Below are 57,671 nucleotides of genomic sequence, written 5' to 3'. Positions count from 1 at the left end.
GTCAAATCAATTTCATGGTTCCATTTTGCAATCAGGGACTGTAAAAGGGCTGCTAGCATCTCATTGCGATTTTCAATTCCATAATGGTTTTCCTCCATCACCTCCGACATTGTCTGCTCCATAGCAGATGATAAAGAAGTTTCCGCTCTTTCATATGACCACATTCGTTTTGACGCCGTATGTTGAATCATAACAACAAATAAAATTGAACCAATTCCAATCATCGATATCACAATTGTCTTCACACAAATCACCTCCTATCCTGCATATTCATACCCATCAATCACATATTTTTTTCGTAATCCAAAAGGAAAAACGACATCATACCACAGAATAACACGAACATACCCTGTCGTTTTACTCTTTATCTGTACCTGATAGCCTCTGTCTTTTGCCTCCTTATTACATTGTTTTTTTGCTTCTTCCGAATAATCACTTTTCTGCAATTGATATACAGCCTCCCGGTAATATGTTCTGGCACTTCCATATCTCACATTTTGAGAGAGATAGAACACCAAAAGAAAAGAAAGCGCTGTGAACAATAACATAAGTATAAATTCATCCACTAATCGGCTCATCTCACCCTCCATTCCAAATCGTCATCTGCTGAACAAGAAGAGAAAATACTAAAACACTGTCCCACATGATTTTTACACCGGCAATAAAAAGTGGAATCCGACGAAATGCACGCAGACGCAACGCATGTTTTTTACTGCTACTCTCCTCTTTCTCATCGTACTTACTATACAACTGTTCCATAAGAAAAAATATCTCCTGCTTTGCCTGCTCACAGCCATCGACATTTGCCCTTCCCAATACTCTCATTGCGATGCGAAACTCCATGTCATCAAATTCCTCACAAAAAGAATCATATGGTTTATAAGAGGCCGGATCCTGCCGAATATTTTCCAATAAAGTTTCCAACTCTTCACGAAACCAGCCATCCATTCCCTCAATCGACAGCAAAATCATTTGATAAACACCTTTTGTCTGCAAAGAACAGGCAGCTGTCATAATCCAGTAAGAAGCCATCTGTCTCATCTCCTGCGCTAAGACGGTACTGTCCTTTTTCCTCTTTTTCTTCCAAAGCCATAATAAAAAACAAGTAACAGTCAACAAAACCATACCACAAAAAACAGCAGTAGAACCAAGTATATTCGTTTCTTTTCCCGTCAACATAAGAGAGCAAAAATGCAACATAAGAAAAGAAACCAAACAAAGGATAAATGCCAGTATCACCGATAACAAATACTCTTTTTTTATCTTTTTCTCAGACTGCCTTCTTTGTTCTCTTCTCCTTTTCCACGCATCAAAATCACGTGTTATAAAATCAAGTGCTTCCCCTTCCATCGTTTCCATTCGCTCATACAAATGGAGGAAACGATAAATCACAGCAATCTCATGATAAAGAGATTCATCGCACACTTTCATGAAAGCCTCCAATCATTTCCGGGAACAATTTCCCCAATTTGAAATTTTCTCGACAAACTTTTGGGAAGACGGTAATTAACAACTTTTCCATCTTCCACGAGCATAATCATCCGGTTCGCAGTTTCTCCTCCCCTTACCGGTTCCCGTTCAAACACACCAATCTGGTCAATAAAGCGGTGCAAAAGTCCTGTCTCATCCCGTTTACTTTTCACTAAAATACCAATATCCAAGTAACGATACGTGTCATTTTCAATCCATCTGCTATCTTCTTTTTCCCCTGCCATAGCTAAGATTCTCTCCGGAATACTCCTTACATCCTCTGCAAGCATCGTAGTCATTCCACAAGCTCCGGTACGAATTGACTCTAAGAAACATTTCACCTCCTCGGACTTGATTTCGGACAAAATCAGCCAGTTTGGCAATTGTTTCATACATATTTGGATTGCCTGCGTATAAGAAAAGTTTTCCGCCACTCTCATCTCCACACAATCTTTATTAGGATTCATTTTCTGATAATGAATCTCTAACACATCCTCTATCGTAACAGTTCGCTCCGCAGCAGGAATATACTGCGTCAGATATTTCAATAATTCTGTTTTTCCGGAACCGGAACATCCGCATATTGCAATACTGCAATGCGCTGCCATACATTGAATCAGAAATTCAATCACTCTTGCATCACAGTAGCCATTTCCTGTCATATCCTCTTTTTTCAGCCGGCGCACGGCAGGTGTTTTTTTCAGTGAAATCGAAAGCCCGGAATACGCAACACTTGGATGCACCAGACAGACACGAAGTTCTTCCGTTTCCACTTCCATAACCGGATTATCCCTGTTAAATGCCTTATTTGATAAATTCGATAATAGCATGGAAAACCGATTTGCAAATGACTCAGATAAAACTTCCGGTGCCATATACCGCCCCTTTTCCAAGTCATCAATCCATAACTGTCTGCCATTCCAATGAATATCTGTGACCGTTTCTTCCATCACGTAAGGATATAAAACACCATAGTCCTGACGCTTCAGCAAATAATCTTTTTGAAATTCATTCATTTTTTACCACTCCTTTTTTCGCCTTTGCAAACTGTCTTAAAAAGCTATCATTTACCTCTCTGCTAAAGGGCTTTTCCTGACGGTGTATAAACTGTCGTGCCACCTTCAGTGCATCTACCGAAAAATGCCACTTTTCTTCAACAAAATCTGTATTATCCGGCTCGACATACAAAACCCGCCCATGTATTTCTTCTTTTTTATCCATAACCGGCATTATTGTTTTTTTATGCTCTGTCGAATCTGTCTTTTGTTGTTTTTCCTTTTTTATGGTATCTGTCTTTTCCGGCTTTGGTTTTGCCGTTTTAGCTGGCATAAGGTTATGTTTTTGTTGGTTTTCATTTGTGTTTTTTTGCTTCGACTTCGTTATCTCTGACTGATTTTGTTTTGGCTCCTTTTTCTTTGATTTCTTATTTCCCCAGCCGGTAACCTTGCCATCAGCATAAATCTGCTCCTTCCTTTCATCCGGATTGTTTGTCAATGTGCCGCCCTGAACAAATAACGAACCGCCTTTTGCCACATAAACAGCTCCACCGACACCTCCGTAACAAATATTACCTTTTCGATAACCTTTGGCCATATTTCCCGATATAACTCCACCTTTGAACCAGACACTGCCTTCCGAGTAAATCGCTCCACCTCTTCCATCAAACCCTTCCACAGTACTGATTCCTATCGTTTTGTTACCAGTAATTACACCTCCCTGTATCAGTAATCGGCCGCCCTTTTTTACATAAAAGGCCGCTCCACCGGAAACATTTCTGTTGTTACGCACGCTCCCTGCTTTCATAATGCAAACACCTCCGCTGCCAATCTCAACTGCTCCACCTCCGTTGACCGCAAGCGTTTCATTCACATTATCCTGCAGAAAGCATCCTTTCCCAATCACCAATGTTCCCTGTCTGACTTCGATTAACCTTCCAAATATCTTAGATTTTGTATTTTCCCCTGCACTGCCGGAAACCGTCAACTGGCTCCATTCACATTTTTTCCCCTGCACTAAAAACAGACATCCACCATAAACTTTCCCATGCAAAGCACTCCGAACCAGATTATGTCCTCTGCCATGAATTATTTTCTCTCCTCGTATCACTACAGGTTCATCCACGATTATATCCGAAGTCAGCTCGATAGTTTCCTTCGTATCCGATTCACACAACTGCTTAAACTCCGAAAAATCAGATACCATCCTTTTTGCTAAAACCGGCCGTACACTCACACAGAGCGAAAGAGCGAAAAAAAGTGCAATTCTTTTTCTCATTTTCTTCATGCTCCACCTCTCCTTTCATCCATGCTTCCGAATCTGTTCCTGCAGCAAAGACACTGTCTCTTTCACCGCCTGCATAAACATCTCATGGGAAAGAGAATTTTCTTGCATATAATTTTTCAACAAAAAAGGAATCAGCTGTCCCCTTGACATTGCATCGGAAAAACCGGTATCATGCGGAATCGTGCCAATCTTTGCGCCGGGTATATGAAACTGTTTCATAATCGCCGACTTTGTAAGCTCCGACTTTCCATCATAATTTCCAATCAGATAAAATGCCTTTTCCTGTATGGATGAATAATTTCGAAAAAAATGAGAAAGCAACGGAAGATTCTGATTCAAATTCACAACAACCAAATCAGCCTGTTGTAAAATTTTACGCGAGCTCGCTAACTGTGCGGCCGACGTATCGACCATAACCATATCGCTAAGCCGCTCTAAACATTCCATCGTCCGAACTGCTTCCCGTTCTAAATAATACTCCAGATAATCAGAACTCTTTACCGGTTCTGAAGGAAGATAAAAAAGACGTTTTCCCAAGTAATCCTTAGTCAAACCATATAAATTTTCTTCGGAAAGTTCTTCTCCTTTTTCCACTAATTGAAGAACCTTCTCCAGACCGCTTGCGGTCTGGTAATACATGGGCTCTCTTACACATCCGGCAGACTGCGGATGATAATAAGTGCTCCCCAGATTCACAATATTTTTGTGATTTTCAAAGACAATTGTCCGCTCATTCGGACAACTTAATGCTGATAATACGCTGATACAAGCCAAATTACTTGTAACACCGGAATGTCCTCTGGCATTGCTCCAAAAAGCAATTTTCATTTTAGTACCTCCTTTTTGTTATTGGAGGTGGAGTGTTTCCTATCTTAGCACCTTATTTTCTCCTTGTAAATTATCAATTAGTACCAAAAAAGAAACCAAAAATTTGTTCAAATACACGTTTTTTCAGCGAAAAACGCCGGGAACACAAAATCCCCGGCGTCATGCGACAAGTTTTCCAATCATTTACTTTTGAACACCGTACTTCTCATAGTATGAGTCGATGGATGCCTTCATTTTGTCATCAATCACAATTTTTCCAAGGCATTCTTTATTATACAAACGCTCAACTACCTCTTCCATTGAAACGATAGCAGCCGTTTTGAATCCATATACTTCACGAATTTCATCCAGCGCACTCTTTTCTTTTGTTTTTCCCTGCTCCATACGATTTAGGGAAACCATAAGTCCAACAATCTCCACATCTCCCTGTGCCTGAATAATCGGGAAAGTTTCTTCGATGGATTTTCCTGAAGTCGTAACATCCTCAATAATTACCACACGCTCTTTATCCTTAATTTTGCTTCCAAGCAGAATTCCGGTATCACCATGATCTTTGATTTCTTTGCGGTTTGAACAGTAACGGATTTCTTTGCCATACAATTCATAAAAAGCAATTGTGGTTGCTACGCTAAGCGGAATTCCTTTGTATGCAGGTCCGAATAAAACGTCAAAATTATCTCCATACTGGTCATGAATCGCTTTTGCATAATATTCGCCTAAACGTTTTAACTGAGAGCCGGTTACATAAGCACCTGCGTTCATGAAAAATGGTGATTTTCTTCCGCTTTTCAGCGTAAATTCACCAAATTTCAAAACATCGCTCTCTACCATAAACTCAATAAACTCTTCCTTATATCGTTCCATTTTCGTTCCTCCTAGTCATTTAACAGTTTTTCAACGGATGCTAATTTGACACAAAGAACAAAGATTTTTGTTGCTTCTGCCATTTCTTCCGGTGTTGGGAAAGAAGGGGCGATTCGGATATTGGAATCTTCCGGGTCTTTTCCATACGGATAGGTAGCGCCTGCTCCCGTAAGAACTACACCAAGCTGCTTACATTTATCAACAATCGCTTTTGCACAACCATGCATTGCATTAAAGGAAATGAAATAACCACCACGCGGTTTCACCCAGGAACCAATTTCAAGCCCCTTGAGTTCTTCCTGTAAAATCTGCAAAACAGCCTCAAACTTCGGACGCAGAATTTCTGCATGCTTCTGCATATGATTTTTAAGACCGTCAATATCCTTAAAGAATCTTACATGACGAAGCTGGTTAATCTTATCATGTCCGATAATCTGCACAGTCATGTGCTGACGGATAAATTCCACATTAGCTAGTGATGTCGCAATTGCAGAAACACCGGAGCCAGGAAAACTTACCTTTGAAGTTGAACCAAACATGTAAACCATATCCGGATTTCCTGCTTTCTCACACTCCTCCAAAATGTTTGGAATTTTGTCATGAATTTCATCGTAAATGTGATGAATACAATACGCATTATCCCAGAAGATACGGAAATCTTCTGCTTTCGGATGAAGATTTGCAAAACGTTTTACTACCTCATCCGAGTATGTGATACCAGTCGGATTAGAGTACTTTGGCACACACCAGATACCTTTTACTGCCTCATCGTTATTCACATATTTTTCAACTAAATCCATATCCGGACCATTTTCATCCATCGGGATGTTAATCATCTCGATACCAAATAACTCCGTAATTTTGAAATGTCTGTCATATCCGGGAACCGGACACAAAAATTTAACTTTATCCAGTTTACACCACGGAGTTGAACCATTCACACCACGAATCATGGAACGAGCAACCGTATCATACATAATATTCAAGCTGGAATTTCCACATACAATTACATTGTCCTTTTTTACTTCCATCATATCAGCTAACAACTGGCGGCACTCTCCGATTCCATCCCAGTCACCATAGTTTCTGGTATCATTTCCTAATAAAGTTTTCATGTCAGATTTGCTGTTAATCACATCCAGCATCGGCATAGATAATGCAAGCTGAGAAGCTCCCGGCTTACCACGTGCCATATTTAAAGACAACCCTTTCGCCTCTTCCGTTTTAAACTCTTCTTCCAGACTAGCTTTCAATGACAGGAGTTCCTCCCTGCTCATCTGCATATACGATTTCATATTGACCTCCATTCTAAAGTGTAACAAAGTGTTTCGAAACACTTCCTTTTGTATCTAAACTTAATTTCTTACTATTTTACACATCCGATAATATCTCGGATACTCGAAAGTTTTTCCTTCTTTACATACTCCTCTAATCCATCAATAATCTGGGATGTTACATACGGGTTAAAAAAGTTTGCCGTACCGACTGCCACCATGGTAGCACCTGCCATCAAAAATTCAAGAGCATCCTCGGTATTCTGTACACCACCCATTCCTAAGACTGGAATGGAAACAGCATTTGCCACCTGATATACCATCCGCACTGCAACCGGTTTCACGCATGGACCGGACATACCGCCGGTCTGATTGGCAAGAGCAAATGTTTTTCTTGCTACATCAATTTTCATACCGGTCAGCGTATTAATCAGCGAAACACCATCTGCACCTCCGGCTTCCACCGCTTTTGCCATCTCTGTAATATCCGTGACATTCGGACTAAGTTTCATAACAATCGGCTGCTTTGCCACTACTTTCACAGCTTTCGTAATTTCTTCCGCCATTTCCGGTTTCTGTCCAAAAGCAATCCCGCCTGCCTTTACATTCGGACAGGAAATATTAATCTCTAACATATCCACATCTTCATCCGCAAGACGCTCAACCACCTCCACATAATCCTCTTTGGAACGTCCGCACACATTTACGATAATATGTGCACCATGTTCATGCAGATATGGCAAATCACGTGCAATCAAAGTATCAATTCCCGGATTCTGAAGCCCAATAGCATTGAGCATACCGCCGTGGGTTTCCACAATACGCGGTGTCGGATTTCCGGACCACGGCACATTGGCAACACCCTTTGTCGTCACGGCACCAAGTTTCTTCAAATCCACAAATTCACTGTATTCGAGTCCGGAGCCAAATGTACCGGACGCCGTCGTTATTGGATTTGGAAACGTGATTCCCGCGAAATTTACTTCTAACTGTTTGCTCATTTTCCTCCTCCTTATAACTCAATGTCTGTCGATAAAAAGACCGGACCATCTTTACAGATACGTTTATTTTTCACTTTTGAATGTGAGTCGATTTCCTTTGACTCACATACACAGGCAAGACAGGCACCAATACCGCACGCCATCTTTTCTTCCATTGAAATCCACGCCGGAATCTGTTTTTCAAAAGCCCATTGTTTCACACCGCGAAGCATCGGCGTTGGTCCACAGGAAAAAATACAGTCTCCGGTCACACCTTCTGCTTCCATGGCATCCAAAACGGTTCCTTTTATTCCTATACTGCCATCATCTGAAGCAATTACAACACGGTCTGCCGCCTCTTCCAATTCTTCCCGCAAAAAAGCATCGGCATTTCGGTAGCCAACCACCACCGTTGTTTTGCAAGGCAATTGCTTTGCAAGTTCCAAAAGCGGCGGAATTCCAATTCCACCACCAATTAACACTGCCGTCTTGTCTTTTTCACAAGCATCCAATGGAAATCCATTTCCCAAAGGTCCGAGAATCCGGATTTCATCATCCTTTTCTTTCGCCGCAAATTCCTTTGTTCCCGCACCAACAATGCGAAATACAATGCGGAGAAGACCATCTTTTTGATTCACTTCACAAAGACTTATCGGACGTGGAAGAAGTGTATCCGAATTATCGCAGTACAGCGAAATAAACTGTCCCGGTTTTGCCGATTTCGCAACTCCCGAAGCCGACAGCCACATGGATACAATCCCCTCTGCAAGAACAGAAACTTCCGTTACCTTTGCCATACACTGTATCTTTGCCATCATCATTTCCTTTCCAAAACTATTTTCTAAAATCATTAGAAAATACGGTTAATATCCTCAATCATGTCAATTACTGCCTGACGAGAAGCATCGGCATAATTTTTCTCACCAAATGAAGCATACTTCTCCTGTTTGTAAGCACAAATAATACCACGGGATGAATTTACAATTGCGCCAAGTCCATCTTCATTGAAGTATGGACGAAGAGAATCTGCTGTTCCTCCCTGTGCACCATAACCCGGCACCAGAATATAACTTTTTGGCATAATATTACGAAGCACTTTACCCATTTCCGGATAAGTAGCACCAACAACCGCACCTACCTCGCTGTAACCGCAGGAGCCAACACAATCTTCGCCCCATTTTGCCACATGTTCACCAACTAACTCATACAATGGTTTTCCATCGATTAACTTATCCTGAAATTCGCCGGAAGATGGATTTGAAGTCTTTACCAAAACAAAAATACCCTTCTTTTCCTCTTTGCAGACATCAACAAATGGTTTCACACCATCGGTACCAAGATACGGATTGACCGTAATTATATCCTCATCAAAGCCACGGCAAACGGTAGTCCCAACGGTCACACTGCCCAAATGAGCATTTGCGTAAGCCGTTGAAGTCGAACCAATATCGCCACGTTTCACATCACCGATAACAACCAGTCCCTTTTCTTTGCAGTAATTTACTGTTTTCTGAAAAGCCACAAGTCCCGGAATTCCAAACTGCTCATACATGGCAATCTGAGGTTTTACAGCCGGAATCAAATCATAAACCGCATCCACGATTCCTTTGTTATATACCCAAATCGCTTCTCCGGCCGCCTCCATGGTCTCTCCATATTTTGAAATGGCATCTTTTAAAATCCATTCCGGAATATAAGAAAGCATAGGGTCTAATCCAACAACAACCGGTGCCTTTGTCTTTTTAATTTTTTCAACTAATTGATCAATCATGGTGTCCTCCATTTATTCATATTGATAAACAATGTTTCCGCCTACAATCGTATAATACACACGACCATTGACTTTTGCTCCGTCAAATGGTGTGTTCTTACCTTTTGATAAAAAGGTATTCTTATCAATCACATATTCTGAATCCATATCCGCAATTGTAATGTCCGCCGGTGCCCCCACAGAAAGTGTTCCGCCTGGTACCGAAAGAATCCGGCATGGATTCGTACTCATTTTTTCAACTAACTGAAACGGAGTTAATTTTCCCGTCTTCACAAGATGTGTCACAGAAAGTGCATATGCCGTTTCTGAACCAACAATTCCAAACGGTGCCTTTGCAATCGACTGTTTCTTTTCTTCTTCGCCGTGTGGCGCATGGTCCGTAGAAATTGCTTCCATCGTGCCATCCGCTAAACCATCCACCAAAGCTTCTACATCCGCAGCACTTCGCAGTGGTGGATTCATTTTATAATTCGCATCGTCTCCTGCGATTTCATCCTCTGTCATTGCAAAATGATGTGGACATACTTCTGCTGATACACTGACGCCATCCTTTTTTGCAATACGAACCATTTTTACACTGTCTTTTGTTGAACAGTGACACAAATGAAGATGAACTCCGGTTTCTTTCGCAAGAAGAATATCTCTTGCCACAATCACATCTTCTACCGCATTGGTGATTCCGCAGATTCCAAGTTCTTTGGCTTTTTCCCCGGCATTCATTGCTCCGTGGCCTACCATGTTTTTATCTTCGCAATGGGCAAGCACCGGAATTCCTGCTTTTTTTGCTTCTTTCATCGCTTCACGGTAAATTTCGGCATTCATCACGGACTTGCCATCTTCGCTAATTGCTTTTGCTCCTGCTTTTACCATACCGGCAATATCCGTCATTTCCTCGCCAAGCTGCCCTTTCGTAACAGCCCCAACAGGATAAACACGAATCGGACTGTCTGTTTTGGCAATCTTAAGAATTTTTTCAATCATTGCCGGAGAATCTATCACAGGCTTTGTATTTGGCATCGGACAAACCGCTGTAAAACCGCCCTTTGCCATCGCGTGCGTACCGGAATAAATTGTTTCCTTGTACTCAAAACCGGGTTCTCTTAGGTGCACATGCAAATCAACAAGTCCCGGCATCACGTATTTTCCTTCTGCATCAATCACCGTACATTCGTCTGGAATTTTATCCGACGAAAGGCTGCCAACACAGGCAACCTTTCCCTCTTTCACATATACATCACACACTTCATCCAGATGATTGGCAGGGTCTAAAACATGTCCATTCTTAATCCATAGGTTCAATAAACAAATCCACCTTTCCAAAATCATCCAGGTCAAAACTACTTGTCAGACCCGCCTTCTCGATATCTTTAACAACTGCCTGATTGGTGATTACCTGAGCAATTTCGCTTTTTGGAACCCACTTACTGTCACGAAGTTCCTCTGCCAAAATCACTTCATCCATCTGTGCATCACACAGAAAAGCAATTCCACATGTACAAATCTCACCTGCGGTAAATCCCCAGGTGTACAGTGGCTTATTTACCTGAACAGCCACTCCTGTTTTTTCCGCCACAATGCGCTCTACTGCTTTTTCCGGTGTCTCTCCGAATTCCATCTCCCCATCAATAAATTCCCACTGATAAGGGTCAAAAATACGGTCATCATACCAGCGCTCCACTGCTAAATAAGAATCCTGATACTGCACAATTCCTTTGACCAGCACACGAAATTTACTCATTCCCATCATCCTTTCCCAATTTATTTAGCTGTTATATATCCTTTGGCTTTCAAAAGTTCCGCCATCAGCACAGCACCACCTGCTGCACCACGTACGGTATTATGAGAAAGTCCCACAAATTTCCAGTCAAAATATGCGTCTTTTCGAAGACGTCCGATACTAACGCCAAATCCATTTTCATAATTTACATCCAAAGCAACCTGTGGACGGTCATCCTCTTCTAAATACTGAATGAACTGCTTTGGTGCATTTGGCAATCCCAATTCCTGAGGTGCACCCTTAAACTCAACAAGTGCCTGAATCAGCTCTTCTTTCGTTGGTTTCTGTTTAAAATTAACAAATACCGCAGCCGTATGTCCATCCAGTACCGGTACACGGATACACTGGCTTGTAATCAATGGGCCATCCGCTTTTACAATCTGTCCATTCTCCACTTTACCCCAAATACGAAGCGGCTCCTGCTCACTCTTTTCTTCTTCGCCGCCAATATACGGAATAATATTATGCTCCATCTCCGGCCAGTCTTTAAATGTCTTTCCTGCTCCGGAAATTGCCTGATAAGTCGTAGCGACAACAAGTGTCGGCTCAAACTTTCTCCATGCGGTAAGTGCCGGTGCATAACTCTGGATTGAACAGTTTGGTTTTACACAGATAAAACCTCTCTTGGTTCCCAGACGTTTTTTCTGGCTCTCGATAACCTCTAAATGCTCCGGATTTACTTCCGGTACAATCATCGGAACATCCGGTGTCCAGCGGTGTGCACTGTTGTTAGAAACAACCGGTGTCTCGGTTTTTGCATAATCTTCTTCAATCTTTTTGATTTCTTCTTTTGTCATATCTACGGCACTAAAAACAAAATCAACTTCGCTGCTGACTGCCTCAATGTCATTTACATTTTTTACAACTATATTTTTTACCGCTTCCGGCATCGGTTTCTGCATTTTCCAGCGGCCGCCTACTGCCTCTTCATATGTTTTCCCCGCACTTCTTGGACTTGCTGCAATTGTTGTTACTTCAAACCAAGGGTGATTCTCCAACAGCGAAATAAAACGCTGGCCTACCATACCGGTACCGCCAAGGATACCTACTTTTAACTTGTCGCTCATGATATTCCTCCATACTTTTTCATAGTCCACCTTATCATACACCATTTCTACAAATTTTTCAACAAATTATCAGAACAAATATCGCAAATACGGATTCAGCTTTGAGATTACATAGTTGGAAACTTTTTTTAACGCACCTGTTGTATCATCAAAAAGTTCCTCTTTACTGTCCACTGTACCGTCTGCTGCATCCGCTTCTTCTTGATAGGAAGTAAAACTTTTTTTCAATATCTCACACAAAGGCCTGCTGTCAATCACCAGCATCAACTCCGTATCCTGATAAGCACTCTTCATATCCATGTTAAAAGAACCGACAATTGCAAGTCTGTCATCAATCACCGCACTCTTTCCGTGGTAAGAAACACCACCGTGGTACTCAAGCACTTTCGCCCCCATCTTTAACACCTCATCCTTGTGAAGTGCATAATCCACGGAGCCAAACGGATTTCCGTTATTTTTCACTGAATTTGTCATAATGGTAAATTCAGGGACCTCTTTGGCTATCTTTGCAATTTCACCATACATATAATCATTATTGATAATATACGGTGTGTGCCAGATAACTTCTTTTTTGGCCTGCTTCATCAGTTCGCACAAACCATAAAACACCTGCGGTTCTTTGCTGTAAAGGCAAGTCGGGTTCGAGAGCAGTGTAATCCGATTTGCCACCACTGTTTTTTCTTGATATGATATGTTTTGAAACCATCCAGGTTCCTGTTTTTTCATAGAAATGTACTGTTTTTCCAGTTCCTGCGCTGCCCTTTTTACACCGGGAATTAACCAAAGCAAATGGTTATCATTCCATGCCTTACACAACGAATCATTCCAGATTGCTTCAAAATAGGCTTTTACCTGATAAATGGAGCCTTCTTTTTCTCCTTCGTGGTAAACTAAAACATCCCTGTCATAATTTTTAGGTCCTTCCTGCACTCCAAGGAAAGAATCATAGACATTTCTTCCTCCTAGCAGATACAAAGAATCATCAACAATCACATACTTATCATGCATCCGGCTCATCGCGCGAAACGGTAACAGGGGATTGACCGGATTATACGTTTTTATCGTCACATTTTCATGGGAAGCAAGTGCATAAAAATAGGCATTTCCCGTCATACGGAGCCATGAATTGCAGCCATCCGCCAAAATTTTCACCTTGACGCCGCGTTCTGCCGCTGCCCACAAGGCAGCCAACATCTTTTTCCCGCTGATATCCGAATGAAAATCAAACGTGGATAAAACAATGGATTGTTTTGCATGCTCAAGCATTCGAATTCTTTCCGCCAATGCCTCCCCATTATCTTCAATGAGCATCACGCGGTCTCCTGCCGAGTTTTCCGATGCAAAAACTTTATTTGCAAATTCTTTTTTATATTCTTCACTCACTTTTGGCTGGTTCAGATATGGAAGTGCCGCTCCCAAAATCAGATAGAGAAAAACACCTGCCACACCCACTGCTTTATAACGTTTTTTTATTTTTCCAAACGTTTTATCTGTGAGTAATTCGATATGGAACCGAAGATACAAAATCCAGGTAACAACCATTAAAATCATCAATACCAGAATCAATAAATTCGATACTAAAAGAGGCATGCCGGGGAATAAAATAAGTGCTAAAATTCCAAAATCCAAGCCTGCCGTACCAATTTTTCCAAACCGCTTGGCACCAAAAACCTGATTTTTCTTTCGAATCACAAGTAATCCCATCAGCCCCATATAAATTTCTTTTGCTGCAAATAATAAAAACAACCAGATGGTCGCAGGGAAATGCACGGTACACATAATCGCAAGTGCCGCTTGGGTCAGTTTGTCCGCAATAGGGTCTAACATTTTTCCCCATTCGGTCACCTGATGAAAGTGTCTTGCTATTTTCCCGTCAAAAAAATCCGACAAAAACGAAAGACATAGAACAATAACCGCCCCATAAAAGCAGCCAGCATTCTCCGAATGATAATATAAAACACAAAATACAGGAATTAATAAAATCCGAAAATATCCCATTAGATTTGGAATTGTAAAATACTCTTTTTTCATATCAACGCCCCTCTCAAGCCATTACCTTTATGATACTAAATCTGGCGGAAACTGGCAAGATTTTCTTTACATAAAGAAGAACACCCAGTCAAAAGACTAGGTGTTCCTCTTCGTATAATAGGGTGGGAGTAGTAGTCAACAAAGTAACTACTGTATTAAATGTAACAGGAAAATGTGGCAAAAAAATGACGATTTTGCTATTCCTGTAATTTTTTTCGTGCCTGCGCCCGGTATTGGCTCGGTGTCACGTGAATATTTTTCTTAAACTGCTTCATAAAAAATGTTTCATTGTGATAGCCACACAAATCCGCAATTTCCTTAATCGAATAATTGGAAACCAGCAAAAAATGTTTGGCGTGCTCCATCCGGCTCTGTACAACATCCTGCACAAACGTATTTCCAAAATATGATTTATACAATTTCTGAAAATACGGTGTACTTAGCCCATTGTCACCGGCACACTCCGATACATGCCAGTCTTTCGACGGCTCCAAATATACCTGAGAACGCAGATTCTGAAACAATTCATCATATCGGTCCGGTATTTTGGCAACCTTGCGTCTTTCTGACATCTCGGAAACTTTAATCAAAATCATTTTAAATAAACATTCCATCGTCGTCTCTTTGTACTCATTCATCGAAATATATTCCTGATAGAGTTGTTTCATCATCGAAGGAATCAACGTATTTTCCGGCAGGTGAATTACTGTATTCATCGGCAGATTGATTTCATCCACAAAAGAACGGCTGTCATCCAGCCAAAAATGCACAAAATCATCTTTATAGGAATCATTTACGGCATAATAGTGCTGCTTAGCACCAATATCATATAAAATCACGGATGGCGGCTTAACATAAACCGGCTGCTTATCAAGCACAACACAACACTCCGTATGAAAATACAAAAATAAATAATCCGGTTTTCCATACCGGGAAATTCCATCTTCTCTATAAATTTTAAAATCACCGTCGTACTCTAATTGTACCCCAACATCACGAAAGCGCATCCTACTTCTCCTTTCAAAAGCACAGCTTTCTCTCAAAACTATACAATCCTCTTATTGAACTTCATTATAGCATTTTCGTATTTTTTTGTCAGTATTTTTTTTCATTACTTTTATGCCACAAATTTCCATTATATTTTTCTTTTTTGTGGCAACAATATTACCAAGATAAATCGGATGCAGGAGAAAAAAAACAGCATTTCAACAAAAGGGATGCCGTTTCTCGGCATTCCTTTATCTTCACAATAAATAAAACGGAGGTGAAAAATCATGACAAACAAAAATTCATCCAAGATGGAAGTACCACAGGCTAAAGAGGCTATGAATCGTTTCAAAATGGAAGTTGCAAACGAGATTGGTGTAAACTTGAAAGATGGTTACAACGGTGACCTTACTTCCCGTGAAGCTGGATCAATCGGCGGCGAGATGGTTCGTCAGATGATTAAGAAACAGGAAGAGAGCATGAAATAATCGCAGCCTAAATGCGAAATAAAAGAGGACAGCCGCTTTGCTGATAAAATTGCTTAGCGGCTGTCTCTTTGTTCTAAATCCATTTGTATCTGTTCTAAATAATGGACAAATGTTCCGGAATAGGTCGAAATTTCATATGCAGGATCTAATTCTTCATATTTGAAATGCTTTGCTCCGCCCTCTTCCATCCGTCTCCAAAATCCATCTAACTTTGCATACGGCAGATACATAAAGGTATCTTTTGCTTTGAAATAAATCAATAAAAATGCAATGCCGTCCTGCTCCTCAAACTCTTTCATAAAGCGAATCTGATGTTCATGCACATTCGCAAGCGGAAACCGATCAGTCGCACATTCCTTCGCATCAAAACATATCGGAATCCCCTGAACGACCCCGATGTAATCCACCGTACTTTTTTGTTCAAAGTAGGCAAGTGTAATATGTCTTGTCGTCTGGTCTATCGTAATCGGTTTAATCGGCGTTGGCACCTTCTGTACAAGTGCCAGTTTCTGCGAGCGGTATTTGTCATTTGTCATATTTACAAGTTCTTCCAAAAAAGAACCGCGAAGTCCTCTCGAATTCCAGGTTGCCATTAATTTTTCTCCCGGTACACAGTTTTATGTGCAATTTCGTCTGACTTTTCTTTTCCCTCAAGCAGCTCCAATAATTTCAAACCAAAATCCATCGTTGTTCCAAGACCGCGGCTTGTCACAATATTACCGTCAACAACGACCGGCTCACGAACTACCGTTGCACCAATCAAATTCTTTTCATGTTGTGGGAAACTGCATGCCGTCTTTCCTTCTAGCAAACCATATTTACCAAGAACTCCAGGTGCCGCACACACGGCTGCAACAATTTTTCCGGCATCATTCATAGCAAGAATTGCCTTTCTGACTGCATCGCTTTCACCCAAATTAATGGTTCCCGGCATTCCTCCCGGAAGAATGATGGCGTCATAATCAAGTACATCCACTTCTCCTAAAACAGCGTCCATTTCAACATTTACGCCATGTGAACTTCTCACAAATTCATCTTCTGTAATTGAAGCCATCGTCACTTCCACACCGCCCCGGCGCAGTAAATCAACGACTAAAAGCGCCTCCACGGTTTCATATCCTTCTGCAAATAAAATCACTGCACGTTTCATATTTTTTCCTCACTTTCCAAATTGTTTATTTATCATTTTCGCAAAGTAATCCGGCTCTTTTGCCGTTACTACCCTGCCTGAAAGATTTTTAAGTTCTCCCATATTTTCAGGAAAACACAATGTTTTCGCATGCAAAAAATAATGCTTCGTATCCGCTCTCTTTGCTGCACCATATTTTACATCCCCCAATAGCGGATGTCCCAAAGATGCCAGATGTCCGCGAATCTGATGTGTCTTTCCCGTCACCAGCTTCACTTTCAAAAGTGTTACTGTGCCATTGGTCCGTAACGGCTCATACCCGGTCTCAATCCACACGCGGTCTTCCCCGTCTTCCGAAAAAATCTGAACCCGGTTTGTCTGTTCATCCTTTTTTAAGTATCCGCGGACAACCGAAGGTTCTTTCATAACACCTTCCACAATTGTAAGATAGTACTTATCCATCGTTCGGTCTTTTAAAAGCTCCGACATTTTTTGCAGGCCCCGAAGGCTTTTCCCGGCAATCACAAGACCACTTGTATTCCTGTCAAGCCGGTTGCAAATCCCCGGTTTCAGGCTGTCTTTCGGTGACCACTCACCTTTTTTCTGTAAATAACCAAGTATATATTCTACAAGTGTAACATCCTGAGGCTTCGCCTTTTGAGACAACATACCGGCAGGCTTATTCACAATCAGGACATCCTCATCTTCATAAACAATATCCAAATCTATTACCGGATAAATCACTTTTTTAGTCTCTCCGCGAAATTTCTCAAAGGTCTCATCTGAAAAATACACAGTTACTTTATCGCCCGTTTGCAGCATTTCACTGCCCGTTGCCTTTTTGTCATTCAGCTTGATATTTTTCTTTCGCAGCATTTTATACAAAAAACTTGTCTGCGCCTCTTTGAAATACTTTTCCAGGAACTTAGAAAAACGCTGTCCGCTTTCCTTTGCTCCAATCGTCACCTCTCTCATCGTCTTCTCCACTACATCGCAAGTGAATGTAAATAATCCACCAGTGTTTTTTCCGAATTTTCTGACGCTTCTTCCTGCGTTAAGCGCTGCAGGTGTGAAATCAGTTTTTCATCCGACTCAAACAAGCGCACATGATACGACGGTGCCGTCTTTTTCACAACATCCGTCAAATATTGTTTCAAATACGGCACATCCTGTTTGGACTTCGCAATCACGCCAAGAACATTACCATTTTTCACAAGCAAAAAGTCTAAATGCATAATTTTTTCCGTCGAGGTAAATACATAATCGGTATACAAAACCGCTTGTCCTGCTGCCGTTTTTACTTTATCATACCGCTCTTTCGTAACTCCTTTTTTACGAAACATCGCAATCAGCGCAACCAGATGTTTCGCCGCCGGAAGCACGAGTAACACTGCCATTACAGTAAAAATATTTGCACGCACACCACTCCACAAATATCCGGTTAAAAAAATAGCAACGCCAAGCACTACAAAAAATACAATCCATAAAATTTCTGCTTTCTTACGTTTCGTAAGATATCCCAAGGTACATTTTTCGTACATCATTTTCTTTCCTTTCTTAAATCATGCTTTTTACACACAAATAAAGTTTATCACAAAAACCGTGCGGTGGAAAGAGGCTTTTCCATCGCCTTTAGAATTGGATACGGGTTCACACTGATTTCTTTGTCACCTGCCGTAAAGTAAATTCCAAAATGCAGATGAACCGGAAACTTTCCAACCGTTCCCTCTTTTCCATAACCGCTGTCTCCCATATAACCTAGCAGCTCGCCCGCTTTCACAGTCTTTCCCTGTTTCATCCCCTCCGCGTAGGAAGAAAGATGAGCATAATAAAAATAAGTGCCCGTTTTACTGCGGATTCCAATGCGGTAGCCGCCTAATTCCAGCCATCCGATTTTTTCCACAACACCATCACAGACACTTACAACAGCAAACGTATCTCTTTGATTTTTCGGTGGCATTAAATCCGTCCCCTCATGGAGCCGTTTTCCCCCATAACTGCGGGACATCCCCCATGAATCCTTAAAAGAAATCCCCTCTTTTTCTTTCTTATCTGAGACAACCGGAAAACATTTTATCCCGGAAAGAAGTTTTTGATAGTAAACGGCATAGGGCTCCCATGTTTCTCTTTCCAAAAGGATACGATACCACGATAAGGACGGAAGTGATTTGCTTGTCTTTTCCAGTTTACCGTCCGCATATAAAAAGTCCTTTGCGAACTCTTCATATTCGTCTTTTCCCCATGTTTCAAATCCGGCAAGCCGTTTTGGTACCACCTGAAAATCCCGGATATTTTCTGTATTATGCTCCCATTTCGGAACCTTTTTCACTTCCATTTTCCAAAATAACAGTCCACATAAAAACGGCGTCCAGAAAAATAATATCATGCAAACAAGAAACTTTTTCCAAAAAATCCTTCGCTTCATCTAACGCCTCACATTTTTTTATCTCTAAAATGTATGCGTTATTAACTAATAAGATTCAATATCTACCACCGTTGTATTTTCCACCTGATATGGCAGAATGGAATTGGCAAAAGAACGGAACTGGTCCACACCATCACTGACAAAGAATTTGTGCTCCGGTTTCTCACCGGATACATTCAGTAAATCTTTTTCCTTTAACAAATCCTTTAACGATTTTGCCGTTTCATAAGCAGGGTTCACCAGTTTTACCGACTCACCCATTTCACGCCCAATCACACCGCGTAAAAGCGGATAATGGGTACATCCCAAAACAAGCGCATCAATCTCATACTCTTTCATATCATGCAGATATCTGGAAACAACATCTTCCGTAATACGGTCTTCAAACAGCCCCTCTTCCACAAGAGGTACAAATAGCGGACACGCTTTACTCACTACCGTCAATTCCGGATTTATTTTGTGAAGATAGCTCTCATAAATTCCACTTTTTATTGTACTCTGGGTTCCAATCACGCCAATTTTGTTATTCTTAGTCGATGCCGCCGCCATTCTCGCTCCCGGCTGCACCACGTCAATCACCGGCACATCCACCATATCTTCAAGTTCCTCTCTGGCAAGTGCACTGGCTGTATTGCAGGCAATTACAATTGCTTTAACATCCTGTGTCAGGAGAAATTTAGCAATCTGCTTACTGTATTTACAAACCGTATTTTTTGATTTGGAACCATATGGCACACGGGCTGTATCTCCAAAATAAACAAGACTTTCCCCCGGAATCTGCCGCATAATCTCTTTTGCCACTGTCAATCCGCCAATTCCCGAATCAAACACGCCAATCGGTGCATTCATAATCCTTCCTCCAATCTGCTCTTATTCTTTTTCGTCCATTGCTTCTTCTATCATAGATTCTTCATCTACTGTTTTTTCTCCCATATCTTTTTTGCGGTTTAACAAATCATAAATACATGGTACAACAAACAGCGTAAGCAGCGTACCATATACCAGACCACCAATCGTAACAATTGCCATCGGTCTTGTCATATCCGCTCCCATACTGCTGCCGGCAACCATTGGAATCAAACCTAGTACCGTCGTCAATGCCGTCATCAGAATCGGACGAAGTCTCGTTACGCCTGCTTCCTCAATTGCCTGCCGTTTCTCGACACCGCTTCGGCGTAACTGATTGATATAATCCACAAGTACAATACCATTGTTTACAATAATACCGGAAAGCATTACAAATCCAATCATGGCAATGACACTGACATCACTTCCCGAAATCCACAGTCCAAGGAAGCCTCCCGTAAAGGCAAGTGGTATCGTGAACAAAATGATAAATGGAGATAACAATGACTGGAACTGTGCCACCATAATCAAATACATCAAAAGCACACCAAGTGCCATCATCAAAAGCACCTGTCCCATTGCTTCTGTGGTTGCTTCATTTTCACCATCTAATTCCATTTCATAACCGGCCGGTTTCTTTGTCTGGTTTGCGATTTTTTCAACCTCTCTCGAAACGTCGCTTACCACATAACCATCCTTGATATCCGCTTTTACAGCAATATATCTGGTCTGCCCTTTGCGATAAATCGATTTTGGCGAATCCGCAGTGCTAAAATCAGCAATCTTACTAAGAGAAACCTTTTTTGTCTTCTGGGTCATCGAATCGGTGTAATCAATTTTCAGATTTTTGACATCATTTCTTGTCAAGTCCTCATCCTCCGCCGAGTTGACATAAACACCTAAATCATCGGTATCATTCGATACCGTAGAAGCCGAAGAAGCCTCTTTTACTTTTGCATAAATCTGCTGATAAACCTGAGCCACCGTAAGTGAATAACGCATTGCTTTCGCTTTATCCACAGTAATGCGGTACTCTTTACCGGCATCTTCCAGACCATTCGTAATGTTATCAAGACCATCTACTTTTTCAAGTTTCTTCATCATATCTTCCGAAATCGTCTGCAATTTATCCAAATCTTTTCCTTTAATATTGATGGTGACACCATCGCCCATCATGGCACTCATATCCATCGCAGAAGCATTTATTTCTACTTTCCCCTCAATATTTTTCGTTTTTTCCGTAATCAGTTTTGTGATTTCTTCATTGCTTAACTGCCTATCGTCCTTCAAAATGATATACATAGTTACGGTATTTTCACCGCCGGAACCGGTAAGCATCGACATGGATGAACCCGTTCCTGTATAGGCACCAACTGATTCAACATCCGAAATCTCACGGATTTTTTCAACCACTTGATTGGACGCTTTTTTCGTATCCGCCAGTTTTGTTCCATTATCCATCGTAAGCGTAGCCGTCATCTGCGTACTTTCCATATCCGGCATCATGGAAAATCCTCTGCCGGCTGCCAATGCCGCAAACAATATAAGGAGAACAACCGAGCCAGCCAAAACAAGCCACTTAAACCGCAGCACCCATTGAATTGCCCTGCCATACGCACGCTGAACTGCCGCAATAATCTTTGACTCTTTCTTTGGCTTTCTCTTAATTAATCCGGCCGACATTGCCGGAACTAAGGTAAGTGCTACAAGAAGACTTGCTCCCAGTGTGTAAGCAAGGGTAAGCGCCAAGTCGACGAATAACTGCTTTGTCACACCTTCTGTAAAAATAATCGGTGCGAACACACAAACCGTTGTCAGTGTAGATGCCACGATAGCTCCTGCCACCTGGCTTGCTCCCTCAATTGCTGCACGCTTCGTTGAAATCCCATGCTGCTTAAGACGGAAAACGTTTTCAATTACGACAACCGAGTTATCCACAAGCATACCAACACCAAGTGCCAAACCGGATAAGGAAATAATATTCAGTGTTACACCGCTAAAGTACATCGCTACAACTGCTGCAATTACGCTGAGCGGAATCGAGCAGGCAACGATAAAGGTTGGCCGCCAGTCGCGCAGGAAAAACAGCAGAATCAAAATAGCAAGCAACCCACCAAGCAAAAGATTTTGCACTACAGCATCCACTACAAGGTCAATGTATACCCCCTGATTCATCAAAACAGAAACATGCAGTCCCTGATTGTCTTTCTGCAACTGGTCAAAACGATCCGTCAGTGCACTCGTTACGTCTCCGGTTGAAAATCCGGACTGTTTCTGTAACGTAACAAGTACCGCCGGGTTGCCGTTTACTACGGTATACACATCATCCGAGTTATCCGTAACCGCAATATCTGCCACATCTGAAAGTTTAATCGGGTCTAAACCATCCAAATCCATATCGCAGACAACGAGGTTTTTGATTTCTTTCTCGGATTGAATCTTATCACCTACACGTACAAGGTAAGAAGCATCTCCTTCGGTAATATAACCGGACGGCATATCAAAGTTCTGCGCTTTTAATACATTTTCAACCATTTCCTTTGTAATGATTTTTTTCAGGTTCGCATTACTTTTTGTCGTTTTTTTCGAGTCCTTTAACTGTTTATCTGCTTCATCTAACTTATTTTTTCCATTATCCATCTGTGCTTCCGAAACACTTAACTGGATACTGGAAAGAATTTTCTGTTTATTTAGCTGTTCGGTCGCTTCCGTTGTCGAAATCTGACCTTTCTCTAATTTCTTCTTTGTTGCATTTAGTTTTTTCAGACCGGCATTGATTTTTTTCTTTGCCGCTGTAATTTTGGCTTTATTCTTTGCCAGCGTTTTCTCTTGGGTTTCCACCTGCTTAAGTCCGCTGTTTGCTGAAGTAAGTGCCGTATTCACTTCGTTTACTTTGGATGGAAGCATTTCTTCCGTAATGCCGGCATCCTTCAATTTGCCACGGACAACCTGTAACTGTGCCTGAACCGACGCTAAAGAAGTACTCAGTTCCTGTGAATTCCCACCGACATTCTCAAGCTGCGTTTTCAGAGATGTCTCCTGAACTTTGAGCTTTTCAAGCGTCGTGTTCAGTGTCGTAAGCTGCGTCTGCGTCGCCGTCAGTGTCTTAATTGTATTTGTCAGTTTTGTTTTATTGGCAGCGAGCGAGGCAAGCCCCGTATTTAACTGTTTTTCACTCTTTTTAAGCGTTGCCTGCTGCTTTTTAATATTCGTAATATTTTCATTAATAACTTTCAGGCCATCCTTAATTTTATCCGATGCCTGACTAAGTTTCGTCTCTCCCTTCGCCATCTTATCGGCGGCGGTCTCTTTTCCATTCTTTAATTTGTTTTTGCCATTTTCCAGTTTCTTCTTTCCTTCATCAATCTTATCCTGTGCATCACTTAATTTTCCTTCAATCGCCTTTTGCACAAGCTCATTCATCTTGTCAATCTTATCCTGCTGAATAATGACCTGAATCTTTTTCTCAATAGAACCGGATTCATTGACAGAGGCAACTCCCTCCACACTCTCCAATTCCGGAATAATTTCCTTTTCCGCCTTTTTCGTAACTTCCGCACTGTCTAATTTATCATAATCCAGTGCCGCCACCATAATCGGCATCATGTCGGGATTCATTTTCATAATTGTCGGATTTCCGATGGAATCATCAAACTGCGATGTCACCATATCAAGGCTTTCTCTCATATCTACAACTGTAGAACCCATATCCGTTCCATCATTAAATGACATAACAACCATTGACATATTCTGGATGGAAATAGATTGCAGTTCTTTGACGTTGTTGATACGCTCCATCGCCTGCTCCACCGGTTCGGAAACAGCCTTTTCTACTTCTTCCGGACTTGCTCCCGGATATGTAGTCATAACAAGTGCATACGGAAATTCCATATTTGGCAGAAAATCCGTACTCATATTTTGAAATGACAAAAATCCGAGTACCAGACATATAACAACCGCAACCAATACGGTAAATGGTTTGCGAACACTGAACTTAGATAACATCTGAAAGTTCCTCCCTTTTTCTAAAATGACTATTAGTCGAGTATAACACCGTTTGATTCGCTAACGCAACTCTAGGAGAGACACAAAATGTGAAATTTTTGTGTCTTTTACTTATTCGGCTGTTTTTTCATTTATCACTTCCACTGCTTTTTGCAGCTGGTAATCGTCTTTTCCACCGAATTGCTTCAAATCAGAAGGATTCTTTGCTTCCACATCCGGAGTCAACCCTTTGCCCTGAATACATCTGCCGCTTGGCAGCAAATATTCCCCAGTTGTCAGTTTAATTCCGCCACCACACGATTTTTCCAGAGAAAAAATAGTCTGTACAATTCCTTTCCCAAAACTTTTGACACCGACTAACGAAGCCGCTTTCCGGTCTTGCATACAGCCGGCAAAAACTTCCGAAGCACTGGCACTTCCCCCATTAATCAAAACTGCCACCGGCTTATCAAAATGCTTTTCATCGGTTGAGGTATATACTTTATCACCATTTACTTTATTTTTTTCCGTTATCAGTTTTCCTTTTGGAAGCATCCGGTCAAGAATATCCACAACCGCCGTCAGTGAACCACCGCCATTGCCTCGCAAATCTACAACCAATCCCTTCTGTCCCTTCTTCTCTAAGTCAGAAAGCGCATTCTCATATTGTTTTACCGTTTCCTTTGTAAAAGAAGTAATGGCAATATAACCGGTTTTCCCGGACAACATCCGATGTGTAACCGTCTGATTAACAATCTTTTCACAGGTCACCGTAATTTTCTTCTTTGTCTTTTCTCCATTTTCTTCCCGCAAAACAACGAGTTCTGATTTTTTTCCTTCTTTTCCTTTAATCTTCTGAATGGTATCATTTAATGACAATTTTGTTACGTCCTCGCCATTTACAGAAAGCAGAATATCTCCGGCTTTTAATCCGGCTTTCTGTGCCGGTCTGCCTTTCTGCACTTCCTGAATCGTCTTGTTTTTTGTTTTTTCATCGTAGCGCACACTTGCACCGATTCCCTCGTAATCTCCTTCTACATCTTCCATACTGCTTTTTAATTCTTCACTGGTAAAATACGCTGAATACTTATCGCCAAGTGCCGCTACCATTCCTTTTGCGGCATATTCCGAAATTGTTTGATCCGATACATCGTCCTTCCAGTAATAGCTGTCAATGTACGATTCCACAATTTCTGCACGGTTTCTAATATCCGACGCAAGAGAGGACGCCGGCAGAATCTGTATATCTAAAAAATACATGACAAGAAAAAATGTCATAGAAAACAATACGCCAACAAATATTCCGGCAAAAAAACCACTGCCTCGTCTTTTCCTCATCTTTCACTATCCTCCATTATCTCGAAATATAATTTAACGGGTTCACATAACTTCCATTTTTCGTAACACCAAAATGGAGATGTGCTCCGGTCGATATACCGGTCGATCCAACATACCCGATTACTTGTCCTTTTGTTACCTGTTTTCCGGCACTCACTGCAAGTCTGGAACAGTGCATATATACCGTATACAAACGGTTGCCATGCGAAATCATAATATAATTTCCGGCACTCGAACTATACGTAGCGGTCACTACTTTTCCGCTGCCGACTGCTAATATCGGCGTTCCCGAAGGTGCAGCCAAATCGACACCTTTATGATATGTGCTGGCACCTGCAGTCGGACTTTTTCTGCCACCAAATCCCGAAGAAATACGTCCGGCGCCACCTTTTAACGGCCAGCCAAATCCTGTTGTGCTGCCGCCGGAATTTCCGCCGCCTGCCGCCATTTCACGGTCAATCTCATCCTGTTTTTTCTGAAGCAGTGCTTCCACCTGATTTTCCGCTTCCAGCGCTTTTTTCGTGTACTCACTTACTTGATCCTGCGATTTTTCCATCGCTTTATCAATCTTATCCAATTCTGTTTTCTTATCCGCCTTTAACTCGGACACCGCTTGCTTTTCTTCCCTTGTTTTTGTTTCTAATTCCTTTAACTCATTTGTCTGCTGTTCACGCTGTTTCTCCTTTTGCTGCACCGTAAGTGCTGCCTTCTTAAAATGCGCAAACACTTTGTTATCATATTCGGAAATTTTTTCAACATACTCTGAGCGGTTCAACAAATCAGAAATACTTTTTGCTCCAAATATAATATCAAGATATTCCTGATTTCCATTTTCATACATATATTTTATGCGCCGCTTCATCGTCGTATACTGCTTTTCTTTTTCCTTCTGTGCCTTTGCTAATTCCTTCTGAATTGCCTTTAACTTTTTTCCAGACGACGTAACCTGTGCATGAAGTTTCTCTAATTCTTCTTCCAGAGATGCTGTTTTTTTATCTAACTTCTCAATATATTTTAAGGTATCGTCTTTATCGGCCTGAATCTCTTCAATTTCCTTTTGCAGACTATCCGCCTTGTTTTCCCATTCTTTCTGCTGTTTTTCTGTTTCTTTAATCTGCTTATCATAGTTTGTGGCACCTACGTTTTGTCCAAACACAGAAAGCGACACAACGCCGCACAATATGCCACACAACAGCCATTTTCTTCTCATCTTTATCACTTCCTAAATATTTAAATTTCTCCGCACCGTAATAAAACTGCCAAAGAATCCAATTCCAACACCCAAAATCAGTGAAATCGGAACTAACATCACAAAAACTTCTCCTGTCGTAAGGAAAGCAAGTCCCTCCGAAAAAAGAGAAAAATGTGTTGTTATATAAGTAAGAATCCGTCCGTATGAAATCCCCAACACAATAAGGGGAATAATTGAACCAATCAAACCAATCACTACGCCTTCCACAATAAACGGCGCCCAGATAAAAAAGTCAGACGCTCCCATCAGACGCATAATCGCAATTTCCGGTTTTCTTACGGCGATTCCGGTCGCAATTGTCGAATGAATCAAAAATACGGATACAAGTAAAAGCACAACAATCAGCACCAGTGACACACCACCAACCAGTTTATTAACACTCGAAAAGCCTTCTTCGATTTCATCCGCTTCCTTAATCCTTCGGATTCCTTTTATGTTTTTTAAGTATTCTACTAACGTAGACTGTCGTTCCAAATCCTTGCAGTAAATAGCATAAGATGCTGATTCCGCTAACGGATTATCATCCCCAAAGCTTTCTGCCAGTTCCGGTGTCTTAGAAAAGTTTTCCTGTTTAAAGTCTTCCCATGCCTGTGCAGCAGAAATGTATTCTATCCGCTCCACTTCATCTCTTTTCTCAATTTTTTGTCCAATATCAGCAATCTGTTTTTCCGAAAGATTTTCTTCAAAAAATACAGAAATTCCCACTGACTGTTCTGCCGAGTGAAGAATATTCTGGAAATTACTGAGCACAAAATAAAACAAGCCGAAGACAAATAGACAGGCTGCAATCGTTCCCATGGAAGCCAGGGTAAACATACGGTTTTTTCTCAGATTTGCTAGTCCTTGTTTGATGCTGTGAAAAAATAAATTAATCCCCTTCAACCTGATAACCACCTTTCTTTTCATCTCTTACCAAAACGCCATCCTCTAAATTTATAACACGCTTTTGCATGACATCCACAACATCATTATTATGAGTTACAACAACAACTGTTGTACCCATTTTGTTTACTTCCTCCAACAACATCATAATATCCCATGCTGTCTTGGGGTCAAGATTTCCCGTCGGCTCGTCCGCCAGCAAAATAGTCGGCTGGTTAATCAGTGCTCTGGCAATCGCTACACGCTGCTGCTCTCCGCCGGATAATTCGTGCGGATACATCTTCTCTTTCCCTTTTAACCCAACCATCTCTAACATAATTGGAACATTTCTTGCAATATCCCTTTTGGTCATGCCGATGATTTCCTGTGCAAAGGCAACATTTTCAAATACCGTCTTATTCTTTAATAGACGAAAATCCTGAAATACCACACCAATCTTTCTCCGGTATAACGAAACCTGTTTGCGCTTCAAATTTGTCACCTGTCTGCCACCGACAAATATACGGCCTTCGGTCGGATTTAACTCTTTTAAAAGCAATTTAATAAAAGTGGACTTGCCAGATCCACTTTTACCAACTACGAATACAAATTCGCCTTTATGAATGCGAATGGATACATCACTTAGCGCTTCCACACCTGTAGAATACTGCTTACTGATATGATCCATTGCAATAATAGGTATCACCTTTTTCTTTGTTTCCATGATACAAAACCTCTCTCGTCAATTAATACTCAATGGTCTCCAAATAGTTCATATACTTCACAACCATCAACGCAATGCGGAATGTAATCGCATCCTCAAACACACGCAAATCAAGTCCGGTGCTCTTTTGCAATTTATCCAAACGATAAACAAGCGTATTTCGATGGATGTAAAGCTGTCTCGATGTCTCCGAAACATTTAAGTTATTTTCAAAGAACTTGTTAATTGTCGTCAAGGTTTCTTCGTCGAAATTATCCGGTGTGTTGTCATCGAAAATTTCTTTAATAAACATTTTACAAAGTGGCAGCGGAAGCTGGTAAATCAGCCGTCCAATTCCCAGATTACTATACGCCATTACCTTTTTGTCACTGTAAAAGATCTTTCCAACATCCAGTGCCATCTTCGCTTCTTTATAGGATCTTGAAACTTCCTTGATATCCTTGATAATCGTTCCAAACGCCACACGTACACGTGCCATTGCCTCAGTATTTAACATATCTACGATAACCTGTGCGGTTTTCTCCAAATCCTCGTAAGTATCTTTGTCCTTAATTTCTTTTACGATAATGATGTTTTTCTCATCCACTGCCGTGATGAAATCCTTGTTGCCACCGGCAAACATGCTGCGTACAGTCTCTAAGGCACCATTATCTTTTTCCTTACTTGTCTCTACAATATAAACAACCCGGCGTGCGTTCATCTCGATATGAAGTTTCTTCGCACGGTTAAAAATATCAACCAAAAGGAGGTTATCAAGCAAAAGATTCTTAATAAAGTTATCTTTGTCATAACGTTCTTTATAGGCAACTAATAAGTTCTGAATCTGGAATACAACAATCTTTCCAATCATATATACATCCTCGGCCTCTCCCTTTGCCACCACAATGTATTCTAACTGGCTCTCATCATAAACCTTAAAAAACTGGTATCCCAAAATCGCCTGACTGTCTGCCGGCGAATCCGCAAATATCTTAACAGTCGCACAGTAATCTTCACTGTCACCTGCCGTCTCTGCCAATACATTTCCATCGGCATCCACTACACTAAGGTCTATTTTTGTAATTCCTTTTACACCATCAATTGTATTTTGCAAAATCTGGTTTGATATCATTTATGCCCCTCCTTAACTACTCCTTTTGTACTTTTCGTTCACAACACCTCATTTCTCCCCATTGTACCATTTATTCGGGTTATTGTCAAAAGGTCTTAAGCTTCACAAATTGAAGGGCATCATTTTTCTTATACCATTTTTTGTACTTTTTCAAGGATGCTTTCGGCACATACACATCTCTGAAAATTGGAAGATAACAATAATTTTTATCATTATTCTGTGTCAGTTTCGGTGGATTCTTAGAACGAAAATAAACTTTTGTCGTCGTCACATAACCGGCACGATAAAATTCACCCCATGCTCCCTGTAATGTCTTTACACTTGCCCCGATATCCAATTTCTTCAACTGACGACTGCCGCAAAGAGAAGCATCCTCACTAATCAGTTTTACCTTATTTCCTATTTTTACTACATTCTTTTTCGCAACAGCAATTAATAACTTACCACTCTTTTTCTCGTAAATGCACTGTCCCTGTTTTCCCAAGCATTTGTTTTTCTTAGAAATACTTACCTTCGTTATCTTCTTTCCGGCAATGGCATCTTTACCAATTATTTTCACCTTCTTGCCAAGATAAACACTTGTTGCTTTTCCTGCTTTGAGTGCATTATCCGCAATCGAAGTAACACTATCAGGAACTGTAATTTTATTTTTCGCCGGCACTGCCCAGATAAGCTTTGTCCCCTTCTTATTTAATAACAGGCCTTTCTGCATTTTAAAGCTTTTATTTTCCTTCGAAAGTGTGACTTTGGAAAGTTTCGGACAGGCGGAAAAGGATGTGTAATTGTCAAAGGAAGCAAGTGATTTTGGCAATTTCACTTCCTTAAGACTCTTACAGCCATAAAATGTTTCTGCACTAATTTTCTGCACACCATCCGGAATTGTAATACTCTTAACTTTACGAAGTCCGCTAAGCGCTGTTGACTCTAATATCGTCAAGTTCTTTGGCAGAACAACGGATTCAACATTTATCGTCTTTTCGCTCCAGCCGTCAACACCATGTGCATACTCAACGGTCACACCGGAAATGTTCTGGTTAAATTCATCTGCATCTTCCAATTTGCGAAGTGCCGTGTCATAACCTACTCTTGTCACAACAGCTCCTTCTACCGTATCCGGAAACTTTAAGGATTTTGTCTTGTTTGTTGTTTCTACAAGATAAATCCATGCATTTTTTCCATCTTCGGATAAATACGCATGATATGTAGCTTCCGAACCTTTATAGGTTACCTCTTTGCCTGTATTCCATCCCGCCAGTGTGCTTTGGCTTTTTGTGTCAGCTGCTTTCACAATAGCAGGCTGTCCGTTATTTGAAAATCCCATATTTAAACCGCCGCCAAGCAATGACATAGACAACAGTAACGCTCCACCCAGTATTCTTTTGTTTCTCATCATAATAAAACCTCCTTTTGTATTGTCTTTATATATAAGACGATTCAAAAGGAGGAAAAGTTGCAAAAAAACAATTTTTTATATTATTTTTATTCCTTATCCGGCAGCGGTTTGATGATTTTTTTGTAAATCCTCATAAGAAATATCGTTGATACCGCAAGTGACATACTCTCCGCAATCGGGAATGACCACCAAGTGGCATGCAAGCCGCCAAAATGAGCCAGAAGATATGCAGCCGGAATCAGTACGACAAGCTGACGCATAACCGAAACCACCATGCTGTAAACAGCCTTTCCCAAAGACTGGAATACCGTACCTGCAATAATGCAGAACCAAGCAATCAAAAAGTGGATTCCAATAATACGAAGTGCCGGAACTCCAATTGTAAGCATCGCTGTCGAAGCCTCAAACAATCCCAGTAATTTGTCCGGAATCAGTTCAAATCCCAAGAAACCAATAAACATCAAACAGAACGATACAACCAGACTCATTTTAATCGTTTTTATCATTCTGTGCTTTTTCTGTGCTCCGTAGTTATAGGCAATAATCGGTGTAATTCCATTATTCAATCCAAACAATGGCATAAAGAAGAAACTCTGCAATTTAAAATAAACACCAAATACTGCTGTTGCCGTCGAAGAAAATCCAATCAAAATCCGATTCATGCAATAAGTCATAACAGAACCAATTGACTGCATAATAATGGATGGAATTCCAATCGCATAAATTGGTCCGATAATTTTAGCACTCGGACGGAACCCTTTGATTTTCAAATCCACCTCATGATTAAATTTCACATTAAATACAGCAGAAAGAATCGCCGCTCCACACTGTCCGATTACGGTTGCCACAGCCGCACCGGTAACGCCCATTGCCGGTGCACCAAGCAGCCCAAAAATCAAAATCGGATCTAAAATAATATTGATAACCGCACCGGTAAGCTGGGAGAGCATTGTATACACAGTTTTCCCCGTAGAAGTCAACAGTCGCTCAAAATACATCTGACAAAAAACACCAATGGAAAATATCATGACTGTACTCAAATAGTCAACGCCCATTCCATAAATCGGAGAACTTGTCCCATTTAACTGTCCTACATAAAATGGTTTTACTACCGTAAGACCAAGGATTAAAAATACAACATAGCTGAGGACTGTCAAAAAAGCACCATTCATCGCAACATCATTCGCCTTCTTAAAATCCTTTTCTCCCAACGCCCTTGACAAAAGAGCATTCACACCTACACAGGTACCGCCGCCAACCGCAAAAATTAACGTCTGAAGCGGAAAGGCAAGGGAAACCGCAGACAAAGCATCCTCCGATAACTTCGCCACAAAAATACTATCTACAATATTATAAAGTGCCTGAACCAGCATGGATAACATCATTGGGAGCGACATACTAAATAACAGCCTGCCGACCGGCATGACACCCATTTTATTCTCTTCCGGCACTGCCATACTCTTACTTTCGTTACTCACTCATATAACCTCCTTTTTTAGTTGTAAAACCCTTACGCCACAAAAAGGGCGCCTCCTTAAGAAGACGCCCAGCAAAAACGTATTTTATGCTAAGACTAGTTTGTAATTGTTTCCTGTGTTTCTTTATCAAACAAGTGAATCTTAGAACCATCCAAAGCAATCTTAATTGTATCACCAGGACGAGCTGTTGTACGAGGGTTTACACGTACAGTAATGTCAAATGTCTCAACTGTGAAGTACAAGAATACTTCTGCCCCAAGCATCTCGTATACTTTAACAGTAGCTTCCAGTGTAGTATCCGGAGAGTTGCTGATGAACATCTCTTCATCTTTAATGTCCTCTGGACGAATACCAAAGGTAACTGTCTTATCTTCATATCCATTATCAATCAACTTCTTAGCTTTATTCTCCGGAAGTTTAATGGAGTTAGAACCAAACATCAAACGTACTTCAGAACCGGATACAACTACTTTTGCATCGATGAAGTTCATCTGAGGAGAACCGATAAATCCGGCAACAAACAAGTTGTTTGGTCTCATATACAAATCAAGTGGAGAATCAACCTGCTGCACAACACCATCTTTCATAACAACGATACGAGTACCCAGTGTCAAAGCCTCTGTCTGGTCATGTGTTACGTAGATAATTGTTGTTTCCAGTCTCTGATGCAATTTAGAAATCTCGATACGCATCTGTACACGGAGTTTTGCATCCAAGTTAGAAAGCGGCTCATCCATCAGGAATACTTTAGGATCACGTACGATTGCACGTCCCATAGCAACACGCTGTCTCTGACCACCGGACAAAGCCTTTGGTTTACGATCAAGCAAGTGCTCGATATCAAGGATTTTAGCTGCTTCATGTACAAGGCGGTCAATCTGGTCTTTTGCAACTTTTCTCAGTTTCAAACCAAATGCCATATTGTCATATACGGACATATGTGGATACAAAGCGTAGTTCTGGAATACCATCGCGATATCTCTGTCTTTTGGCTCAACGTCGTTCACCAATTTATCACCAATCCACAACTCACCACTGGAAATCTCTTCCAAGCCGGCAATCATACGAAGTGTAGTAGATTTACCACATCCGGATGGTCCTACGAAAATAATAAACTCTTTGTCTTCAATCTCTAAGTTAAAGTCCTTAACAGCGTGAAAGCCGTTTGGATATACTTTATTGATGTTTTTTAAAGATAAACTTGCCATTTGAAATTCCTCCTAGGATATAATATTGTCACAAACATCTAACTGATACTATACACTATCTTTATCAAAAACACCATATTCAAAATACCTAAATAATTCAAAAATCTTTTGTGTAAATTGCACAGATTCCGTTTAGCATGCTAATCACCGATGCTAAAACCTTCCCCTAACACCTCTCTGGCATCAGCAACAATCACAAATGCCCGCTCATCGGCTTCCTTAACATATTTTACCATAGAAACAGCCTCACGGCGTGAAACAACACACATTAAAATCTGCTTTTCCTTCCCGGAATACATACCGTTTCCCCGCAGTGCCGTTACCCCGCGCTCAAATTGGTGCAGAATAATTTCTGCAATTTCTGCCGACCGGTCGGAAATGATATACATAATTTTTGCATAACGCATTCCGGATGTCACTCCATCCATTACTTTCGAAGTCACAAAAACCGCCACAATGGAATACAGTGCCGTCCGCACACCAAAAACCAGCATACCGGCAACAACAATTATACCATCGACAATTCCTATGATATTTGCCAGCCGCATCATTGGGAACAGCGGATGTAAAAGGGTACTTAACAAATCCGTGCCGCCGGTTGAACTTCCTGCAAGAAACACAAGTCCAAGCCCTCCACCATGAAACGCACCACCCAGTATTGCCGCCATCAAATAGTCCTGATGCGTAACGGAGGTAACGGGAATCACCGCTAATGCCAGTGAGAACGTAATCATGGCATACAGCGAACGAAATAAATATTCCCTTGTATGGAATTTTCTCGCCATAAAAAACAAAGGGACGTTTAAAAGAAATGTCACAGCAAACACCGGAATTCCAAATAATTTTTCAAGTACAATTCCCACACCTGAAAATCCTCCGGTAACCATTGACATCGGCTCATAAATGAGACAGGTTCCCAAAGCCATCAAAAAAGTTCCCATGGTAATCATACCATAGGAACGAAAGATACGCTTCTCTGATATGGACATTTTTGTTACCTCCGAAATTTTTTCTTGGTATTATAATCGTCCATTTTTCTATGAAATATACGCCTTCTTAGCGAATGGGAATACGGCATCACCAAAAGCCAGCGGTAAACACCTCCCAGATGTAGTTTTTTCAGCCATTTCGGCACCGGCACATTTTCCCGGAACAAAAGCGGCATCACACTTCCTACCACCACACAAAGTTTGGTATTCACCTTCGCACGGTTATTCTCAAGCCACTCCTCCTGCTCTGTGCTCTCCATCGATAAAAGCACAATATCCGGCAGTTTCATGTTAATGTCATTAATCAGACTCTCCTCTGCAACTTCTCCATCCGCCACATAGATACCGACAATCTGATCTCTGTCAATATATTCGGATAAAAAGCGATATACCATTTTGGCTTCTTTCTCACTTCGCAGCACCAAATAAATTGTCCGGTTATTCTCGTTTGCAAGCGAAAGCAGTTCTAACTCCGCGTGATAATCAACCGCCATACCGCCGGTCTCCAAAACATCAACATGATGTCTTGTCAGTATTGCTTTTTCACCGGGGAGAACAAGGTCTGCATGAGCGAGCGACTCACGCACCAGCTCATTTTTATCATAGGCATCCATATAATCCAGTGAAATAACATGTGCTACATTCACCGTTTCATTCTCCAGAAAATTTTGCATTTCCTGCTTCAGTGTTTCTTTGGTCAGCAAATCCACCTGCATGTCCATGATATTTACTTTAGTCCCCACGTAAACACCTCGCTTTCTGTCAGAATGTTCGGTTTTCGTTACTGTATGTCATCATCCGTACCGAGTACAATCTCGATGGATGCGCCGCTGCTCATATTATCAGCCGTCTGAATCAGTGGGTTTTTGAAATATTTCTTCAATGCATTGGCTTTCTTTTTCTTTGTTGCATAAATAACTGTCTGCGAACGGATGTTACCTGTCGCATTACCAACACCTTTTACTTCATAACCGTCTTCCTGAAGTATTTTCTGATATTTTGCAGCAAGTCCGGTTATCTTACTTCCATTATAAATCCACACCGTTCCTTTATTTTCCGTGGAAGATGTACTGCTCGTGCTGTTTTGTGCACTCTGGTATGCTTTTTTCTCCCAGATCTTCTCAATCATCTTGGCAGTTTTTGTTTTATCTAACTTAAATTTCTTATTAAACGTCTGCCCTTTTGCACAATATGTGTGAATATATTCGCGATTGACCTGTTTTAATTCTTTGCTGTAATGCTGCTTCTGACCCAATGTCACATCACTAATCAAAGAATCCCATTTGGATTCAATCAAATCATTCATATCACTTTCATCGCTGCACTTCGCTGCCTCATCCAAAAGCTGTTTTGTCGGGCAGAGTTTTTTCTTTTTGCCATTCTCCCATTCAAAACATTTGTTAAATTCATCCGACGTCATCGCGGTAAAATAACCGATATCTGCTTTTAATTCCTCCTGCAAAATAAGAATACCATACTCATATTTGACATCTCCTTCAAAATAAGAAGAAATTTCTGACATCGTAATCACCTGCGGCAGTTTGGAACTTTTCTTTAATAAATCATTATAGGTCTTTGCCGAAATCGTAATCTGCGTACTGGCAGGAATCGTCACATATGTCATGTTCTTCGTTCCGGCATCAAACAATTCAAGCACCATTGCATCGATTTTTCCGCTCTTCTTGTCATAGCTGTAAATTAAGTTGCTGGATTCCATGCTGCCGGGATTTACATCAATCACATGCTCGTACTGCGTACTTCTCTCCACTCGCTGCGTCTGTTTCAAAAACAGCATTGTAAGATAATAACTGAGTACACCTACGCCTAACAGCAATACAATAACACCAATTGTCTTAAAAAAATTAATAAGTATAATTTGTGCAATACTTCGATTTTTCATACTATTCCTCCCGCAAAAATTGCGTGCCATGTGCACATAAGTATTAGTATTATATCAGATGATGGGGAGAAATTCAATCCTAGCTTTTTTGTTTTCCGTTTTTTCAGTTTCTAGTAATTCAGTAAGAAGGATTCGCGTCTCGTGGGCGCTCCCGCTTAGACAAATACGCAGAAGTATCGGCATGCAAAATACGCAATGCCTGATACTTGCGTATTTGTAGCCACTCGCTGCGAATTCTTCTTGCTGAATTATTAGAATCCTGAGAAAGCAAAACCCAACCGCTTATTGCCCTCCCCTAACTAACCAAAATCAAGATGTACAATCTGGTACATTTTTAGGTTTTAACAGAGAATTAGAAAAAATGTGAGTGGAATGCATTACAAACACACGGGTATCAGGCAACGCGTAGTCTGCGTGCCGATACCCCTGTGCGTTTGTCTTAGCGGGAGCGATGCATGACACGCACATTTTTTCTAATTCTCTGCAAAAAACAAAAAATATACCAGATTACTTGCACTGCACCCTCTTATGCTCTAAAATAAGAAAAAAACAAGCGAGGCATGAAAATGAAAAAAACAGCGGTCATCACCGGAGCATCCGGAGGAATCGGCGGAGCAGCCGCCATCCAGTTAGCAAAAGAAGGGTATTCACTGGCTTTATTAGGACACCGTTCCAAAGAAAAACTCCAAAAAATCAAACAGGCGTGCATGGATGCACAACCAAACAGTGATGCGGTTATCTTTTCGCTCTGTGGGGATTTGAGTAACGCAAAAGAAGCGGGGCAGTTGATACAAAAAGCGGTTGAATCACTCGGACATGTGGATTTATTCCTGCACTGCGCCGGTATTTCCCACATTGGATTACTGACGGATATGTCTGATGAGGAATGGATGAATGTAATCAACAGCGACTTATCTTCAGCGTTCTACTGTTGCAGGAAAATTGTGCCTTATATGGTATCAAAAAAAGCAGGACGAATCCTTATGATTTCTTCTGTATGGGGAAATGCAGGGGCCTCCTGCGAAGTTGCTTATTCGGCAGCCAAAGGTGGCATCAATCTGTTTACAAAAGCGCTCGCCAAGGAGCTTGCACCAAGTAACATCGCCGTAAATGCGCTTGCCTGCGGTATGATTGATACTCCGATGAATGCTTGTTTTTCAAAAGACGAAATTCGTGAAATATGCGAAGAAATACCCGCCGGACGAATGGGAAGTGTAGAAGAAGTGGCACAAACAATTTCACTTCTTTCTAAAGCTCCCATCTATCTGACAGGTCAAATTCTGACAATTGATGGTGGATGGTGCTAATCTTCTTTTTCTTTGCGGCAAATCGTTCCGCCGCCAAGCACATAATCACCATCGTATAAAACAACGGCCTGTCCCGGTGTAACTGCCCGGACAGGTTCTTCAAATGTAAGAGAAAAAGAATCCTCTGTCACTTCTGAAATTACCGCTTTTGCCCCGCCATGATTATAACGGATTCTTGCAGTCACTTTCTGTCCCACTTCAAAGTGGTCCACTGCCATATGATTTACCTGATTTGCCTTTAACCAGTCCGTAAAGACTTCATCATTTTTTCCAAGTACAACTTCATTTGTCTCCGGACAGATTTCCACAACAAACATCGGTTCGCCAAAAGCAATTCCTAAGCCTTTTCGCTGACCAATCGTATAATGCCCGATTCCTTTGTGTGTACCAAGGATTTCACCGGAAGTCGAAGCAAAATTCCCCGGCTTTTCCACTTCATTGGTCTCGCGTTCAATAAAACCGGCGTAATCATTATCCGGCACAAAGCAAATTTCCTGACTATCCGGCTTATGTGCCACCTGAAGGCCTGCCTTTTCCGCAATTGCACGAATCTGCGGTTTTTCGTATGAGCCAATCGGAAAAAGTGTATGCGATAACTGATTCTGTGTCAGATTATATAAGGCATAAGTCTGGTCTTTTCCTTTTGCATCCGAGCGAATCAGCGTATATCTTCCATTTTCTAACTGCACAATCTTAGCATAGTGACCGGTCGCAATATAATCAGCACCAATCGCCAGACTTTTTTGCAGCAGAGATTCCCATTTCACATACCGGTTGCACGCTATACACGGATTCGGTGTTCTTCCCGCTCTATATTCCTTCACAAAATAATCAATGACATTTTCCTGAAATTCTTCACGGAAATTCATCACATAATAAGGGATTCCAATCTGATTTGCCACACGTCTGGCATCCTCGACAGCACTCAGACCGCAGCATCCGCCTTCGTGCTCGATGGTGCAGGTATCTTCCTGCTGCCAGATTTGCATCGTTACGCCAATCACATCGTATCCCTGTTGTTTTAAAAGGTAGGCAGCCGCAGAGGAATCAACCCCTCCGGACATGCCTACCACTACGGTTTTCTTATTCTTCATCATTAATATCTGCCTTTGGTTTATCCAACCCTTCAATCTTAATTCCATGCTTCTCAGCGTAATCCCACAAAGCAGCATGAATGGCTTCCTCTGCCAAAAGCGAGCAGTGAACTTTTACCGGCGGAAGTCCATCCAAAGCTTCCATTACTGCTTTGTTTGTCACTTCCAGTGCCTCGTAAATCGTTTTTCCTTTTACCAGTTCCGTTGCCATACTGCTGGTCGCAACTGCTGCGCCGCATCCAAATGTCTTAAATTTACATTCTTTAATAATTTTTGTATCTTCATCAATGTCTAAGTACATTCTCATGATATCGCCGCACTTAGCATTTCCGACTGTTCCTACACCACTGGCATTTTCAATCTCGCCAACATTTCTCGGATTTGAAAAATGATCCATTACTTTTTCACTGTACATTTATTTTCCCTCGCTTTCTTTCTTTACAAAATCATCATAAAGAGGTGACATGCTGCGAAGTCTCTCAACAATCATTTTCAGATTGTCCACAACATAATCAGCATCTTCTTTGGTTGTTTCTTCGGACAACGTCAAACGAAGCGAACCATGTGCAATCTCATGAGGAAGTCCAATTGCCAGCAATACATGTGAAGGATCCAAAGAACCGGATGTACATGCCGAGCCGCTCGATGCACAAATTCCTTTTTGGTCAAGCATAATCAGAAGGGACTCTCCCTCAATAAATCGGAAGCATACATTTACATTATTCGGAAGTCTCTTCTCTCTGTGACCATTCACTTTTACATAAGGAATTTCCTTCTCAATACGAGAAATCAAATAGTCACGGACTTCAATCTGCTTTTTCGCATTTTCTTCCATATTCTGTACAGCCAGTGCAGTCGCTGCACCCATACCAACGATTCCCGGTACATTATGTGTGCCGGCACGACGGGAGCGCTCCTGTGCACCACCATGAATCAATGGTCCAATCTTTACGCCGTTGCGCAGATACATAAATCCAATTCCTTTCGGGCCATGGAATTTATGACCGCTTGCACTTAACATATCAATGTTCATTTCCTGCACGTCAATCGGCACATGACCAAATGCCTGAACCGCATCCGTGTGGAACAAAATATCATGTTTTTTTGCAATGGCACCAATCTCTTTAATAGGCTCCATCGTTCCAATTTCATTATTGGCAAACATCACAGAAATCAAAATCGTATCCGGACGAATAGCTTTCTCCAGTTCGTCCAACGAAATCAAACCATCTTCATCCACATCGAGATAAGTCACTTCAAAGCCTTTGCGCTCTAACCATGCAGTCGTATGAAGTACGGCGTGATGCTCAATTTTCGTTGTAATAATGTGTTTTCCTTTATTCTGATAAGCTTCTGCTGTCATCTTAATTGCCCAGTTGTCAGCCTCACTTCCGCCTCCGGTAAAATAAACTTCTGCCGGTGTTTTCGCATTTAAAGCATTTGCAATCTGCTCTCTCGCATCGTCAACCGCTTTCTTTGCTTTTCCGGCAAAACTGTAAACACTCGCCGGATTACTATATGTGTCCATAAAGTAAGGCATCATCTGTTCAAAAACTTCCGGCTTAACTGCTGTCGTTGCAGCATTGTCTAAATATATTAATGAGTCCATAATTCGCACTCCTTTTCATATAATTTTGATAGGATATACTTATTATAACAACTTTGATTTTGTTGTCAAGTTTCCTTTCTTAATCTCGTCCACATATAAAACCTTTTCCTTTACATGGAAAATAATATCAAACCCGGAAAACTCCATACCATATTTTCTCGTCTCATCTTCATGATAAGCCGGTCTTGGATCCTGGCTCAATACCTCTTCTAATGCTCCTCTTTTATCCTCTGGTATTTTCCCCCATAATTCATCAGAACATACTACCTCAAGCACATCCATTAAATGCTCACCGGCAAAGCCTAAAGATGCCTCCGGGATACTGTCCGCATACGGTAAATAAGGCTTAATATCATAAATCGGCGTTCCATTCATTAAGTCTACGCCGGCAACCTGAAGCACCGCTCCCTTATTTTTTGTCTGCTCCACACCAATGAGTCGAACGGCAGTTAGTCCAATCGGATTCGGGCGAAATGGTGAGCGGGTGGCAAACACGCCTACTCGCTTATTTCCTCCCAGTCTCGGAGGTCTGACAGTAGGCGACCATTTTTTCGATACATTTTCTGAAAACTGCCACAAAAGCCACAAATGAGAATATTTCTCAATACCACGCAGTGCCTCTTCCATGCGGTATTCCGGTTCAAATACGATAATTCCTTCGGACTCATGAGCCAACGCTCCTTGCCTTGGGATTCCAAATTTTTCAGAAAAATCTGTATAAATGGTTGCAACTACCTTCATTTTCATTCCCCTTTATTTTTCCAAAACAAAGAGGGCTGCCCACTGACAGCCCCCTCTCATTCACCTTACAGTGAAATTATTTGTGCCATTTCCAATCGCGAATTTCAGGAAGATCCTGACCATATTCCGCAATATACTGTTTATGCTCAACCAATTTGTCGTTCATCTGCTGGATAAGGTAAGAACCTTTGTTTCCAAGCTGTGGAAGGTGCATAATTGCATCTTTAACAAGATTGAAGCGGTCAATCTCGTTCTGAACACGCATATCAAATGGAGTAGTAATTGTACCCTCTTCCTGATAACCATGTACAGAAACATTTTTATTATGACGCTCATAAGTCAACTCATGAATGAGTGTTGGATATCCGTGGAATGCAAAGATAACCGGTGTATCCTTTGTAAACAGAGCATCATACTCACGGTCAGAAAGACCATGTGGATGTTTACTGTCAGACTCAAGTTTAAACAAGTCTACTACGTTAATTACACGAATCTTCAATTCAGGCATTGCATCACGAAGAATTGTTGTAGCAGCAAGAGTCTCAAGTGTTGGTGTATCACCACAACATGCCATAACAAGATCCGGCTCAGCATTCTGGTCGTTACTAGCCCATTCCCAAACACTGATACCCTGTGTACAGTGTTTAACAGCCTGCTCCATTGTCAGCCACTGTTTGCTTGGATGTTTGGATGCAACAATTGCATTAACATAGTTCTTGCTCTTTACACAATGATCAAAGCAGGAAAGCAAGCAGTTTGCATCTGGTGGAAGGTACATACGTACAACGTCTGCCTTCTTGTTAGCCAAATGATCTAAGAAACCTGGATCCTGATGTGTAAATCCATTATGATCCTGCTGCCATACATTCGATGTCAAAATGAAGTTCAAGGATGCAATTGGCTGTCTCCAGGAAAGCTGGTTTGTTACTTTCAACCATTTTGCATGCTGTGCTGCCATCGAATCTACAACACGGATAAATGCTTCGTAAGAAGCAAAGAAACCATGACGTCCGGTAAGAAGATAAGCTTCCAGCCATGCTTCACACATATGCTCAGAAAGCATACCATCCATGATACGTCCATCCAGTGCAAGGTTGTCATCATCACTGTACATATTTGCATTCCAAGGACGATTCTCAACTTCGAATGCATGATACAGACGGTTAGACATAGATTCGTCCGGTCCGAAAATACGGAAGTTTTTATTTTCTTTATTCAAGGTGAAGATGTCACGCACATAAGCACCAAGCTCGATCATATCCTGTGCCTGAGTCTCACCAGGAACAACATCTTTTACACCATACTCACGGAAATCCGGGAGACGAAGATCTTTCAAAAGAAGACCACCGTTTGCATGTGGGTTAGCACCCATACGAGCATTTCCCTTAGGAGCCATATCAACGATCTCCTGTTTAACGCTTCCGTCTTCATTGAAGAGTTCTTCTGGTTTGTAGCTAAGCAGCCACTCTCTCAACTGATCCAAATGCTCTGGTTTTTCCATTGACATAGGAACCTGATGTGCACGGAAAGAACCTTCGATTTTCTGTCCGTCTACTACTCTTGGGCCTGTCCATCCCTTTGGAGTACGAAGTACGATCATTGGCCAAGCAACTCTCTTTGCATCGTTGTTTTCACGAGCATGTTTCTGAATTGCTTTAATTTTCTCGATACAGCTGTCCATTGCCTCGCACATAGCCTTGTGCATAGCAATATGATCTTCCGGATCGATACCATCGTTCATTTCATCTTTTGCTTCTACAAAGATCGGATCCCATCCGCATCCCTTGAAGAAATTCTCTACTTCTTCATGAGACATACGTGCAAATACAGTAGGGTTGCTAATCTTGTATCCATTCATATGAAGGATTGGAAGAACCGCACCATCTGTGATCGGATTTAAGAATTTATTGGACTGCCAGGAAGTTGCCAGTGGGCCTGTCTCAGATTCACCGTCACCAACTACTGGAACTGCAATCAAATCCGGGTTATCAAATACGGCACCAAACGCATGAGCGACTGAATAACCAAGTTCTCCACCTTCATTAATTGAACCTGGAGTCTCCGGTGCACAGTGACTTGGTACTCCACATGGGAATGAGAACTGTTTGAACATCTTCTGCATACCCTCAACATCCTGAGAAATATTAGGATAGATTTCACTGTATGTTCCATCAATGTAGGTATTTGCAATCTGGAAGTTTCCGCCGTGTCCAGGACCGGAAATGTAAATCATATCCAAATCATACCGTTTGATAACACGGTTACAGTGAGTCCAGACAAAGTTCTGTCCCGGTACTGTTCCCCAGTGACCTACAATTTTCTTTTTAACATGATCCATAGTAAGTGGTTTGCGAAGCAGCGGGTTATCCAACAGATACAACTGACCAGCGGATAAATAGTTTGCTGCACGCCAATATGTGTCCATCTTCTGCAGCATCTCATCACACAGAGGCTGCTTCTCAAGACAAGTATTTTCGCTCATAATGAACTCCTTTCGAAATTTTCTTTTTAACTAAACTTTTCAACATTTCCCATTATATAGGCAATCGACAAATTCTTCAACCTTTTTTATCGATTTTTTGAGGTTTTTGTCACTTTGTCAAAAAAATAACAATATTACATGCTTTTTTGTGCATATTTTCTACAATCAATCCAAATAGGTCGGATGACGAAGAGAACCTTTCTTAAATTCTCCCTCTGATGTTGCAAACGGGTACTGTAATTCCGATTCGTAATAATACCATGGATCCTCCTCGTGTGCCGGATTTGTGAGCAGATGGAACTGTTTTGCGGGCTTTCCTCCCTTTCCTAGTAAAAATGCCTTCTCGCCATTTTCATTGACACACACATCAACAACCACTGCCGCATCACCGGTCGCCACATCCAAAAACAAATCACCGGTCTGCAATTTATCTTTTTTAATCTTTTTCGTCTCTTTTTCCAATGTTGAAACCGATGTATAAGTCAAAACACAGTGCAGATACGCTTCCAAATTTTTCCTCGTTTTATCCAGTTCACCACCATTGACCCAAATTGCGCCGGTCGCATCTTTGCGGATGCGGAATCCTTCTCTCCACTTTTGATACTGTGCTGCAAAGCCATCGGAAAACTGAAAAGAGATTTTGTCATACATTTGATTTTCCCACAAATACTCGGTATATAATCGAATCACGGAACCGCCGGCCCACTGAAGATTCTCCTTTGCTAACGGAAGTTTGAAAACCGCCGGCGTGTTGGTGATGTCCTTTGCCTTTTTTCCATCCCATGTTTTTACTACACCTGTAGATTTTTTTAAGGAATAATTTCGTAAAAACTCCGCAAGGCTTCCCTTTTCTGCCTCTTCTCTTGTATATCCTTTCGGCGTGTTGATACGCTCTGCAAGCGTCATCCCTTCCTCATTTACGATAGGAAGCTGTTTTTGCTCTTCTTTCGTTTCTTTTTTTTCTTCTTTTTTTGTTGCCTGACCGGATACAGCCACCGGTTCTGAAAACGATGCCGGTGCACGCCAGATCATCGGTCCCCAAAGTGGAGAAAACAACAGCAATAACACACCGCCTAATAATCCTGCCAAAATAATCGCATCCTTTTGATGCATTCTTCGTCTGCTCATAACCATCTTTCCTCTCCTGCATTTGTCCTTATTATATCCAATCCCTCTGTAATTGTCTATTCTATTTTTCACCCCTCTTCTGTGAAAAATAGCATCAAAAGAAGGACAAATTGGCATATAAGGTTTTACAAATTGCCTTTTTAATTGTATAATAAAGAATACTTTACGAAAAATGGAGGACTTTTATGCAAAAAAAAGAACGGAAACAGCGGGTTCGCAAGACACCGCCGTTACTGCCCCGTTTGGTAATACTATTCTTTCTTTTGATGGTTCTGCTCTTTATGAACATCGATATGTGCAGCCGTATACTTAACTACGGAAGCTATGAAAAAACTACCGCCACCATTGTTGCAAAAAAGACGGACGGTTTTCTTCTCCTGATTCCGATGGCAGAACTTTCTTATCAATATGAAGGAACAGAGTATAAGGAAGATAAATTTTTTATCCTGCCACATCTCTTTGGCATATCCAATGAGGCCGGACAACAGATTACAATTTATGTAAATAAAACATCACCAAATTACTGTTTGATACAGCAGCCATTTTATAAAAATGTGGTAAACTGGATTCTTCTCCTATTATTGGGGGTCTGGATCTATAATATCATTAAGCTGCATAAAAAGAAGAAGGAGGCAACACATGAAAGCCAAATGGAACGAATGGAAAAATAGCATCAAACAAATGCGTGTTGACAAACGTTGGTTTGACATCACCTGCAAAATTATTTCCTTCCCTTTTGTCCTGCTCTACCATATTTTGAATTTCTGCCTGACATTTTCAAAAGTAATTCTGAATGTAATTTTACTGGTTTTAATTATTGGTGGAATTGCCGGTGGAATTTTGTATGCCAAAATACTTCCAATGTATCAGGATTCCTGTGAGCAGGCATACGACAAACTGTCAAACCTGAACGAAAACAGTTTTCATATGTTTTCCAACACCGTCATCTACGACAAAGATGGGAAGAAAATTGGCGAAATCGACAGTGGTTCTTATAAATATGTAAAAATCAATAAAATTTCGGAATATATCCAATACGGATACATAGCAACCGAAGACAAAAAATTTATGGAACACCGCGGCATTGATTTACAGTCGATTACACGTGCGGGCATTTCCCTCATTACAAATAAAGGAGAAATCACTCAGGGTGGAAGTACCATTACCCAGCAGGTCATCAAAAATAATCTGCTGTCGCAAAAGCAGTCTTTCGGCAGAAAATTAACCGAAGTTTTACTTGCACCGGCACTGGAACAAAAATACAACAAAGCTGATATTATGGAGTTCTACTGCAATAGTAACTTCTATGGCAACCGGTGTTATGGCGTAGAAACCGCAAGCAAATTTTACTTTGGCTGCTCTGCCAAAGATGTAACACTTGGTCAGGCTGCCATGCTCTGTGGTATTTCCAACAGCCCAAATAATTATAATCCAATTGCGAGCATGAAACTTGCGAAAGAAAAACAGCTTCAAGTTCTTAATAACATGTTAGAACAGGGTTATATCACGAAAAAACAGTTTAATAAGGCAAAAAATGAAGAAATAACCATTGTCGGTCTGGATACCAGTTCCTCCTCGGAGAATTACATGATGAGTTATGCCATTGACCGGGCAGCCATCCAATTGATGAAGGAACATGGTTTTAAATTCCAGTACAACTTTTCTTCCAAAAAAGAGCAGGATACTTATAACAAAAAATACTCCACGGAATACAGCAAACGTTCAGCAGAGATTCGTGCAGGTGGTTATAAAATATACACTTCGCTGAATCCAAAGATTCAAAAGCGCCTGCAAAAATCCGTATCAAAAACCTTATCGACTTTTACGGAGAAAAGTAAAAAAACGAAAAAATATGCGTTACAGAGTGCCGCCATGTGTATTGACAATGAAACTCAATATGTAGTTGCCGTGGTGGGTGGCAGAACGCAGAACGACCAGTATAACCGTGCCTTTCTTTCAAAGCGGCAGCCCGGTTCTACCATCAAACCACTTTTGGATTACGCACCGGCTATTGACAATGGCGTTATTAATGGCTCAACCGTTATCAATGATCACAAGGTCTATTGGGATAACACCAACAAAAAAAGCTACAGTCCAAGTAACAGTGGCGGCGGCTATCACGGAAATGTCACCGTCCGCGAAGGACTAGCGCGAAGTTTAAATACCGTTGCTTTCCAGATTTTCAAAGAAGTCGGTACGGAAACTGCAATGAACTATTTAGATAAACTGCAGTTTTCTTCCCTCTCCTATGCCGATAATCTGGCTCCGGCAGTTTCTTTAGGCGGATTCACTTATGGTGTTACGATTAACGATATGTGCCGAGGTTATGCTACACTGGAAAATAATGGTAAAATGAGTTCCCGTACCTGTCTTGTCAAGATTGAACACGAAACAAACGGAACCGTTTACGAAGCACCGGAAATTGAGGACAGTGAAACGGAAGTTTACTCCGCAGACACATCTTTCATTATGAAGGATATGATGCAGGGTACATTTAATGAAGCTTACGGAACCGGTCATGCAGGATATAACAGCAATCAAATCTACGCCGGCAAAACCGGTACAACCAGCAGCAACAAGGATGCTTGGTTCTGCGGCTTCTCAAGTTATTACACAACGGCAGTCTGGATCGGTTACGATACGCCTCGAAAAATGCCCGGTATGTACGGAAGCACCTATCCTCTCCGTATCTGGTCAAGTTTTATGAACGGACTTCATAAAAACAAAAAACAGGCAAATTTTGATCTACCGGAAACCATTGAACTGCGAAGAATATCCGGTGGAAACTTATCTTCCTCGACAAAGGAAATCAGTTATAATCCGTTAAAACGCTATTACAGCCAGCGTCCTGGCGGCTATGACTATTATTCGCAGCAAAACAATGACAGAAAATCAAACTGGGAGAAAGAATACAAAATATCTGCTTCAAAAAGAGAAGCAGAAAAAGCTGTTTCCGCATTTGAAAAATATAAAATTAAGGATGTCAGAACTGCTTCTGCATTTGAAGATGAATATGACAAGGTAAATGCAATTATTGCAAAAATCCCGGACGAATATGCACAAGGTCCTTATAAAGAGCGAGTTGCTACCAAATATAACTCACTAAAAGATATTGTTAAAAACAAATGGGAAAAGGCTATTAAAGAAGCAAAAGCCGATGAGGCAGATAAAATACAGAAACAGCAAAAGATTGATGCAGAAAACGCAGCAACTGAGGCAAACAATACGTTAAAGGCAAACCGTTTAAAAAAGGCAAAATGGTATATTGACACCTTGAAAAAGAGAACATACTATAATGCAACAACAAAAGCCTTGATTAAAGATGGAAACGCTGCTATCAAACGGCTGAAAGGATACAGTGAATATGATTCCTATAAAGCCTCCTTTGACAGCGCCGTAAAACGTGCCAAAACACTTCCGACAAAACAGGAAACACCGGACATCGGCGGCACACCATCCGATAACACACCAGCAAACCCGGATAATTACACGGATGCAACTGCTGTACCTACCGAGACACCGGTACCGGCAGCTCCGTAATTGTTAGCAATTGCCTATCGAAAAAGGACTACGATCCATCGCTTATGATTCGTAGTCCTTTTTATTTCTGTTTTATCTGTTCTGACCAGATTTCAACAAGCCGCTCCAAAGAATAGGCTGCGTTTGCCGGGCTCGTCGAGGGAAGTCCAATTGCTTTTATTCCAACCTTCTTTTCCTGATACTTCGAAAAAAGTTTTTCCGCCAGTTTTCCATTTGCATAGATTTTCCTTATTTTCGAGAGTTCTACTATAGTCGTAATATCTGCCGGCACCACATCTTTAATGCTGCTGTCACTCGAACCGGTAATCTTACACTGCCAAATCACGTCATATACTGCGATGTGATTTCTTAACAACATTTCCTTTTTCTCTTCAATGGAATCCGGTATCTTCTCCTGTACAATGGCAGCTAACACCTTCCAAAAACGGTTCTGTGGATGCCCATAATAAAAGCCCTGTTCTCTCGACTTCACGGAAGGAAAACTTCCCAGAATTAAAATTTCAGAATTTTTATCATATACCGGCTCAAATTCATGACGTACCAATTGCTCTTTTTTCACAAATCGTCCTCCTTTACCGCTTTAATTTCCGCTCCCGAAACTCACTCCATCTCTCTTTCAACTGAAGTTTTTTAATCGTCTTATCATACGCATAAATCTTTAACTTCGGAAATGCCCCAAAAAAGCGCAGTTCTCTTTTCTGCAAAAGGACTGATACCCTGCGGATTTTTACTCGTATACCGTTTTCATCGCTAATGAGCGACTCCGGGATTTTCTCTGAGAAATTTTCCATAATTTGATTTGCGGAACCATTCAGGTAGGCATGAATGGTTGCCAAGTGCTTGTTTAACTGCTTCCAGTTTGCTATCGTTAAAAGCAAATCAGTAATAAACAACACAAAAAAAACTACGCTCACCACGAATAATCCCCGGGGTTCCATATAGGAAAATAAACGAAACAGTGCCGGCTGCACAAAAAACCTCACGGAAAAGCACCCAATTCCAAATGCCAGCGCACCGTACAGACAAATCCGCCCATTTAAATGAAATGGGAAATCACTATAATCCCACCATCTCGTATGAAATATCTTTTCCATCGTATACGAGACAAGGTATTCCAATGCACAGCACAAAAGAGCGGACAAAACGAATACAGCTACCGGATTCTGCACGTGATACAGTGCAAAATAACAGCACAATGCCCCTGCACCGTAAATCGGGCATAACGGCCCCACCAAAAATCCCCGGTTAATCAACTGTTTCTCATTATGCAAAGAACAAACTGTCGACTCCCACAGCCATCCCAAAAAACTATACACAAAAAAACTTAAAACAATTGTACAGCTCCATATTATCATCTGCTTTTTCTCCGTTTTCTTTTTCGTATCCCTTTTATTGTTTCCTCGCCGGCACATATTTTATCTGCTAAGCAGATAATCCATGCCTCCTTTGTCTGTGGTGGTACAATCGTTAATGGAAACATATGCTTTACGATAATATCAGCTTCCCGTTTTGTAATCGAATAATCCCTTTTCGCATTTTTTAGTGATGTATAAGGATGAGAAAACCCATGCAGCCGATGACCGTTGTCCGGATTATGCCAGTCATACAAAAAGTAATCATGAAGCAGCGCTCCCCGTATCAGCACCTTTCGATTCACGGAAAGATGCAGAAACTCCGCTATTCTACAACTGTATTCCGCAACAGCGATGCAGTGATCAAAAACCGTCACATCGCCGTGCTGGATATAATTTTTATTTTCTTCAATTGGCCCTTCCTGCATCAGAGCAGACAAATGCTTAACAATCTCTTTTTTGTACCGGCTCATACCTATCACTCACTTATTTCCATTGCAATTTTCTCTATTCTAACACATCCTTTCAATTCCCACCACATTTTTTTACTCTCGATTTTTAAGTACCTCTGCCGGCGTCATCTTCTTTAATCTGCCAACCAGTACACGATTGATAACAAAATAACAAATCATTATCAAAGCAAAAACTGCCACATACAGCCATGGCTCAAATGATAAATCCAGTCCACATGCAATGTTGCTTACCAGATATCTTGGGTACATCCAATCCATAATTGCCTTTGATAACGGTATATTGACAATTGCGGAAACAAGTACAATATAAAAGTTTCCATCCAGATAAAGTTTCCGAATTTCTTTTGTCCGGAATCCAAATACCTTCATTAATGAAATGGAATATGCAGAGCGGTCAATCATCACTTTCATCATTAAATACATCACAAGGATAAAGATTAACGTGGAAACAATCGTTATGGTAATGACCATGCTGACCATCATCTGCATAAATACATCCGCTGATTTCTCAATATCTTCCTTCGTCGTTGTTGCGTATAAACGTCCGGAAGGAATCTTTAAATCTTTATTCGAAAAAATGGTATTATAATAATCATCCTGCTCACCAAACAAATCTCTGGCACTATCAATGTCCATAAAGACATAAAACGCCGGAGCATACTGGCAGATATCGGTCACCTCGAACGCATATAAGGTATCCGTTTCCTCATCTTTTAACGTAAATTCGTCACCAATAGACAACTCATATTTCTGGGCAAGGGCAGACGAAGCAACTACTTTCCCTTTTCCCTTCTCAACATTAGCATCAAAGTACGAATTTCCCTTTTCGATTCCAAGAACCGTAACATCCCAGTTATAACCGTAAATCTGTTTTTTCATCGTCTTAGCAAGCGCCGGACTGCCGCCATCCGGCACCTCTTTTTCCGGATATTTCAGCGTATACATATAATCGTAATTCGTGTCTGCAATGTTATTATCACGCACATGAACACACAGCTCATAGCAGTCTAAACTAATCATCATGCAGAGCAAAGCAATAAACATACCGACCGCCACTGTAATACCCGCACGGGATTCTCTCAACATCTGGCGGATACGGAACATTTTCAAAAAGCTCATTTTCCCTAATTGAACCGCTTTCTGCTTTTTCTTTTTCGTCTCATTTCGTATCAGCGAAAGAGCTGTTCTTGAAAGTTTCTTCCGAATTACAATATAATTGACAACACACGCCATAACCGGCGGCATAAATACGCCGTAAAGAATCAAATATACCGGTACTTGAACTGTGATTTCCGGCATAGAAAAGTACGCAAGGCAATCCTGCATCTGTACAGGGATTCCGACCGGACTGACTGCTGCCAAAAAGCCAAGGATTCCGGCAAGGGTCGTTACCACGACCGGCAGCATCAGATAATGACGCATCAGTTCGCGTCTGGCTACCCCAAGTGCATACAAAGTTCCAATGATAGAACTCTCTTTTTCAATGCTATGTACAGTAAAGACAGAAATCACATAGGCAAATAAAATAATCAAAATGACACCAAACACAAGCCCTGCCGAAATATTAATTTTCTGATCATCTGCCGAGGCACCAATTCTCGGATTATCTTCCGCCGTCACAAAAGACTGCAAATTGGCAAGATTCACATCCATCTCATCGATAAATTCATCTGCGCCATTTTTCAGTTCATCCATACCATCCTGCAATTTAGAAGCACCTTCACCTGCTTTTTCCACGCCATCGGTATATGACAACAGTCCATCCTTATACTGTTTAAGGGCATCCAGATTTTCTTTGGCACTCTTCCACGCCATAACAGTAATACCCGACTGTGATGCAATCATACGCTCCAACTCATCGGCATAATTTTTCTCAGACAACGATACTGATGTGCCATTTTCCTTTAATGCATCTTCAGTCTGCTCTAATGCGCTTTCAAACAATTTTTCCGGCACAAGGTTCAGTTTGTTTTTATAACGGTTAAGTTTCCGAAGTCCATCTGCCAGTTTTTTTGCACCTTTTGACAAATCATCAATTCCATCATCGATATCGGTCACTTTACCACCGGTTCTATCCCAATAATCCTGAAAGAATGAATCCGATATTTCGTCCGCATCCACTTTAAAATCATTCAAAATATCTTTGACGTCGTCAGAAGTTGTCGTTCCTTTGAGACGGTAAGCATACAAGTATTCCTCTGACTGTGCTGCCAGATGAGACTGTTTCAATTTAATGTACGCTCGTTTACCGACAAACGCCGTACCAAAATTTTTACTGTCTACAATCGTATCCGACATTTTGCGAAGCGGAGCATCATAGTCCGGCGTCGTTGCAATACCGGTCACCCGAAGCTTGATTTTTCCAAGCGTAATCTGACTGCCTACCGTATATTGATGTTCCTCCGCATAACGTCTCTCTAACACAATTTCGTTCTCTTTTTCTGCCAAATGGCCCTCGCGCAGTGCAACCAAATTGATTTTTTGACGGTTTTGGAATACACGAATCGTCTCTTTCTGCTTGGCAAAATCCAGGTAAAACATCTTTTCCAGTTCCACATCGTGTTCTGCAAGCACTTTTTTATTATCTTTTGATAGCGGCACAAAACAGGTAAACTGACCATCTTCCATGTGATTTTTCTCAGCCTGTTCATCCACTCCCTGCACAATTGTTTCTCCTGCACCAACTAAAGAGCCAATCATATACATGCAAAGAATAATTAAAAGTCCCAGTGCCAGATAGCGAAAGAAATTTTCTTTCAAATCCCGTAAAACTCTTTTTCTTAAAATTTTCTGCATCTTATAAATCCTCCAACTTGTCTGCCGGTACTCTTGTTTCATTCGTATACGATTTTTTAATCTGTCCATCCTTCAAAAAAATCACACGATGAACCATTTGTTTAATACTGTTGTTATGCGTTACAATCAGCATTGTTGTTCCGTAACGCGCATTGATTTTCTCGAGCAAAATCAAAATTTCCCGTGACGTCTTTGAGTCCAGCGCTCCGGTCGGTTCATCACACAATAACAACTTTGGATTTTTCACTAATGCCCTTGCAATTGCGCAGCGCTGCTGCTGTCCACCGGAAAGTTGGAATGGAAACTTATTCTGGTGTTCTGTCAATCCCAGAGTATCTAATAATTCATCGACCGAAAGCGGATTATCTGTCAGAAATTCACACACCTGAATATTTTCTCTTACCGTAAGATTCGGTACAAGATTGTAAAACTGAAAAATAAATCCTAAATTTGCACGGCGGTATTCTAACAAATCTTCCCTTTTCATTCCAAAAATTTCTGTCCCCGCCACTTTTACAGAACCGGAATCCATCGTATCCAGTCCTCCAATACAGTTTAAAAGGGTTGACTTACCAGAGCCTGAAGTTCCCTGAATAACACACATTTCTCCTTGTCCTACCTCTGTAGTAATTCCGTTTAACACCTGTACAAAACTACCATCTTCTCCATAACTTTTCTTGACATCTTTGATTTCCAAATACATAATTTTTTCCTTTCTGACATAACATTGTTATGTTGATGTTATTTAAAAAGACCTGTAAAAGGTCTTTAAAATATTACCCACGCACACCAAACATTCCATACCATCCACCAAGCAGATAATTCATCGCCTGTCCGGCAAATGCGAGTGCCTGTTCTTCCTCCTCAATATGTTGAATCATATAAAGGAACATGTCAACTTGATTATGCGACATCCAATGCACAAGCGCTTGATGAATCATCGGAATCTGCAATTCGTCACACATCGCCTTTGTCAGCATTAAATTATGCTCATCCATTTCATCAATAATCAAATCCACTGCATTTTCCATCGAAGAGCCGCCGGCTCCATTAATCAAAAGCAGAATTTCCTCTCGATTCCGGTAGAGTTCATGTACCAAAATCTTTGTCAACTCGACCTCACTCGAATCATCATGTCCGCTGGAGATAACCGATTTTGCCGCTTCATCCGCTTCCGTCTCACGATGAGCCGCAATAAGTTCCCGAACACGAATAAGCACATGCGAAACAAGGGAGCAGAATAAATCATCTTTATCCTGAAAAAAGAAATACAATGCACCTGTCGTAACGCCAGCTTCTCTACAAATTGCACGAAGTGAAGCTTTTGCATACCCTTTTTCCACAAATTCCTTTTTCGCACATGCTAGCAGCCTCTCTTTTGTTTCACTGTCTTTTTGCTCTTCTGCCATTTTCTTTCCTTTCCTGTTGATATGCAACATAACGCTGTTATCTTATCATTCTGTCTTACATCTGTCAAGCGTCAATTGTTCCACAACATTCATTCCCTCACACTGTTTTTTCGCCAGTTCTAATGTCTGTCTATCGGCAAACTGTTCCGGTCTGTGAGCGTCTACTCCAAAAATCACTGAATTACCTGTATTTCGTACAATCTGCCAGAATCGCTCCTCCGGATAGTTGCGGTGAATTGCCAAACCAAGCAAATTATATTCCAACGGAATATTCATCTGTTTCATTGCTTCGCACAACCGTTTCATTTCTCTTTGATAAATTTTATCAGAACCGGTATAGTATATCAAATCCGGATGTGCCAAATATAAGTAGCGTCCGGACCTTGCTCCCTCAATACACAAATCCACATAACGAATCAATCTATCTTCATCATCTGCCATACGTCCACTGTAATTAAAATCACTCTCAGAATCAAGAAAATGTTGTCCAAGTATCATGTAATCCACCGGGTAATCCTTCAAAAAAGCATCCTGCTCCTCCATCAGTTCCGGCAGATATTCGGATTCAAATCCGATAAAAATATCAATATCCTTTTCATATTCCCTGCGAAGCTTTTCAAGTGATGAAAAATAACCATCCGTTTCCTGTGGCGTCATTCGGATATTCGACACATACTCACTTTTATAAATCCACGGACAATGGTCGGAAAATCCCAATATCCGAAATCCTGCCCGAATTGCTTCTTCTACATACTTTCTGTCCTCTCCGAACGCATGCTGACACCGTGTTGTGTGTGTATGATAATTTGCTTTCATCGTCAGTTCCTTTCCACTTCTAATTTTTTTGAATATATTTTTCTTATAACGTCCAATCGGAAGAAAGTCGCACATAGAAAGCCATGTCCGCGAATCACATACGCCAATTAAAAAATCAAATTTTTCGCCAAACTGTTCAATCTCCAACAAAATACCATTGTGGTCATCCTCAAAAGGAATCAAATGCAGCTTATAATTCGGAATTTTCTAACGAATTCATCTGCTTCATAATTGCTGTCGGTGAAATAAATAATTGTTCCGCTGCTTTCGTAAAGCTTCCACAATCCGCAACGGCAAGAAATGTATCCAACATTGGTTCATACATACTGCTTTCCCCTCATGCAATAACGATTTCTCTTCGTGTAAACTTTTAGTTGATGCAACAATAACATATTGGAAATTCTCTGTCAAGACTCGCCATGTTATACTAAAACGCAAAACCTACTCTTGCAGAATACCTGAAAAGTATCGACTCATATGATGTAATCTACCTTGGCCACCCAAATTACTGGGGCACCATGCCGATGGCCGTCTTCACTTTTTTTGAACAATTTGCTGAATTAAACGATGATGTATTGTTTGGATAGGTATGGTCCAGAGAGGACAAACTTTCTTCCAGAGACCGAAACATCGTAACCGTAACCACCCTAATGGCAAGCGGTATCCTTGATAGTTCTTTGAAATTTCACCTCGCAAATGCAAAAAAACATAGCGTAACACAAGAAGAAATTGCTGAAATTATCACACACGCCGCTTTTTATGCCGGCTGGCCAAAAGCCTGGGCTGCCTTTAATATGGCAAAAGAAGTCTGTAAAGAGAACTAATTATAAAATCAACATAGGATACTCCACATATTTTCCGTGGAGTTTTCTTTCTTCCTACTCTCCAATCCCATACTCCTGTAACAATTCTTTCTGGTATTCTGTATCTATGATTGCTTTTTGTATATCGTCCATTCGATGATCTGCTAATAGGCAATGATATAATGTGTTGATTTCCTCGATTCCTTGTGAAATTCCCTTCTCTATTCCTCGTTCCTCATACATATCTAATAATACACACATATTGATTTTTCCTCCTTTTCCTTCAGTTTCTTCAATTAATTCCTTTGCTTTCCGATATCTCGTGTCGTTTGTCACCGCAGACAACCAGTCTAAAAACGCCTCCGGATGGTCTAATTCAAATTCTGTTGTTTGAAAATATTCATCCAGTTTTTTTCTGTCATTTCCACAGCACAGATAACGGACTATGTATTTAAAATCTGATTGATACTGGCGGATTGTCGTTTCCGGCTGGCTTGCTAGGTTAATAATACAAATGGGATGCTCAGGAATCCATTTTGTAAGTTCTTCACCAATATCCTCCGGGAACTCCAGCATATCATTCAGACATCTTGGTTTTTCCCATTCTTTCTGACTGTAATTCAAAACCAGAGTGATGACCGGGCTTAACTTCTGTGAATCGTTAAGTTCTTTTGTCATCGGGGTTGGATAATTGCCGGTTTTTCGATTACTTTCTTTCGCTTCCTTTATCAGCTCCATATATTTGGCGTGCTGGTATCCCATATCGCGTACCGGCATAATATTATTTTTGTCACTCTGATTTTCCAGACATAAGAAAAAACTTCTATTGTGCTTCTTACACTTCATCGGCACATCCATCTGTAACTGCCGAAGTTTATCATCTGATACGGCTTTCGTAATCAACTCGCCGGGTTCCCGCGACAACTCTTTCGCTGACACATAACATCTGCCACCAAATAAGTTTACATTTACAATGTCTGAAAATACATCTTTGTATTGTAGTAAATTTTTCTCTGCTAACTCTTTTGCTCCCAAATGGTATCCTCCTCTTACTCTCCTATCCCATATTCACACAGCAATTCCTTTTGGTATTCTGTATCCATGATTGCTTTTTGTATATCTTCCATTCGATTATCTGCTAACAAGCAATGATATAATGTGTTGATTTCCTCAATTCCTTGTGAGATTCCTTGTGAGATTCCTTGTGAAATTCCTTGTGAAATTCCTTTCTCTACTCCTCGTTCCTCATACATATCTAACAATACACACATATCGATTTTTCCTCCTTTTCCTTCTGTTGTCTCAATTAATTCTTTTGCTTTCCGATATCTCCTGTCATTTGTCACCGCAGATAGCCAATCTAAAAATGCTTCCGGGTGGTCTAATTGAAACTCCGTTGTTTGGAAATATTCATCCAGTTTTCTTCTGTCATTTCCGCAGGACAGGTAACGGACTATGTATTTAAAATCCGATTGATACTGGCGAATTGTCGTTTCCGGCTGACTGGCAAGGTTAATAATACAAATGGGATGCTCTGGAATCCATTTTGTAAGTTCCTCACCAATATCCTCCGGAAATTCCAGCATATCATTCAAACATCTTGGCTTTTTCCATTCTTTCTGACTGTAATTCAAAACCAGAGTGATGACCGGGCTTAACTTCT

General features: G+C 41.0%; 54 protein-coding genes and 1 pseudogene (1 of these 55 running past the window's edge). 5 read left to right on the top strand and 50 right to left on the bottom strand.

The features are described from left to right. The 16 genes from DW019_RS09865 to DW019_RS09790 all read right to left on the bottom strand — a co-directional run. On the bottom strand, positions 1 to 245 hold the 5' portion of the coding sequence (locus tag DW019_RS09865; RefSeq protein ID WP_117478268.1) for a hypothetical protein. 130 nt of this gene lie to the left of the window's left edge; 245 of the gene's 375 nt are visible here — the first part of the coding sequence; the start codon lies at positions 243 to 245; the stop codon falls past the left edge of the window. Positions 246 to 257: 12 nt separating this feature from the next. Continuing rightward, positions 258 to 578 carry a hypothetical protein gene (locus DW019_RS09860; RefSeq protein WP_117478267.1) on the bottom strand — a complete coding sequence of 107 codons (321 nt, stop codon included), beginning with the start codon at positions 576 to 578 and terminating at the stop codon, positions 258 to 260. Position 579: 1 nt separating this feature from the next. After that, entirely contained in the window at positions 580 to 1,431 is an 852-nt protein-coding gene (locus DW019_RS09855) for a hypothetical protein (RefSeq protein WP_118443242.1), read from the bottom strand. After that, positions 1,428 to 2,486, bottom strand: a complete 1,059-nt coding sequence (locus DW019_RS09850; RefSeq protein WP_117478265.1) for an ATPase, T2SS/T4P/T4SS family — start codon at positions 2,484 to 2,486, stop codon at positions 1,428 to 1,430. Before DW019_RS09850 ends, DW019_RS09855 begins: the two co-directional genes overlap by 4 nt. Then, the gene (locus tag DW019_RS09845; RefSeq protein WP_118443241.1) at positions 2,479 to 3,753 is read right to left on the bottom strand and encodes a hypothetical protein; all 1,275 of its coding nucleotides are present in this window, start codon (positions 3,751 to 3,753) and stop codon (positions 2,479 to 2,481) included. The genes DW019_RS09850 and DW019_RS09845 overlap by 8 nt, the downstream gene beginning before the upstream one ends. A 15-nt stretch (positions 3,754 to 3,768) precedes the next feature. Next, positions 3,769 to 4,581, bottom strand: a complete 813-nt coding sequence (locus DW019_RS09840) for a hypothetical protein (RefSeq protein WP_117478263.1) — start codon at positions 4,579 to 4,581, stop codon at positions 3,769 to 3,771. A gap of 183 nt (positions 4,582 to 4,764) precedes the next feature. Next, positions 4,765 to 5,445, bottom strand: coding sequence for an orotate phosphoribosyltransferase (gene pyrE / locus DW019_RS09835; RefSeq protein WP_022377702.1), 681 nt, complete (start codon positions 5,443 to 5,445; stop codon positions 4,765 to 4,767). Between the two features lie 11 nt (positions 5,446 to 5,456). Further along, on the bottom strand, positions 5,457 to 6,740 hold the full coding sequence (locus DW019_RS09830) for an aminotransferase class I/II-fold pyridoxal phosphate-dependent enzyme (protein WP_118443240.1): 1,284 nt from the start codon (positions 6,738 to 6,740) through the stop codon (positions 5,457 to 5,459). 71 nt (positions 6,741 to 6,811) lie between these two features. Continuing rightward, complete coding sequence (locus DW019_RS09825; RefSeq protein ID WP_118443239.1) at positions 6,812 to 7,720, bottom strand: dihydroorotate dehydrogenase; 909 nt, start codon at positions 7,718 to 7,720, stop codon at positions 6,812 to 6,814. Positions 7,721 to 7,731: 11 nt separating this feature from the next. Beyond that, positions 7,732 to 8,514 (bottom strand): dihydroorotate dehydrogenase electron transfer subunit, encoded by a 783-nt coding sequence (locus tag DW019_RS09820; RefSeq protein WP_118443258.1) that lies wholly within the window; start codon positions 8,512 to 8,514, stop codon positions 7,732 to 7,734. Positions 8,515 to 8,549: 35 nt separating this feature from the next. Continuing rightward, positions 8,550 to 9,470 carry an orotidine-5'-phosphate decarboxylase gene (pyrF, locus tag DW019_RS09815; protein ID WP_118443238.1) on the bottom strand — a complete coding sequence of 307 codons (921 nt, stop codon included), beginning with the start codon at positions 9,468 to 9,470 and terminating at the stop codon, positions 8,550 to 8,552. 12 nt (positions 9,471 to 9,482) lie between these two features. Beyond that, positions 9,483 to 10,769 (bottom strand): dihydroorotase, encoded by a 1,287-nt coding sequence (locus tag DW019_RS09810; protein WP_118443237.1) that lies wholly within the window; start codon positions 10,767 to 10,769, stop codon positions 9,483 to 9,485. Beyond that, complete coding sequence (locus DW019_RS09805) at positions 10,753 to 11,208, bottom strand: NUDIX domain-containing protein (protein WP_022377708.1); 456 nt, start codon at positions 11,206 to 11,208, stop codon at positions 10,753 to 10,755. Before DW019_RS09805 ends, DW019_RS09810 begins: the two co-directional genes overlap by 17 nt. Positions 11,209 to 11,228: 20 nt before the next feature. Beyond that, on the bottom strand, positions 11,229 to 12,314 hold the full coding sequence (gene asd / locus DW019_RS09800) for an aspartate-semialdehyde dehydrogenase (RefSeq protein ID WP_022377709.1): 1,086 nt from the start codon (positions 12,312 to 12,314) through the stop codon (positions 11,229 to 11,231). A gap of 69 nt (positions 12,315 to 12,383) precedes the next feature. After that, complete coding sequence (locus tag DW019_RS09795; protein WP_118443236.1) at positions 12,384 to 14,345, bottom strand: CDP-alcohol phosphatidyltransferase family protein; 1,962 nt, start codon at positions 14,343 to 14,345, stop codon at positions 12,384 to 12,386. 197 nt (positions 14,346 to 14,542) lie between these two features. Next, positions 14,543 to 15,352, bottom strand: coding sequence for an AraC family transcriptional regulator (locus tag DW019_RS09790; protein ID WP_117478256.1), 810 nt, complete (start codon positions 15,350 to 15,352; stop codon positions 14,543 to 14,545). A 267-nt stretch (positions 15,353 to 15,619) separates the two neighbouring features. Between DW019_RS09790 and DW019_RS09785 the strand changes: the two genes are divergently transcribed. Then, positions 15,620 to 15,820 carry an alpha/beta-type small acid-soluble spore protein gene (locus DW019_RS09785; RefSeq protein ID WP_022377712.1) on the top strand — a complete coding sequence of 67 codons (201 nt, stop codon included), beginning with the start codon at positions 15,620 to 15,622 and terminating at the stop codon, positions 15,818 to 15,820. Between the two features lie 53 nt (positions 15,821 to 15,873). Here DW019_RS09785 and DW019_RS09780 read toward each other — a convergent pair whose 3' ends face one another. The 18 genes from DW019_RS09780 to DW019_RS09695 all read right to left on the bottom strand — a co-directional run bounded on the left by DW019_RS09780 (position 15,874) and on the right by DW019_RS09695 (position 36,458). Then, positions 15,874 to 16,413, bottom strand: a complete 540-nt coding sequence (locus DW019_RS09780) for a Holliday junction resolvase RecU (protein ID WP_118443235.1) — start codon at positions 16,411 to 16,413, stop codon at positions 15,874 to 15,876. Then, entirely contained in the window at positions 16,413 to 16,970 is a 558-nt protein-coding gene (locus DW019_RS09775; protein ID WP_118443234.1) for a DJ-1 family glyoxalase III, read from the bottom strand. Before DW019_RS09775 ends, DW019_RS09780 begins: the two co-directional genes overlap by 1 nt. A gap of 9 nt (positions 16,971 to 16,979) precedes the next feature. Beyond that, positions 16,980 to 17,924, bottom strand: a complete 945-nt coding sequence (locus tag DW019_RS09770) for an RluA family pseudouridine synthase (RefSeq protein WP_022377715.1) — start codon at positions 17,922 to 17,924, stop codon at positions 16,980 to 16,982. 11 nt (positions 17,925 to 17,935) lie between these two features. Continuing rightward, a complete protein-coding gene (locus DW019_RS09765) occupies positions 17,936 to 18,493 on the bottom strand; it encodes a PrgI family protein (RefSeq protein WP_147324413.1) in 558 nt (185 codons plus the stop codon). A gap of 47 nt (positions 18,494 to 18,540) precedes the next feature. Next, positions 18,541 to 19,374, bottom strand: a complete 834-nt coding sequence (locus DW019_RS09760) for a M23 family metallopeptidase (protein WP_118443233.1) — start codon at positions 19,372 to 19,374, stop codon at positions 18,541 to 18,543. Between the two features lie 45 nt (positions 19,375 to 19,419). Then, the gene (gene murI, locus DW019_RS09755) at positions 19,420 to 20,223 is read right to left on the bottom strand and encodes a glutamate racemase (protein WP_022377718.1); all 804 of its coding nucleotides are present in this window, start codon (positions 20,221 to 20,223) and stop codon (positions 19,420 to 19,422) included. A gap of 21 nt (positions 20,224 to 20,244) precedes the next feature. Then, positions 20,245 to 24,225 (bottom strand): efflux RND transporter permease subunit, encoded by a 3,981-nt coding sequence (locus DW019_RS09750; RefSeq protein ID WP_118443232.1) that lies wholly within the window; start codon positions 24,223 to 24,225, stop codon positions 20,245 to 20,247. 111 nt (positions 24,226 to 24,336) lie between these two features. After that, positions 24,337 to 25,542, bottom strand: coding sequence for a S41 family peptidase (locus DW019_RS09745; protein ID WP_118443231.1), 1,206 nt, complete (start codon positions 25,540 to 25,542; stop codon positions 24,337 to 24,339). A gap of 16 nt (positions 25,543 to 25,558) precedes the next feature. Continuing rightward, positions 25,559 to 26,752: a M23 family metallopeptidase gene (locus DW019_RS09740; protein ID WP_118443230.1), complete on the bottom strand. Its 1,194-nt coding sequence runs from the start codon at positions 26,750 to 26,752 to the stop codon at positions 25,559 to 25,561. A 12-nt stretch (positions 26,753 to 26,764) separates the two neighbouring features. Further along, a complete protein-coding gene (locus DW019_RS09735; RefSeq protein ID WP_243024140.1) occupies positions 26,765 to 27,676 on the bottom strand; it encodes a permease-like cell division protein FtsX in 912 nt (303 codons plus the stop codon). Then, the gene (gene ftsE / locus DW019_RS09730; protein WP_022377723.1) at positions 27,663 to 28,379 is read right to left on the bottom strand and encodes a cell division ATP-binding protein FtsE; all 717 of its coding nucleotides are present in this window, start codon (positions 28,377 to 28,379) and stop codon (positions 27,663 to 27,665) included. Before ftsE ends, DW019_RS09735 begins: the two co-directional genes overlap by 14 nt. A 22-nt stretch (positions 28,380 to 28,401) precedes the next feature. Continuing rightward, a complete protein-coding gene (locus DW019_RS09725; RefSeq protein WP_022377724.1) occupies positions 28,402 to 29,490 on the bottom strand; it encodes a helix-turn-helix domain-containing protein in 1,089 nt (362 codons plus the stop codon). A gap of 85 nt (positions 29,491 to 29,575) precedes the next feature. Beyond that, a complete protein-coding gene (locus tag DW019_RS09720; RefSeq protein ID WP_118443228.1) occupies positions 29,576 to 30,883 on the bottom strand; it encodes a leucine-rich repeat domain-containing protein in 1,308 nt (435 codons plus the stop codon). An 86-nt stretch (positions 30,884 to 30,969) separates the two neighbouring features. Beyond that, the gene (locus DW019_RS09715; protein ID WP_243024143.1) at positions 30,970 to 32,340 is read right to left on the bottom strand and encodes an MATE family efflux transporter; all 1,371 of its coding nucleotides are present in this window, start codon (positions 32,338 to 32,340) and stop codon (positions 30,970 to 30,972) included. 116 nt (positions 32,341 to 32,456) lie between these two features. Next, positions 32,457 to 33,569 carry a sn-glycerol-3-phosphate ABC transporter ATP-binding protein UgpC gene (ugpC, locus tag DW019_RS09710; RefSeq protein ID WP_022377727.1) on the bottom strand — a complete coding sequence of 371 codons (1,113 nt, stop codon included), beginning with the start codon at positions 33,567 to 33,569 and terminating at the stop codon, positions 32,457 to 32,459. Between the two features lie 140 nt (positions 33,570 to 33,709). After that, positions 33,710 to 34,558 (bottom strand): YitT family protein, encoded by an 849-nt coding sequence (locus tag DW019_RS09705; protein WP_022377728.1) that lies wholly within the window; start codon positions 34,556 to 34,558, stop codon positions 33,710 to 33,712. 5 nt (positions 34,559 to 34,563) lie between these two features. Beyond that, positions 34,564 to 35,301, bottom strand: coding sequence for a WecB/TagA/CpsF family glycosyltransferase (locus DW019_RS09700; RefSeq protein WP_147353023.1), 738 nt, complete (start codon positions 35,299 to 35,301; stop codon positions 34,564 to 34,566). 38 nt (positions 35,302 to 35,339) lie between these two features. Further along, a complete protein-coding gene (locus DW019_RS09695; RefSeq protein ID WP_182431089.1) occupies positions 35,340 to 36,458 on the bottom strand; it encodes a LytR C-terminal domain-containing protein in 1,119 nt (372 codons plus the stop codon). A 566-nt stretch (positions 36,459 to 37,024) separates the two neighbouring features. Between DW019_RS09695 and DW019_RS09690 the strand changes: the two genes are divergently transcribed. Continuing rightward, positions 37,025 to 37,765, top strand: coding sequence for an SDR family NAD(P)-dependent oxidoreductase (locus tag DW019_RS09690; protein WP_347474418.1), 741 nt, complete (start codon positions 37,025 to 37,027; stop codon positions 37,763 to 37,765). Here the strand turns inward: DW019_RS09690 and mnmA are convergent. The 6 genes from mnmA to DW019_RS09660 form a co-directional block, all read right to left on the bottom strand. Further along, positions 37,762 to 38,859 (bottom strand): tRNA 2-thiouridine(34) synthase MnmA, encoded by a 1,098-nt coding sequence (gene mnmA / locus DW019_RS09685; protein WP_118443257.1) that lies wholly within the window; start codon positions 38,857 to 38,859, stop codon positions 37,762 to 37,764. The genes DW019_RS09690 and mnmA overlap by 4 nt on opposite strands. After that, the gene (gene nifU, locus DW019_RS09680; RefSeq protein ID WP_022377733.1) at positions 38,849 to 39,274 is read right to left on the bottom strand and encodes a Fe-S cluster assembly scaffold protein NifU; all 426 of its coding nucleotides are present in this window, start codon (positions 39,272 to 39,274) and stop codon (positions 38,849 to 38,851) included. Before nifU ends, mnmA begins: the two co-directional genes overlap by 11 nt. Beyond that, complete coding sequence (nifS, locus tag DW019_RS09675; RefSeq protein WP_022377734.1) at positions 39,275 to 40,468, bottom strand: cysteine desulfurase NifS; 1,194 nt, start codon at positions 40,466 to 40,468, stop codon at positions 39,275 to 39,277. Between the two features lie 42 nt (positions 40,469 to 40,510). Further along, the gene (gene tsaA, locus DW019_RS09670) at positions 40,511 to 41,209 is read right to left on the bottom strand and encodes a tRNA (N6-threonylcarbamoyladenosine(37)-N6)-methyltransferase TrmO (protein WP_117478241.1); all 699 of its coding nucleotides are present in this window, start codon (positions 41,207 to 41,209) and stop codon (positions 40,511 to 40,513) included. A 76-nt stretch (positions 41,210 to 41,285) separates the two neighbouring features. Then, entirely contained in the window at positions 41,286 to 43,691 is a 2,406-nt protein-coding gene (locus tag DW019_RS09665) for a phosphoketolase family protein (RefSeq protein WP_022377736.1), read from the bottom strand. A gap of 165 nt (positions 43,692 to 43,856) precedes the next feature. After that, entirely contained in the window at positions 43,857 to 44,819 is a 963-nt protein-coding gene (locus tag DW019_RS09660) for a DUF4846 domain-containing protein (RefSeq protein WP_182431088.1), read from the bottom strand. 185 nt (positions 44,820 to 45,004) lie between these two features. Here DW019_RS09660 and DW019_RS09655 point away from each other — a divergent pair, with 185 nt between their 5' ends. Continuing rightward, entirely contained in the window at positions 45,005 to 45,490 is a 486-nt protein-coding gene (locus DW019_RS09655; protein WP_118443223.1) for a hypothetical protein, read from the top strand. Further along, complete coding sequence (locus DW019_RS09650; protein ID WP_118443222.1) at positions 45,459 to 48,359, top strand: transglycosylase domain-containing protein; 2,901 nt, start codon at positions 45,459 to 45,461, stop codon at positions 48,357 to 48,359. The genes DW019_RS09655 and DW019_RS09650 overlap by 32 nt, the downstream gene beginning before the upstream one ends. A 61-nt stretch (positions 48,360 to 48,420) precedes the next feature. Here DW019_RS09650 and DW019_RS09645 read toward each other — a convergent pair whose 3' ends face one another. The 8 genes from DW019_RS09645 to DW019_RS15745 all read right to left on the bottom strand — a co-directional run bounded on the left by DW019_RS09645 (position 48,421) and on the right by DW019_RS15745 (position 55,530). Beyond that, positions 48,421 to 48,918, bottom strand: coding sequence for a DNA-deoxyinosine glycosylase (locus tag DW019_RS09645; protein WP_022377740.1), 498 nt, complete (start codon positions 48,916 to 48,918; stop codon positions 48,421 to 48,423). A 13-nt stretch (positions 48,919 to 48,931) separates the two neighbouring features. Next, on the bottom strand, positions 48,932 to 49,714 hold the full coding sequence (locus tag DW019_RS09640; protein ID WP_182431087.1) for a putative ABC transporter permease: 783 nt from the start codon (positions 49,712 to 49,714) through the stop codon (positions 48,932 to 48,934). After that, positions 49,711 to 50,184, bottom strand: a complete 474-nt coding sequence (locus DW019_RS09635; protein WP_118443256.1) for an HD domain-containing protein — start codon at positions 50,182 to 50,184, stop codon at positions 49,711 to 49,713. Before DW019_RS09635 ends, DW019_RS09640 begins: the two co-directional genes overlap by 4 nt. 72 nt (positions 50,185 to 50,256) lie before the next feature. Next, positions 50,257 to 52,980: an FtsX-like permease family protein gene (locus tag DW019_RS09630; protein ID WP_118443220.1), complete on the bottom strand. Its 2,724-nt coding sequence runs from the start codon at positions 52,978 to 52,980 to the stop codon at positions 50,257 to 50,259. Between the two features lies 1 nt (position 52,981). Next, entirely contained in the window at positions 52,982 to 53,683 is a 702-nt protein-coding gene (locus tag DW019_RS09625) for an ABC transporter ATP-binding protein (protein WP_117478234.1), read from the bottom strand. Between the two features lie 73 nt (positions 53,684 to 53,756). After that, entirely contained in the window at positions 53,757 to 54,389 is a 633-nt protein-coding gene (locus DW019_RS09620) for a TetR/AcrR family transcriptional regulator (RefSeq protein ID WP_182431086.1), read from the bottom strand. Positions 54,390 to 54,434: 45 nt separating this feature from the next. Next, entirely contained in the window at positions 54,435 to 55,355 is a 921-nt protein-coding gene (locus DW019_RS15495) for a histidinol-phosphatase (RefSeq protein WP_347474417.1), read from the bottom strand. 40 nt (positions 55,356 to 55,395) lie between these two features. After that, positions 55,396 to 55,530, bottom strand: a complete 135-nt coding sequence (locus tag DW019_RS15745; protein WP_022377747.1) for a LysR family transcriptional regulator — start codon at positions 55,528 to 55,530, stop codon at positions 55,396 to 55,398. A 277-nt stretch (positions 55,531 to 55,807) separates the two neighbouring features. On the opposite strand from DW019_RS15745, the pseudogene DW019_RS15485 reads away from it, so the two are divergent. Beyond that, positions 55,808 to 56,029: pseudogene (locus tag DW019_RS15485) on the top strand (carboxymuconolactone decarboxylase family protein); the annotation flags it as partial. A 54-nt stretch (positions 56,030 to 56,083) separates the two neighbouring features. Here the strand turns inward: DW019_RS15485 and DW019_RS09605 are convergent. Together DW019_RS09605 and DW019_RS15070 are read right to left on the bottom strand one after the other, a co-directional pair. Continuing rightward, complete coding sequence (locus DW019_RS09605; protein ID WP_182431085.1) at positions 56,084 to 57,043, bottom strand: Rpn family recombination-promoting nuclease/putative transposase; 960 nt, start codon at positions 57,041 to 57,043, stop codon at positions 56,084 to 56,086. A gap of 14 nt (positions 57,044 to 57,057) precedes the next feature. Continuing rightward, a partial coding sequence (locus DW019_RS15070) for a hypothetical protein (protein WP_347474416.1) occupies positions 57,058 to 57,671 on the bottom strand: 614 nt, incomplete at its 5' end.

This window comes from Clostridium sp. AF37-5 (genome assembly GCF_003477605.1).
Taxonomy (GTDB): Bacteria; Bacillota; Clostridia; order Lachnospirales; family Lachnospiraceae; genus Eubacterium_F.
Note: the sequence above shows the minus strand (reverse complement) of the source record. Positions and strands in the feature narration are given on the sequence as shown.

Bases quoted from the DNA above. Each gene is read 5' to 3' on its own strand.
- DW019_RS09860 (WP_117478267.1), bottom strand. From the start codon at position 578: ATGAGCCGATTAGTGGATGAATTTATACTTATGTTATTGTTCACAGCG.
- DW019_RS09855 (WP_118443242.1), bottom strand. From the start codon at position 1,431: ATGAAAGTGTGCGATGAATCTCTTTATCATGAGATTGCTGTGATTTAT.
- DW019_RS09850 (WP_117478265.1), bottom strand. From the start codon at position 2,486: ATGAATGAATTTCAAAAAGATTATTTGCTGAAGCGTCAGGACTATGGT.
- DW019_RS09845 (WP_118443241.1), bottom strand. From the start codon at position 3,753: ATGAAGAAAATGAGAAAAAGAATTGCACTTTTTTTCGCTCTTTCGCTC.
- DW019_RS09840 (WP_117478263.1), bottom strand. From the start codon at position 4,581: ATGAAAATTGCTTTTTGGAGCAATGCCAGAGGACATTCCGGTGTTACA.
- pyrE (WP_022377702.1), bottom strand. From the start codon at position 5,445: ATGGAACGATATAAGGAAGAGTTTATTGAGTTTATGGTAGAGAGCGAT.
- DW019_RS09830 (WP_118443240.1), bottom strand. From the start codon at position 6,740: ATGAAATCGTATATGCAGATGAGCAGGGAGGAACTCCTGTCATTGAAA.
- DW019_RS09825 (WP_118443239.1), bottom strand. From the start codon at position 7,720: ATGAGCAAACAGTTAGAAGTAAATTTCGCGGGAATCACGTTTCCAAAT.
- DW019_RS09820 (WP_118443258.1), bottom strand. From the start codon at position 8,514: ATGGCAAAGATACAGTGTATGGCAAAGGTAACGGAAGTTTCTGTTCTT.
- pyrF (WP_118443238.1), bottom strand. From the start codon at position 9,470: ATGATTGATCAATTAGTTGAAAAAATTAAAAAGACAAAGGCACCGGTT.
- DW019_RS09805 (WP_022377708.1), bottom strand. From the start codon at position 11,208: ATGAGTAAATTTCGTGTGCTGGTCAAAGGAATTGTGCAGTATCAGGAT.
- asd (WP_022377709.1), bottom strand. From the start codon at position 12,314: ATGAGCGACAAGTTAAAAGTAGGTATCCTTGGCGGTACCGGTATGGTA.
- DW019_RS09795 (WP_118443236.1), bottom strand. From the start codon at position 14,345: ATGAAAAAAGAGTATTTTACAATTCCAAATCTAATGGGATATTTTCGG.
- DW019_RS09790 (WP_117478256.1), bottom strand. From the start codon at position 15,352: ATGCGCTTTCGTGATGTTGGGGTACAATTAGAGTACGACGGTGATTTT.
- DW019_RS09785 (WP_022377712.1), top strand. From the start codon at position 15,620: ATGACAAACAAAAATTCATCCAAGATGGAAGTACCACAGGCTAAAGAG.
- DW019_RS09780 (WP_118443235.1), bottom strand. From the start codon at position 16,413: ATGGCAACCTGGAATTCGAGAGGACTTCGCGGTTCTTTTTTGGAAGAA.
- DW019_RS09775 (WP_118443234.1), bottom strand. From the start codon at position 16,970: ATGAAACGTGCAGTGATTTTATTTGCAGAAGGATATGAAACCGTGGAG.
- DW019_RS09770 (WP_022377715.1), bottom strand. From the start codon at position 17,924: ATGAGAGAGGTGACGATTGGAGCAAAGGAAAGCGGACAGCGTTTTTCT.
- DW019_RS09765 (WP_147324413.1), bottom strand. From the start codon at position 18,493: ATGATGTACGAAAAATGTACCTTGGGATATCTTACGAAACGTAAGAAA.
- DW019_RS09760 (WP_118443233.1), bottom strand. From the start codon at position 19,374: ATGAAGCGAAGGATTTTTTGGAAAAAGTTTCTTGTTTGCATGATATTA.
- murI (WP_022377718.1), bottom strand. From the start codon at position 20,223: ATGAATGCACCGATTGGCGTGTTTGATTCGGGAATTGGCGGATTGACA.
- DW019_RS09750 (WP_118443232.1), bottom strand. From the start codon at position 24,225: ATGTTATCTAAGTTCAGTGTTCGCAAACCATTTACCGTATTGGTTGCG.
- DW019_RS09745 (WP_118443231.1), bottom strand. From the start codon at position 25,542: ATGAGGAAAAGACGAGGCAGTGGTTTTTTTGCCGGAATATTTGTTGGC.
- DW019_RS09740 (WP_118443230.1), bottom strand. From the start codon at position 26,752: ATGAGAAGAAAATGGCTGTTGTGTGGCATATTGTGCGGCGTTGTGTCG.
- ftsE (WP_022377723.1), bottom strand. From the start codon at position 28,379: ATGGAAACAAAGAAAAAGGTGATACCTATTATTGCAATGGATCATATC.
- DW019_RS09725 (WP_022377724.1), bottom strand. From the start codon at position 29,490: ATGATATCAAACCAGATTTTGCAAAATACAATTGATGGTGTAAAAGGA.
- DW019_RS09720 (WP_118443228.1), bottom strand. From the start codon at position 30,883: ATGATGAGAAACAAAAGAATACTGGGTGGAGCGTTACTGTTGTCTATG.
- DW019_RS09715 (WP_243024143.1), bottom strand. From the start codon at position 32,340: ATGGCAGTGCCGGAAGAGAATAAAATGGGTGTCATGCCGGTCGGCAGG.
- ugpC (WP_022377727.1), bottom strand. From the start codon at position 33,569: ATGGCAAGTTTATCTTTAAAAAACATCAATAAAGTATATCCAAACGGC.
- DW019_RS09705 (WP_022377728.1), bottom strand. From the start codon at position 34,558: ATGTCCATATCAGAGAAGCGTATCTTTCGTTCCTATGGTATGATTACC.
- DW019_RS09695 (WP_182431089.1), bottom strand. From the start codon at position 36,458: ATGAAAAATCGAAGTATTGCACAAATTATACTTATTAATTTTTTTAAG.
- DW019_RS09690 (WP_347474418.1), top strand. From the start codon at position 37,025: ATGAAAAAAACAGCGGTCATCACCGGAGCATCCGGAGGAATCGGCGGA.
- mnmA (WP_118443257.1), bottom strand. From the start codon at position 38,859: ATGAAGAATAAGAAAACCGTAGTGGTAGGCATGTCCGGAGGGGTTGAT.
- nifU (WP_022377733.1), bottom strand. From the start codon at position 39,274: ATGTACAGTGAAAAAGTAATGGATCATTTTTCAAATCCGAGAAATGTT.
- nifS (WP_022377734.1), bottom strand. From the start codon at position 40,468: ATGGACTCATTAATATATTTAGACAATGCTGCAACGACAGCAGTTAAG.
- tsaA (WP_117478241.1), bottom strand. From the start codon at position 41,209: ATGAAGGTAGTTGCAACCATTTATACAGATTTTTCTGAAAAATTTGGA.
- DW019_RS09665 (WP_022377736.1), bottom strand. From the start codon at position 43,691: ATGAGCGAAAATACTTGTCTTGAGAAGCAGCCTCTGTGTGATGAGATG.
- DW019_RS09660 (WP_182431088.1), bottom strand. From the start codon at position 44,819: ATGAGCAGACGAAGAATGCATCAAAAGGATGCGATTATTTTGGCAGGA.
- DW019_RS09655 (WP_118443223.1), top strand. From the start codon at position 45,005: ATGCAAAAAAAAGAACGGAAACAGCGGGTTCGCAAGACACCGCCGTTA.
- DW019_RS09650 (WP_118443222.1), top strand. From the start codon at position 45,459: ATGAAAGCCAAATGGAACGAATGGAAAAATAGCATCAAACAAATGCGT.
- DW019_RS09640 (WP_182431087.1), bottom strand. From the start codon at position 49,714: ATGATAATATGGAGCTGTACAATTGTTTTAAGTTTTTTTGTGTATAGT.
- DW019_RS09635 (WP_118443256.1), bottom strand. From the start codon at position 50,184: ATGAGCCGGTACAAAAAAGAGATTGTTAAGCATTTGTCTGCTCTGATG.
- DW019_RS09630 (WP_118443220.1), bottom strand. From the start codon at position 52,980: ATGCAGAAAATTTTAAGAAAAAGAGTTTTACGGGATTTGAAAGAAAAT.
- DW019_RS09625 (WP_117478234.1), bottom strand. From the start codon at position 53,683: ATGTATTTGGAAATCAAAGATGTCAAGAAAAGTTATGGAGAAGATGGT.
- DW019_RS09620 (WP_182431086.1), bottom strand. From the start codon at position 54,389: ATGGCAGAAGAGCAAAAAGACAGTGAAACAAAAGAGAGGCTGCTAGCA.
- DW019_RS15745 (WP_022377747.1), bottom strand. From the start codon at position 55,530: ATGTATGAACCAATGTTGGATACATTTCTTGCCGTTGCGGATTGTGGA.